At 66.5% G+C, this 57,671-nt stretch carries 39 protein-coding genes and 1 pseudogene (1 of these 40 running past the window's edge); 22 read left to right on the top strand and 18 right to left on the bottom strand.

The window, feature by feature from the left end:
• Positions 1 to 718: prepilin peptidase (locus HY699_16575; protein MBI4517420.1), on the bottom strand; the 718-nt coding region annotated here is incomplete at its 3' end.
• Between the two features lie 203 nt (positions 719 to 921).
• On the opposite strand from HY699_16575, the gene HY699_16580 reads away from it, so the two are divergent.
• On the top strand, positions 922 to 2,154 hold the full coding sequence (locus HY699_16580; GenBank protein MBI4517421.1) for a glycosyltransferase: 1,233 nt from the start codon (positions 922 to 924) through the stop codon (positions 2,152 to 2,154).
• Between the two features lie 68 nt (positions 2,155 to 2,222).
• Here HY699_16580 and HY699_16585 read toward each other — a convergent pair whose 3' ends face one another.
• On the bottom strand, positions 2,223 to 3,404 hold the full coding sequence (locus tag HY699_16585) for a glycosyltransferase family 4 protein (protein ID MBI4517422.1): 1,182 nt from the start codon (positions 3,402 to 3,404) through the stop codon (positions 2,223 to 2,225).
• Between the two features lie 10 nt (positions 3,405 to 3,414).
• Positions 3,415 to 4,632, bottom strand: coding sequence for a glycosyltransferase family 2 protein (locus HY699_16590; GenBank protein MBI4517423.1), 1,218 nt, complete (start codon positions 4,630 to 4,632; stop codon positions 3,415 to 3,417).
• Between the two features lie 100 nt (positions 4,633 to 4,732).
• Here HY699_16590 and HY699_16595 point away from each other — a divergent pair, with 100 nt between their 5' ends.
• Genes HY699_16595 through HY699_16615 form a run of 5 tightly spaced genes read left to right on the top strand, consistent with a single transcriptional unit; the run spans position 4,733 to position 10,540 of the window.
• Entirely contained in the window at positions 4,733 to 5,896 is a 1,164-nt protein-coding gene (locus tag HY699_16595; protein MBI4517424.1) for a glycosyltransferase family 4 protein, read from the top strand.
• 15 nt (positions 5,897 to 5,911) lie between these two features.
• The gene (locus HY699_16600; GenBank protein ID MBI4517425.1) at positions 5,912 to 7,303 is read left to right on the top strand and encodes an MBOAT family protein; all 1,392 of its coding nucleotides are present in this window, start codon (positions 5,912 to 5,914) and stop codon (positions 7,301 to 7,303) included.
• A gap of 11 nt (positions 7,304 to 7,314) precedes the next feature.
• Positions 7,315 to 8,484, top strand: coding sequence for a hypothetical protein (locus HY699_16605; GenBank protein ID MBI4517426.1), 1,170 nt, complete (start codon positions 7,315 to 7,317; stop codon positions 8,482 to 8,484).
• A complete protein-coding gene (locus HY699_16610; GenBank protein ID MBI4517427.1) occupies positions 8,481 to 9,968 on the top strand; it encodes a hypothetical protein in 1,488 nt (495 codons plus the stop codon). Before HY699_16605 ends, HY699_16610 begins: the two co-directional genes overlap by 4 nt.
• A complete protein-coding gene (locus HY699_16615) occupies positions 9,968 to 10,540 on the top strand; it encodes a phosphatase PAP2 family protein (GenBank protein MBI4517428.1) in 573 nt (190 codons plus the stop codon). The genes HY699_16610 and HY699_16615 overlap by 1 nt, the downstream gene beginning before the upstream one ends.
• Positions 10,541 to 10,620: 80 nt before the next feature.
• Here HY699_16615 and HY699_16620 read toward each other — a convergent pair whose 3' ends face one another.
• Positions 10,621 to 12,069, bottom strand: a complete 1,449-nt coding sequence (locus HY699_16620) for an NAD-dependent succinate-semialdehyde dehydrogenase (GenBank protein MBI4517429.1) — start codon at positions 12,067 to 12,069, stop codon at positions 10,621 to 10,623.
• Between the two features lie 401 nt (positions 12,070 to 12,470).
• On the opposite strand from HY699_16620, the gene HY699_16625 reads away from it, so the two are divergent.
• Positions 12,471 to 16,454 (top strand): DUF3883 domain-containing protein, encoded by a 3,984-nt coding sequence (locus HY699_16625; protein MBI4517430.1) that lies wholly within the window; start codon positions 12,471 to 12,473, stop codon positions 16,452 to 16,454.
• 152 nt (positions 16,455 to 16,606) lie between these two features.
• On the opposite strand, the gene HY699_16630 is transcribed toward HY699_16625, so the two are convergent.
• The gene (locus HY699_16630; protein ID MBI4517431.1) at positions 16,607 to 17,704 is read right to left on the bottom strand and encodes a hypothetical protein; all 1,098 of its coding nucleotides are present in this window, start codon (positions 17,702 to 17,704) and stop codon (positions 16,607 to 16,609) included.
• Positions 17,705 to 17,770: 66 nt separating this feature from the next.
• Here HY699_16630 and HY699_16635 point away from each other — a divergent pair.
• The 5 genes and pseudogenes from HY699_16635 to HY699_16655 all read left to right on the top strand — a co-directional run bounded on the left by HY699_16635 (position 17,771) and on the right by HY699_16655 (position 25,476).
• Positions 17,771 to 18,403 (top strand): annotated as a pseudogene (locus tag HY699_16635) (DUF1156 domain-containing protein).
• A 46-nt stretch (positions 18,404 to 18,449) separates the two neighbouring features.
• Positions 18,450 to 18,803, top strand: a complete 354-nt coding sequence (locus HY699_16640) for a four helix bundle protein (protein ID MBI4517432.1) — start codon at positions 18,450 to 18,452, stop codon at positions 18,801 to 18,803.
• A gap of 2,472 nt (positions 18,804 to 21,275) precedes the next feature.
• Positions 21,276 to 21,593 carry a nucleotidyltransferase domain-containing protein gene (locus tag HY699_16645; protein ID MBI4517433.1) on the top strand — a complete coding sequence of 106 codons (318 nt, stop codon included), beginning with the start codon at positions 21,276 to 21,278 and terminating at the stop codon, positions 21,591 to 21,593.
• Positions 21,580 to 22,008 (top strand): HEPN domain-containing protein, encoded by a 429-nt coding sequence (locus tag HY699_16650; protein MBI4517434.1) that lies wholly within the window; start codon positions 21,580 to 21,582, stop codon positions 22,006 to 22,008. The genes HY699_16645 and HY699_16650 overlap by 14 nt, the downstream gene beginning before the upstream one ends.
• A 3-nt stretch (positions 22,009 to 22,011) precedes the next feature.
• Positions 22,012 to 25,476 (top strand): ATP-binding protein, encoded by a 3,465-nt coding sequence (locus HY699_16655; protein MBI4517435.1) that lies wholly within the window; start codon positions 22,012 to 22,014, stop codon positions 25,474 to 25,476.
• Positions 25,477 to 26,213: 737 nt separating this feature from the next.
• Here the strand turns inward: HY699_16655 and HY699_16660 are convergent.
• From HY699_16660 to HY699_16685, 6 genes are all read right to left on the bottom strand, one after another.
• Positions 26,214 to 26,675: an RES family NAD+ phosphorylase gene (locus tag HY699_16660; GenBank protein MBI4517436.1), complete on the bottom strand. Its 462-nt coding sequence runs from the start codon at positions 26,673 to 26,675 to the stop codon at positions 26,214 to 26,216.
• Complete coding sequence (locus HY699_16665; GenBank protein ID MBI4517437.1) at positions 26,675 to 27,112, bottom strand: DUF2384 domain-containing protein; 438 nt, start codon at positions 27,110 to 27,112, stop codon at positions 26,675 to 26,677. Before HY699_16665 ends, HY699_16660 begins: the two co-directional genes overlap by 1 nt.
• A gap of 515 nt (positions 27,113 to 27,627) precedes the next feature.
• A complete protein-coding gene (locus tag HY699_16670) occupies positions 27,628 to 27,870 on the bottom strand; it encodes a nucleotidyltransferase domain-containing protein (protein ID MBI4517438.1) in 243 nt (80 codons plus the stop codon).
• Between the two features lie 64 nt (positions 27,871 to 27,934).
• Positions 27,935 to 29,836 (bottom strand): thiamine pyrophosphate-binding protein, encoded by a 1,902-nt coding sequence (locus HY699_16675; protein MBI4517439.1) that lies wholly within the window; start codon positions 29,834 to 29,836, stop codon positions 27,935 to 27,937.
• A 22-nt stretch (positions 29,837 to 29,858) separates the two neighbouring features.
• Positions 29,859 to 30,728 carry a branched-chain-amino-acid transaminase gene (ilvE, locus tag HY699_16680; protein MBI4517440.1) on the bottom strand — a complete coding sequence of 290 codons (870 nt, stop codon included), beginning with the start codon at positions 30,726 to 30,728 and terminating at the stop codon, positions 29,859 to 29,861.
• Between the two features lie 130 nt (positions 30,729 to 30,858).
• A complete protein-coding gene (locus HY699_16685; GenBank protein MBI4517441.1) occupies positions 30,859 to 31,686 on the bottom strand; it encodes a thioesterase family protein in 828 nt (275 codons plus the stop codon).
• Positions 31,687 to 31,937: 251 nt separating this feature from the next.
• Between HY699_16685 and HY699_16690 the strand changes: the two genes are divergently transcribed.
• From HY699_16690 to thiE, 3 genes are read left to right on the top strand one after another with little or no spacing between them, the layout of a single operon-like run.
• Complete coding sequence (locus HY699_16690) at positions 31,938 to 33,002, top strand: PAS domain-containing protein (GenBank protein ID MBI4517442.1); 1,065 nt, start codon at positions 31,938 to 31,940, stop codon at positions 33,000 to 33,002.
• A gap of 4 nt (positions 33,003 to 33,006) precedes the next feature.
• Complete coding sequence (locus HY699_16695; GenBank protein MBI4517443.1) at positions 33,007 to 34,461, top strand: sigma-54-dependent Fis family transcriptional regulator; 1,455 nt, start codon at positions 33,007 to 33,009, stop codon at positions 34,459 to 34,461.
• 52 nt (positions 34,462 to 34,513) lie between these two features.
• Positions 34,514 to 35,173, top strand: coding sequence for a thiamine phosphate synthase (gene thiE, locus HY699_16700; protein ID MBI4517444.1), 660 nt, complete (start codon positions 34,514 to 34,516; stop codon positions 35,171 to 35,173).
• Positions 35,174 to 35,189: 16 nt separating this feature from the next.
• On the opposite strand, the gene HY699_16705 is transcribed toward thiE, so the two are convergent.
• Positions 35,190 to 35,579, bottom strand: a complete 390-nt coding sequence (locus HY699_16705) for a hypothetical protein (protein MBI4517445.1) — start codon at positions 35,577 to 35,579, stop codon at positions 35,190 to 35,192.
• Complete coding sequence (gene dnaB / locus HY699_16710; GenBank protein MBI4517446.1) at positions 35,579 to 36,952, bottom strand: replicative DNA helicase; 1,374 nt, start codon at positions 36,950 to 36,952, stop codon at positions 35,579 to 35,581. Before dnaB ends, HY699_16705 begins: the two co-directional genes overlap by 1 nt.
• A 145-nt stretch (positions 36,953 to 37,097) precedes the next feature.
• Here dnaB and metG point away from each other — a divergent pair, with 145 nt between their 5' ends.
• Entirely contained in the window at positions 37,098 to 37,421 is a 324-nt protein-coding gene (metG, locus tag HY699_16715) for a methionine--tRNA ligase subunit beta (protein ID MBI4517447.1), read from the top strand.
• Between the two features lie 11 nt (positions 37,422 to 37,432).
• On the opposite strand, the gene HY699_16720 is transcribed toward metG, so the two are convergent.
• The 3 genes from HY699_16720 to HY699_16730 form a co-directional block, all read right to left on the bottom strand.
• Positions 37,433 to 41,722: a S8 family serine peptidase gene (locus tag HY699_16720; GenBank protein ID MBI4517448.1), complete on the bottom strand. Its 4,290-nt coding sequence runs from the start codon at positions 41,720 to 41,722 to the stop codon at positions 37,433 to 37,435.
• Between the two features lie 126 nt (positions 41,723 to 41,848).
• Entirely contained in the window at positions 41,849 to 42,358 is a 510-nt protein-coding gene (locus HY699_16725) for a nuclear transport factor 2 family protein (GenBank protein MBI4517449.1), read from the bottom strand.
• 17 nt (positions 42,359 to 42,375) lie between these two features.
• Positions 42,376 to 43,605 carry an acyl-CoA/acyl-ACP dehydrogenase gene (locus tag HY699_16730; protein MBI4517450.1) on the bottom strand — a complete coding sequence of 410 codons (1,230 nt, stop codon included), beginning with the start codon at positions 43,603 to 43,605 and terminating at the stop codon, positions 42,376 to 42,378.
• 226 nt (positions 43,606 to 43,831) lie between these two features.
• Between HY699_16730 and HY699_16735 the strand changes: the two genes are divergently transcribed.
• The 5 genes from HY699_16735 (at position 43,832) to HY699_16755 (ending at position 51,070) form a co-directional block, all read left to right on the top strand.
• On the top strand, positions 43,832 to 44,491 hold the full coding sequence (locus tag HY699_16735; GenBank protein MBI4517451.1) for an ABC transporter ATP-binding protein: 660 nt from the start codon (positions 43,832 to 43,834) through the stop codon (positions 44,489 to 44,491).
• Between the two features lie 43 nt (positions 44,492 to 44,534).
• Positions 44,535 to 46,898: an FtsX-like permease family protein gene (locus tag HY699_16740; protein ID MBI4517452.1), complete on the top strand. Its 2,364-nt coding sequence runs from the start codon at positions 44,535 to 44,537 to the stop codon at positions 46,896 to 46,898.
• A 49-nt stretch (positions 46,899 to 46,947) separates the two neighbouring features.
• Complete coding sequence (locus tag HY699_16745; GenBank protein MBI4517453.1) at positions 46,948 to 48,177, top strand: HlyD family efflux transporter periplasmic adaptor subunit; 1,230 nt, start codon at positions 46,948 to 46,950, stop codon at positions 48,175 to 48,177.
• Between the two features lie 177 nt (positions 48,178 to 48,354).
• Positions 48,355 to 50,145 carry a 2-oxoacid:acceptor oxidoreductase subunit alpha gene (locus HY699_16750; protein MBI4517454.1) on the top strand — a complete coding sequence of 597 codons (1,791 nt, stop codon included), beginning with the start codon at positions 48,355 to 48,357 and terminating at the stop codon, positions 50,143 to 50,145.
• A gap of 34 nt (positions 50,146 to 50,179) precedes the next feature.
• Positions 50,180 to 51,070: a 2-oxoacid:ferredoxin oxidoreductase subunit beta gene (locus HY699_16755; GenBank protein ID MBI4517455.1), complete on the top strand. Its 891-nt coding sequence runs from the start codon at positions 50,180 to 50,182 to the stop codon at positions 51,068 to 51,070.
• A 17-nt stretch (positions 51,071 to 51,087) separates the two neighbouring features.
• Here HY699_16755 and HY699_16760 read toward each other — a convergent pair whose 3' ends face one another.
• Positions 51,088 to 51,693: a superoxide dismutase gene (locus tag HY699_16760; protein MBI4517456.1), complete on the bottom strand. Its 606-nt coding sequence runs from the start codon at positions 51,691 to 51,693 to the stop codon at positions 51,088 to 51,090.
• 42 nt (positions 51,694 to 51,735) lie between these two features.
• Positions 51,736 to 52,092 carry a hypothetical protein gene (locus HY699_16765; protein MBI4517457.1) on the bottom strand — a complete coding sequence of 119 codons (357 nt, stop codon included), beginning with the start codon at positions 52,090 to 52,092 and terminating at the stop codon, positions 51,736 to 51,738.
• Between the two features lie 1,188 nt (positions 52,093 to 53,280).
• Between HY699_16765 and HY699_16770 the strand changes: the two genes are divergently transcribed.
• Positions 53,281 to 57,671, top strand: partial view of a VCBS repeat-containing protein gene (locus HY699_16770; GenBank protein MBI4517458.1) — the 5' portion only. Its footprint extends 1,054 nt past the window's final position; 4,391 of the gene's 5,445 nt are visible here — the first part of the coding sequence; the start codon lies at positions 53,281 to 53,283; its stop codon lies beyond the right edge, outside the window.

Genomic DNA, 57,671 nt, shown 5'->3' on the forward strand with positions numbered 1-57,671 from the left:
AGAACATCGCGCAGACCGCGCCGGCTGCCAGGAAAGGGCCGAAAGGAATCGGCACGCGCGCATCGGCCCGGCGCAGCAGGATCAGACTCAGCCCGACCAGCGAGCCGCTGAGCGACGCCAACAGCAGGGTCACCGGGATCGCCCGCCAGCCGAGGAAGGCGCCGATCATGGCCAGCAGCTTGATGTCCCCGCCGCCCATGCCTTCGCGGCCCGTGAACCACTGGTAGCCCGCGGCCACGGCGAACAAGACACCGCCGCCAAGCACGGCGCCAATGATCGCGCTGATGAACCCCGGGGTTGACAACACCAGCGCAGCGAGGAGCCCGAGCGCTATCCCCGGCAGGCTGATCACGTCGGGAATTATCTGGTGATCGAGATCGACGAACGTCACCACGATCAACGCGGCCATGAACGTGAAGGCGGCCGCTGCTTCAATCGTTGGGCCCCGGTGCCATACCGCCGCCGCCGCGGCCACGCCCGCCAGCGCCTCGATGAAGGGATAGCGCAACGAGATCGGCGCGGCACAACTCCGGCAGCGCCCGCGCAAGACTAGATAACTCAGGATCGGGATATTGTCGTAAGGCCGGATCGGGGTTTGACAGCCGGGACAGCGCGACGCCGGCCGCACCACCGACTCACCGGCGGGGATGCGGCAGATGCACACGTTCAGAAAGCTGCCGATAACGGCCCCGAAGACGAAAGCGATGGCGAGGAGCATCAGGCCCTTTCCGCAGCCGGCCCGCTCACCGGCGCTCGGGCATCTGCTGGATGCTCGCGATCATTTCAGCCCTTCGCGGTGAGTGGTGCGGCCCTTCACGATGGCCGGTGCTAGCTCAACCGGCCGGTGCACTGCAAGCCGGGCGGGCGCCGTCGGATCAGCGGCGGCGCTGGGCGCGCGGCGGCAGTCGTAGTAGAGGGAGCATGATGACGCCGGCTCAGAGCACGCCGCCCCAGCCCGCCGCACGCGGCTTGCGCGTGTTGTTCTTCGGCACCGCCACCACCGCGGCGGGCTACCCGCGCCCGCGCGTGCTGCTGCGCGGGCTGCGCGACAACGGCGTCGAGGTAATCGAATGTCGCGCGCCGTTGTGGGCCAGCTCGGGCGAGCGCGTGCATGCCGCGCAGTCGTTGTTCTCGCTGCGCAGCTTGGCACACGTGCTACGCGCCGAAGCCAGCTTGTTGCGCCGCTTCTTCGAGGTCGGCCGCTACGATGCGGTGCTGGTCGGACCCGAGGGTTATCTCGACATCATCCTGGTACGCCTGCTCAGCCTGATGCGCCGCCGCCCGGTGGTTTTCGATCCGTTCATCTCGCTCTACGATACGATGGTCGAGGATCGCCAGCTGGTGGCACCGCGATCGTTCAAAGCCGGCGGCTTGCGCTTTCTCGATCGCCTGGCTTGCCGGCTGGCCGACGCCGTCATCCTCGACACCGAGGCGATGGTTCGCCACTACGCCGAGGACTTCCAGTTGCCACGCCACAAATTGTTCCGAGTGTTGGTGGGCGAAGAAGACGACTTGTTCTCGCCGCCGGCGGGCGAGCCGCCGCCCGAGCCGCCGGCGCCGCCGTTGCGGGTGTTGTGGTTCGGCACCCACATTCCCCTGCACGGCGTGCCGGTGATCATCGCTGCCGCCGCTGCCCTGCAACGTGATGGCGTGCAATTCACGCTGATCGGCAACGGCCAGGGGTTCCCCACCGCGGCGGCGGCGGCGGCCGGGCTGGAGAACGTCACCTTCATCCCCGGCTTTGTGCCGCCGGCGCAACTGCGCGAGCAGCTCGAGGGCTCGCACGTGGCGCTCGGGATCTTCGGTACGACGAAGAAAGCCAGCCGCGTGATTCCGTGCAAGGTGTTCGACATCCTCTCGGCGGGGCGAGCGTTGGTGACAGCGGACACCCCCGCCATTCGCGAGCTGGTCTTGCCCGATCAGCACGCCGTCTTGGTGCCTGCGGGAGATGCCGCCGCGCTGGCGCGGGCGCTGTTGGCATTGCGCGACGACCCCGCCCGGCGCACGGCGCTGGCACGAGCGGGCATCACGCTCTATCGCCAGCGGGCTACACCCAAAGTGCTGGGTGCGGAGCTGCTGCGCATTCTGCAACGCTTGATCAAAGCTCGACCGCAATCCGAGGGGGATTTTGGGACGTCCACAAATCCTCCCTGACCCGCCTTGGCCAAAGCAGGCAACCCACGCGCGAGAGCGCACTGGTATTGATCGGATGGGGTTTTAACTCATACCGGTTGTCGGCCCGCTGCTGGTGCGGTCACCTGGGCATACACCGCCTCCACCTGCGCCAGCGCTGCGTCGATGGCCAGGCGCCCGGCGTTCTGCTCGTACCACGCCCGGGTGCGCTGGCGCAGGGCCGGGCCGGCGGCGTGCACCGCGGCGATGGCCTCGGCCAGCACGCCGGGCTCGGCGCTGTCCACCACCAGGCCATTCTCGCCCGGCACAATCAGCTCGATGGCAGCATTGTCGGGTGCGCGCACCACGATCGACGGCACCCCACGCGCCGCGGCTTCAACCACCACCAGCCCGTAGCCTTCGCGTTGCGAGGGCAACAGCAGGCAGGTAGCGCGTTGCAGCGTGGTGTCGATCTCCTCCCAAGCGACGAAGCCGGGACAGCAAATGCGGTCGGCCAAGCCCAGCCTTTCAATCTCCGCCAGAACCCGCCGGTGATCCGGGCCGTCACCGAAGATCGTCGCCCGCAACTGCGGGATGCGATCTCGCGCCAGCGCAACCGCCGCCGGAATCACCCGCGCGCGCTTCTCGCGGATGTGCCGGCCGACGTACACCACCAGCGGATCGTCAACCGGCAGCCCGCCGTTAGTGGTCACCGACGGCCCGGCGTAGATGCCCGAAAGCACGACCGGTTGGCCGCGATACCCTTCCTTGAGCAGTCGCCTGGCCTGCAGCTGCGACAGCACAAACGCACGCTCTGTGAGACGAATGCACAGCTGCTGTACAACGGCGCCGATCCCGCCGCGCAGGCGGCCCAAGTATTCACGCCAGTACTGCGGGCTCCAGATCTCGATCCAATCCGTCACCACCGCCGGACCGCCCCAGGCGCAGGCCGCGCGCGCCGCCACCAGGGAGAAGTAAGGGAAGCCGCAGGTGTGGACGACGTCGTAGTCCCGCCGCCGCCGCCGCAGGTGCCAGAACACCCCCCAGCCGAAGCGCAGCGGGCTCAAGATCGCGCGCCGGCCGCCGGCAGTGTAGAGTCGGCGCCCGCCGGAGACGACCACCACCTGCGCCCCCCCTGGCCCGGCCGGCCGGTCCGCACGCCCCCACTGCCGGCGGGTGACGTAGGTCACCTCGTGGCGCGCGCTCAGGCGCTCGGCCAGGCTGGCATACCAGCGTTCCGCGCCCCCGATGGTGTACGGGTACAGGCAATCGTAAACGATGGCGATGCGCATGCGCCGGCTCTCAGGTGACGGGCGGGCGGCGCGGCACCGCCAGCATGCTGAGAAAGAAGGAGGAGAAAATCGTCTGCGCGCCGACGATCATCAACGTCGAGGCTCGTAGCGCCGGCCGCACCGCGTCGAGGCCGCCCATACCGCTAGCGAGCCAGCGCACCAGGATGGCAGCGTCGATGCTGAAGCCGAGCCCGAACAACAGGCCGCCGACCGCCAGGCCGCGTTCGAGATTGAAGTAGCGCATTAGCCAGGCCAGCGTTCGGTCGGGGGCATAGAGGCGCGCAGAGTGCGAGTAGGCTTTGGCGAAGATGCCGGTCGTCACAATTTGATAGCCCAGCACGCTCAAGAGGCTGCCCAGCACCATGTAGTGAACATCGAAATGGAGGCCGGCGAAATCCCGCGGCCCGTTGCCGAGCAAGATCAACGGCAGCAGGCCGATGACCATGCAAAGGATGCCGGGGGCCAGGAAGAGGTAGCTGGGCGAGAACAGCAGGATGAAGCGCAGATGGCGCCAGCCGTCGCGAAAGGAGCGCAAGTGCGAAGGCCGGCAGCGGCCATCGCGATGCAGCGTGATCGGAATCTCCCGAATCCTCAGCCCGGCCAGCGCCGCCTTAACCACCATCTCGGAGGCGAACTCCATACCGGTGGTCTGCAACTGCATGCGCCGGTAGGCCTGCTTGGTGAACGCGCGCATGCCGCAATGGGTATCGGACAACTCGACGCGAAACAGCCACTGCACGATGGCCGAAAACAACGGGTTGCCGAACCAGCGATGCAACACGGGCATGGCCCCCGGCTCGATCGCGCCACGCCGGCGCGAGCCCATCACCAGATCCGCTCCCGCCCGTACGGCGGCGACGAACCGTTCGAGGTCCGTCAGGTCGTAGGAATCGTCGGCATCGGCCATGATGATGACCGGCGCCCGCGCCGCCGCAATTCCGCACATCAACGCGCTGCCGTAACCGCGGCTAGGTTCACGCACAACCCGCGCACCGCTGGTGGCGGCGGCCGCCGCCGAGCCGTCGGTGGAGCCGTTGTCGACCACGATCACCTCGGCGCGAAGGCCAAGGCGTTGTAGCGTCTGGCTGGCCTTGTGTACGCACGCACCCACCGTGCTCGCCTCGTTCAAACACGGCAACACCACCGACACCTCGAGCCCGTCGCCTGCCAGCTCGCCAGCGGCAACTGCGCTCTCGGCTACTGCAAGGTTCGCATCCGCCTCCGACATCAGTCTCGCGCATTTAGCGCATGTCGTGCCCGGCAGGAAAGGGCCGAGGCGCGCCCCGCTTGTCGGCCGCCCGCTGTTGGTGATAGCGCTCCGCTCGCCTATGCGTTGCCCGAATCGGCCGCTACGAATCGGCATCGTTACCGACGGGCTGGAGGAGCGTGTCACGGCCGGCGCCGTGCACATCGCCAACGGCGGCGTGGGCGTGTACATCTACAACCTGGTCAAGGAACTGCGGGCGATCGACCAAGCCACCGAGTACGTGCTGATCCGCCACGGCACCGGTCGCCTCGACATCTATGACCGTGGCCGCCAATGCGCAGTACCGGTGCGCTCGACGCTGGCGGCGAAGGTGTTGCGCGCACTCGAGTATGCGTATCGCCGCCTGGCCGACGAGTTACAGCTGGACCTGCTGCACTTCCCCAATCAGTTCGGCGGCACCTTCCTGCCCCGGCGCATCAAGCGGGTGGTCACGCTGCACGACCTCACGCCGTTGCTGCTGCCGCACTGCCACCCTTGGGAGCGAAGAATGGCGTACCGGCTGTTCATGCGCCGCGCCCTGCGCCGCGCCGACCATGTGCTGGTCGACTCCGCCAGCACCGGCGCTGACCTCATGCGCCTCGGCATCGTCGCCGCAAGCAACATCACCACGGTTCCGCTCGGCGTGGCGGAGCACTTCCGGTTCGCAACCCCGAGCGCGGATCTCAGGCAGCGCTACGATCTGCCCGACCGATTCATATTGAGCGTCGGGGTGTTGGAGCCGCGCAAGAATCACGCGTTGCTGTTCGAGGCCCTGCGCCGCCTGCACGCGGCGGGCGAGCAGACCGGGCTGGTGTTGGTAGGGCGCGACGGCTGGCGCTGGCAAGACCCGCTGGCTAACCCGGCGGTGGCGCCGTTACGTCCGTGGGTGCGGATCTTCCGCGACGTGCCCGACACCGATTTGGTCGAGTTCTACCGCCACGCCGAGGTCTTCGCCTTCCCATCGCTCTACGAGGGGTTTGGCCTGCCGGTGGTTGAGGCCATGGCCTGCGGCACGCCGGTGGTGGCGGCACGGGCGGCATCGCTGCCGGAGGTCGTTGGCGAGGCCGGGCTGCTCGCCGCTCCGACCGATGCCGGCGAGCTAGCGGCACGGCTGCTGGAGGTCCTGCGCAATCGCACCGTCCGCGAGCGCTTGGTGGCCGCCGGCCGGCAGCGGGCGCAGCAGCTGTCGTGGCGGCGCACTGCCGAACACACACGCGCGATCTACGAGCAGGTCTGCCGCACCTAGCCCGCGGGATGCCGCATGCTGTTCAACTCGCAGGCGTTTGTCTGGGCGTTCTTGCCGGTGGTGCTGCTCGGCTACGGGCTGGCCGTTCGCCGCGGCCGAGCCGTCGCGATCACTTGGCTGACGGCAACCTCGCTGTTCTTTTACGGCTGGTGGAATTGGCGCTACGTCTTCTTGCTATTGGGCTCGCTCGCCTTCAACTACGTTTGGGGGCTGCTGCTGCGCCGGCACGCTAACCGGGCGCTTTTGACCTGCGGCATCGCGCTCAACCTGACGGTGCTGGGCTACTTCAAGTACGCCAACTTCCTGGTTGACACGGCCAACATCGTGGCCGGAGCAAGTTGGCGGATCGAGCCGGTGGCATTGCCGCTGGCGGTGTCATTCTTCACCTTCGAGCAGATCACTTATCTCGTCGATGCCTACCGCGGCGCCCCGTACGGGCAGAACTTCCTCAGCTACTGCCTATTCACCACCTTCTTCCCGCGGCTGATCGCGGGCCCGATCGTGCGCCCGGCGGAAATCCTGCCGCAGCTCAACCGAGTAAGCACCTTCGTCCTAACCCCGGCCAACGTCGCCACCGGCCTGTTCGTATTCGCCATCGGCCTGTTTAAGAAGGTGATCCTGGCCGATACGCTCGCCCCGTGGGCGGCGCCGGTGTTCGACCGGGCACCGGCGGTGTTTTTCGCCGACGCCTGGGGTGCGACGCTGGCGTTCGCGCTGCAACTCTACTTCGATTTTTCGGGCTACTCGGACATGGCGATCGGGTTGGCGCAGTTGTTCAACATTCGGCTCCCGGAGAACTTCTCCTCGCCCTACCAAGCGCGCAGCATGATCGACTTCTGGCGGCGCTGGCACATTACGCTCTCGAGCTTCTTGCGCGACTACCTTTACATTCCCCTCGGCGGCAGCCGCCGTGGGGAGGTGCGGCATTACCTGAATCTCCTCATCACCATGCTGCTGGGCGGCTTGTGGCACGGGGCGAGCTGGAAGTTCGTTCTCTGGGGCGGACTGCTCGGTCTTTGTCTGGCGATCAACCACCTCTGGCGCCGGAGCCGGATCGAGCTGCCAACTGCCTTGAGTTGGGCGCTCACCTTCGCGGCCATACTGGTGGCGTGGGTGATCTTCCGCGCCCCATCGCTGGCGCGGGCGCAGCTTGTGCTGCTCGCGATGGTGGGCGTGAGCGATGCCAGCCTCGAGCTCACACCACGTTTCTTCGATGCCGACGAATGGCAGTGGCTGCTGGCCGGTTTGGCGCTGGTGCTGTGGTCTCCCAACCGCCGCGCGGTGCAAGCTATGATCGAACGGCAGTGGCGCAGTGATCACGTCTACGCCGCCGCTTTCGCAGTCATGGCGGGTTTGTGCTTGCTGCGCTTGGGTGACCCGTCCCCCTTCCTGTACTTCCAGTTTTGAAGGCGTTGCCCATGGCCGCCGATCGCCGCCTTCGTCTGATGTTTTGCTACCTCGCAGGTTTTGCCCTGGCGGTGGCGGCCGTCAATCGGCTGGCCAATCCGTTCGGGGCATGGAACAGATTGCTGGAAACGGCGGTGAGCAGCCGCGACGGGTATAACCGCCTGGCGGTCCCGTACCGGGTGCGCGTCGAGCAACCGGCAACGGTGCTGGTGGGCAGCTCGCGCGTGGTCTACGGCATGCCGGCCGGCGACGGCGTTCGCGACGAGGATTTCCTCAACGCCGGTTTGCTCGGGGCCTCGCTCGAAGAACTCACCACCATCGTCGAGCTGGCAACGGCAAACCCACGGCTGCGGCGGCTGGTGTGGGTGATTGAGTTCTACGCCTTCAGCGAGCAGTTCGCCGGCTTCCGCGATCAGCAGACGCGGGCGCGGCTCGCCGGGGAGTGGCCGCGCTTGGTCACCGAGACCTTGTTCAGTCTGGACGCTCTCGATGCCAGCCGCCGGGAACTGCTGAAGGCGTCCAATCCGTTCGGCGGCGGGCGCGCCCGCGCGCTGCCGTTACCGTGGCCGGAGGCGGAGATCGCGGCGGCGGCGGACCATCCCGACATCAGCAGGTTGGCCGATAAGAGCCCAGGGCGAATCCGTTACGAGCTGGAGAACTGGGTGGACATCTACCGCCGCTACCGCGCGGCACCACGGCACCTGGAGCTGTTTCGCGCCGCGGTGGGGCGGCTACGCGCTCGCGGCCTCGACTTGGTGCTGCTGGTGCCGCCGCTGAGCGAGTACGAGTTGGAAACGATCCGCCAGAGCGGCCAATGGCCGACCTTCCTCGCTTGGAAGCGCGACCTGGCGGCGGTGACACCTTACACGGACTTCTCCGGTTACACCGAGCTGGCGCGTGCGGACAGGTACTTCATCGACGTCTGCCACTTCGTTCCCGCCCTCGGACACGCGCTCTTACGTTACGCCCTGGGCGGCCCCGACAACTGCCGCAGCTGTGGCGAGGTGGCGCGCTTGCTTGCGGCCACGGCTGCGCCGGTAGATGAGGCGGCGATCGAGTCGCACCTGTCGCACCAGGACAGTGACCGTATCGCTCAAACAGTGATGGAGAGCCGGTTTGCGCGACTCGTCAGTGAGATCGCGGGCCGCAGCTCGACGACGGTGGCGATGGAGAGGCCGTGACTCACGCCGTGCTTTCCGCCCGTTTGGCGGCGCTCGAACTCGCACTCGAACGTTGGTGCGAGCACCCGCGCCGGTTGCTAGCCCTCTTGGCGGCACTATTGCTGGCGCAAGTCGGCCCGTGGTGGTACGCCAGCCCGGACTCGCTCACCTACCTGTCGGTGGCGCGCAGCCTCGCCGGCGGGCATGGGTTGCTGCGACTGGGCAGCGAGCAGCTGGGCTACCCGCCCGGCTATCCGCTCCTGGCAAGCCCCGCTTTCTTGATTTCGGGCCGGCCGTTTCTGCGGCTCTCGCTCTTGCAGTGGGCTTTGGCCGTGGGGCTGCTGCTGGGCGTGTATCGCTGGCTGCGTGCCAGGCATTGCACTGCGGCGCTCTTGCTGACCGGGACGGTGATGGTCAATGCCGCGCTCTGGCTCCACTACCGCCGTCCGCTCAGCGAGCTGGCGTTCATGGCCGTGATGGTATGGGCCGCCAACGCGTGGGACATGGCGTTGGCGGTGCCGGCGCCGCGCCGGGCGGTGGGCTGGACCGTGCTGGGGAGCGTGTTGTCGGTTCTGCTGTGTCTGATACGCGAGGTTGGCGGGGTGCTGGTTACCGGCTTCGCGCTCGCTACGCTTGTGGCGGCCCGGCGGCGCCGCTTCAGTCGCACGTTCGCGTTCGCCATGATCGGGATAGCCGCGTTACCGGCGGCGGTGACGGTGGTCGGCTTCGCCCATTACGACGTGCGCGCCGCCGCCCGTTCGGCCGATCAGCGCGGCACCCATCTGGACGGCTTCATCAACGCCTCGCCGCTGTTTGCCGGCACCGCGTCACCGCTAGTGCCGTTGAGCGAAATGGTGCGCGTGCGCGTCAGCGAGGTTGGCCGCCTCCTCGTGCCCGGCATGCTGAAGTCGTATGGGCCACCGGGGCGCTGGCTCGATGTCAACATGTTGGTCTACCTTCCGCTCTGCGCCCTGGTACTGGCGGGATGGTGGCAGCTGGTTCGCCAAGGCCCTGATGTGCTGGCGCTGACGCTCCCGTTCTACTTGGCCATCTACCTGGTGTGGCCGTTCGACGGGGGCCTGCGCTATCTCCTACCGCTGCTGCCCGTCTTGCTGTTATGCGGCTGGCTGCCGCTGGGACCGCGGCTGCGGCGGCCCCGCTGTGCGCTGGCGGCGTTCCTGGTTGCTCATCTGGGCGTGGCCCTGGGCTATTGGTTGGCGGATGATCTGCCGCGCATCCGCCAATGTCATGCCCAATGGGATGTGGCCGAGCGCTTGGCCGCGCAGGTGCCCGCGCGTAGCGCCGGCCTCGCCGACGGGGTACCGGAATGCATTCGACTGCTGCTGGCCTACAGCGTTGATCGGTCGGTACTGGAGATGCCGGCCGCCGGCCTGGCGCAGACGAACGAGCCCTGGATCGTCGCCCCGGCCGGCGCCCCGTCGCCGGCCGGCTTTGCCGCGTCGGCAGTAACCCACCCATACCAGATCTTCGTGCGAGTGGACTGATGACGGAAGGCGGCTGGCTGGCGACGCTTGCATCCTATGACACCGCGCTGCTGCTAATCATCGGCGCGCAGCTGCGCACGAAACTCCTCGATGCGCTGATGCTGTATGTAACCGAGCCGCAGAATTTCTATCTTCCCATCGCGGCAATCGCTGCCTACCGGATGACATTGGGAGGCGGCGGTACCCGGTGGCGACACCGCTGGCTACTGGCCGGCGGTGCGTTGCTGTTGCTCGGGGTGGTGGACGGCAGCGCCACTATGGTGAAGAACCTGGTGCAGCGAGCGCGTCCGTGCCACGTGCTGGTGGGCGTTGAGCTGATCGGCTCGTGTTCCGATTCGTTTTCGTTTCCGTCGAATCATGCGGCCAACGTCTTCGCCCTAGCCGCGGCGGTGGCGGCCTATGACCCTCGCTTCGGCTGGCTGTGGTTCGCGCCGGCAGCCTTGGTGGCGTACTCGCGGGTCTACCTCGGGGTGCACTACCCGTCCGACGTCTTGTGCGGCGCTCTGGCCGGGTTGGCAGTGGGCCGCGCCGCGGGCTTGTTGGCCGCCGCCCCGGCGCGCGCGCCGGATTAGGGAAGAGCGGCGCCCACCGGTTTGAAAAGAGCGCTCTCCTAGTTCAGCCGGCCCTGGTCTCCCCGGCTGTGCCAGCCTACTCACAGCCGGATGTTGACGTACTTGGTGGCGGTGTACGACTCGATGCCCTCGCTGCCGCCTTCGCGGCCGAAGCCGGACTGTTTCACCCCGCCGAACGGGATCTCCGCTGCCGCGATGACGAGGTTGTTCACGCCGACCATGCCGACTTCCAATCCTTCCGAGGCCAGGAACGCGGTGCGCGTGTCGCGCGTGAAGACGTAGCCGGCAAGCCCGTACGGCGATGCGTTCGCTTGCGCGAGCGCATCGGGGAGATCGGCGAACGTGGCGATCGGCGCGATCGGGCCGAAGGGCTCCTCGGTCATCACCCGCATGGTGGCATCGACGCCGGTGAGCACCGCCGGCTCGAAAAAGAATCCGCGCGTGAACTCTGGCGGCCGCCGCCCGCCGCAGCGTAACACGGCGCCGCGAGCGAGTGCGTCCGCGATCAGCCCCTCGGCCGCCTCCAGCCGCCGCCGGTTGGCGAGCGGGCCGATGTCGGTGCGCGGGTCGCGTCCGTCGCCCAAGCGGAGCGCCTGCGTCACCTCGACGAAGCGTTCGGTAAACCGCGCGGCGACCGATTCGTGCACGTAGAACCGGCTGGCGGCGATGCAGACCTGCCCGTTGTTGCGGAACTTGCCGCGGGCCGCGGTTTCGGCGGCCTGCTCGATGTCGGCATCGGCAAACACCAACACCGGTGCGTGTCCGCCCAACTCCATCGAGACGGCTTTGATGCCCTCAGCACACAGACGCAAGATCTCGCGCCCGACCGGCACCGAGCCGGTGAGACTCACCTTGCGAATGACGCTGGAGCCAATCAGGTGCCGGCTGATGAATGCCGGGTTGCCGGTGACGACGTTGACCGTGCCCGGCGGAATACCGGCGTCATGGCAGGCCTGGGCGAGACAGAATGCCGTGCGCGGGGCTTCTTCGGCGGGCTTGACGACGATCGCGCAGCCGGCCGCCAACGCCGGCGCGATCTTGCGCGCCGGCAGCAGCGCCGGAAAATTCCACGGGCTGAACGCGGCCACCGGCCCAATCGACTGGCGCAATACGAGCAAACGCTGCTCGCGCGAATGACCGTCGATCACTCGGCCGTAAATGCGCCGCGCCTCGTCGGCGTACCAATCGAACTGATCGGCCGCCGCCAGCACCTCGCCCTTCGCCTCCGCCAACGGCTTGCCCTGCTCTTCGGTGAGCACCGCCGCGATGGCCGCGGCGCGCTCACGGATCAGCTGCGCGACGCGGCGCAGAGCCGCGCTGCGTGTCCACGCATCAACCTCGCGCCACGATCGCCAGGCACGATCCGCCGCTGCCAGCGCCCGGTCCAAGTCCGCCGCCGTTGCCACCGGCACCGAGTCGGCAACTTCCTCGGTGGCGGGGTTGATGATGTTCATGCGCGCGCCGTCGGACGCAGCGGTCCAGTCGCCATCGATGAACATTGAGGATGGAGGAAAAGGATCGGAGGTCATCATTCAACCTTTGGTTTCCAAGCTGCGTCTTGCCGGGGGCCTGTGCAATACTCGTAGCATCTTCGCGATCCAATCGAGTTGGGGCAAGAGGTTATCTGCGACATCCCGTTCCAGGTCGCGAAGTGAGGCAAAATATTCGATGAGACCGTATATTTAACTCGTGTGGACCGCCACACGCGTCGCAGTCCGTTCGCCATGCTTCCAGCCGAGTGGCAGCCGTGAGCAACGCGCCGCCCCGGGGTATGCAGGCGTCCACCGTCCTCGTCTTCGGTCCGCGGGGACGCGCGTCGATCTCGTCGGCGCCCTTTTCCCGAAACATCGTGCGTGCGCCCGAATGCTGGAAGCCATTTCCTCTGCGTGCCATAGTGCCGACGATTCGGGAGCTGCGTGTTCCCAACGATATGACTCGCCTCGAAGACCTCCAGCCGAACGCCGCCGTGCGAGGCATCCTCCCGGATGCCCTGGTCACGGTCGTGAGCGTGCAGTGGTTCGGCTCGGAGGCCCTTGAGCTGACCTACAAGACGCCCGCCGGCAAGGTCGCCAACGAACTGGTCTACCGCCACGACGAGCCGCGCCTTGAAGTCGTCGAGCAGGGCCGGCCCTGGAGCTTCGACGGCGACGGCGCGCGCTTCCGGCTCGTCTCTGAAGCGCACCGCATCCGGCTCGCGCATCTCTTCGACCCGGTGCTTGCGGTGCACACCTCCGTGGTCGAGCCGCTGCCGCACCAGATCACGGCTGTCTACGACGCCATGCTGCCGCGCCAGCCGCTGCGTTTCCTGCTCGCCGACGATCCCGGTGCCGGCAAGACGATCATGGCGGGGCTCCTGATGAAGGAACTGATCGCCCGCGGCGATCTGCAGCGCTGCCTCGTCGTTTGCCCCGGCAGCCTGGCCGAGCAGTGGCAGGATGAACTCTATCGCCGGTTTCATCTGCCGTTCGAGATCCTCACCAACGACAAGCTCGAAGCCGCACGCACCGGCAACTGGTTCCTGGAAACTAACCTCGTCATCGCGCGCCTCGACAAGCTTTCCCGCAACGAGGACGTGCAGCTGAAACTCGCGGCACCGGACTGCGGCTGGGATCTGATCGTCTGCGACGAGGCGCACAAAATGTCGGCCACCTTCTTCGGTGGCGAGATCAAGTACACCAAGCGCTACAAGCTGGGGCAGCTCCTCTCAACGCTGACACGCCACTTTCTCCTGATGACGGCCACGCCGCACAACGGCAAGGAAGAGGACTTTCAACTGTTTATGGCGTTGCTGGACGGCGACCGCTTCGAGGGCCGTTTCCGCGACGGCGTTCACGCCGCCGACGTCTCGGACCTCATGCGCCGTATGGTCAAGGAAGGCCTTCTCAAGTTCGACGCCACGCCGCTCTTTCCCGAGCGCATCGCATATACCGTTGCTTACAAGCTCTCCGACCGCGAAGCGCAGCTCTACAAAGAAGTCACCGATTACGTGCGCGAGGAGTTCAACCGCGCCGAGGCGCTGCAGAACGACAAGCGCGCCGGTACCGTCGGCTTTGCGCTGACCATCCTCCAGCGACGGCTCGCCTCTTCACCAGAGGCGATCTACCAGTCGCTGCGTCGGCGCCGCGAGCGCCTTGAGAGCCGGCTTCGCGAGCTGGAACTGCTCCACCGCGGAGGCGAGGTCGCACCGGTGATCGCCGCGAGCGTGCCGACCCTCGACGCCGAGGATGTCGAGGACCTCGAAGACGCGCCCGACAACGAGGTCGAGGCCGCCGAAGAGGAGATCCTCGATCAGGCCACGGCGGCGCGTACAATCACCGAGCTGAAGGGCGAGATCGACACGCTCAAGCGGTTGGAGTCCCTCGCACTGACCGTGCGCCGTAGTGGCGAAGACAAGAAATGGCGCGAGCTTGCCAACCTTCTTGGTGAAATCTTTACCCCGGCGGCCCTTGCCGACCGCGTGGGAGAGGGAGATTCCCCTCCGTATGGTTCGGGACCGATTCCGCGGCCCGTGCCGTCGCCGCGTCAGAAGCTGGTTCTCTTCACCGAGCACCGTGACACTCTGAACTACCTGGAGCAGCGCATCACCACGCTTCTCGGCCGCAAGGAAGCCGTCGTCATCATCCATGGTGGCATGGGCCGCGAGGAACGCATGAACGCTCAGGAGTCGTTCAAACACGACCCGGAAGTGCAGGTGCTCCTGGCGACGGACGCGGCGGGTGAAGGCATCAACCTGCAGCGCGCGCACCTGATGGTGAACTACGATCTGCCGTGGAACCCGAACCGCATCGAGCAGCGTTTTGGACGTATTCATCGAATCGGGCAAACTGAAGTGTGTCATCTTTGGAACCTCGTGGCTGAAGACACCCGCGAAGGCGAGGTCTACCGCACCCTGCTGGAGAAGCTCGAACAGGCCCGGACCGCTCTCGGCGGCCAGGTGTTCGACGTCCTCGGCAAGCTCCAGTTTGACGGCCGGCCGCTGCGTGACCTCCTGATCGAGGCGATCCGCTACGGTGAACGGCCGGAAGTACGTGCCCGGCTCACGCAGGTTGTGGCCCATGCCTTCGACAAGAGCCAGCTCCAGGACCTGCTCGAAGAGCGCGCCCTTGCCCACGATGCCATGGACGCGAGCCGCGTCTATCGCATCCGTGAGGAAATGGAACGGGCCGAAGCGCGACGGCTCCAGCCGCATTACATCGAGTCCTTCTTCCTGGAAGCATTCCAGCGGCTGGGCGGCACGACCAAGCAACGCGAGCCCCGCCGCTACGAGGTCACCCATGTGCCCGCACCGGTGCGCAACCGCGACCGCCTGATCGGCATCGGCGAGCCCGTGCTGCCGCGCTACGAGCGCATTGCCTTCGAGAAGTCGCTCGTCGCACCGCAGGGCCAGGCGCTCGCCGCGTTCGTGTGTCCAGGTCACCCGTTGCTCGACGCCACCATCGACCTCACGCTAGAGCGCGACCGCGACCTGCTGCGGCGGGGCGCGGTACTGGTGGACGAGCGCGACGCCGGCACGGAGCCACGCGTGCTCTTCTACCTGGAACACGGCATTCAGGACGCGAGCCTCACCCGCTCGGGCGAGCGGCGCATCGTTTCCAAGCGCATGCTCTACGTGGAAGCGAGGAGAGAGAAACGAGAAGTGAGAAACGAGGGAGGGTGCGATGCACTACCGGGAGCTGACGGTTTGGCGAAAGGCCATGGAGGCGGCTCGGGAAGTCTATCGGCTCGCGCCGAGGTTGCCCAGGGAAGAGACGTACGGGATGCGTTCACAGATCACCCGCGCGGTGGTTTCGGTGCCGGCGAACATTGCGGAGGGATGGACCAGGGAGTCGGTGCGGGAAAAGGCGCAGTTTTTCGCGATCGCCCAGGGCTCACTGGCGGAGACCGAGACCCTCCTGACTCTTTGCGAGGATCTGGACTGGTTCCCGCGGAAGGAGACCGAGGACCTTCGCGGATTGCTGGACGAGACGAGTCGTATGCTAACCACGATGCGCCGGAAGGCCCGGCAGCCGTAGCTCCTCACTTCTCACTTCTATTTTCTCACTTCTCGTACGCGCCGTATCTCGACTACCGGCCGCTCACGGCCGACGAGCCCGGCGTGGAGGCACTCCTTGATCGTCCCGAGTGCGCGTGGATCAGCCGCGAGCTGGAGCAGAAAGCGCAGGGCCACGCCGTCGCACATGTCGTGCCGGAACATTTGGCGGAGGTCCGCTCGCGCAAGCTGGACCTCATCGCCAAGACTGAAGCCGCGGTGAAGGACCGGCTTACCAAGGAGATCAGCTACTGGGATCATCGTGCAGAGCAGCTCAAGCTGCAGGAGCAAGCGGGCAAGCCCAACGCTCGGCTCAATTCAGGCGAGGCACGAAAGCGCGCGGACGCGCTGCAGGCACGCCTCCAAAAGCGAATGGAGGAGCTGAAGCTGGAGCAGCAGATTTCACCTCTGCCGCCCGTCATCCTCGGCGGCCTGTTGGTGGTACCGGCAGGCCTGATCGCCAAGATGACTGGGCGACCGGCACCGACCCTCGCGGCGGCGCCTGACACGCAGGCCTCTGCGGCGCGCGCCCGTGCGATCGTCATGGAGATCGAGCGCCGCCTGGGGTTTGAACCAACCGACCGCGAGATGGAAAAGCTTGGCTACGACATCGAAAGCCGCATCCCCGGCACCGGCCGCTTGCGTTTCATCGAGGTGAAGGGCCGCGTCACCGGCGCCGACACAATCACCGTGACGAAGAACGAGATCCTCTATTCCCTGAACAAACCCGAGGACTTCATCCTAGCGATCGTCGAGTTCCTGGACGGCGAAGAGCACCGCGTTCATTACGTGCGCCGGCCATTCCATCGCGAACCCGACTTCGGCGTCACGAGCGTGAACTACGACTTCGGAGAGCTCTTGGCGCGCGCCGGGGTACCGGCGTGACCAATCTGATTGAAATGGAGAATTACGAGATCTACGCGGTCGAGACCATCTGCCCCCCGTCCGACACGCCGAAAGGCCTTGGGCGGGGTTCTCTTTTCGGGGAATCCCAGCCGCTCGACGCCGTCGCAAAATCGCGGTTTGCAAAAGGAAGTCTACTCAAGTTTTCGATCGTCGACGGTGGCGCGCTCCCCGAGAAACTCTCGCCAACGGCGCTGGCTCTCTCCGTCCGGCCCAAGATGCACGTGAACGTCAACGTCCCCCCGCTCCAGGCGGAAGCGGAGCCCGTTCAAGAGCACTCTTGGACCGATGTCACTTGCCGGCAGACTGTAGCCCCAGACCTCGACCATGGACGCATTCGAGAGTGCCGTCGTTGCCCGGTGCCAAACTTCTTGCATCGCACTCCCGCGAATGCGCTTCAGAAAGGTGGGATGCTCCAAGGCGTAGTCGCGCGGTGGCCCAACCCTTGGCGCCAATGGGTCGATGAGCGGCAAGCGGTTGCCGTTCCACCAAAAATCAAAGTGATTGAGGTAGTAGCGGTGGTCGAAAATGATGTTCCCATCGCTCGCACATTGCCAACCAAACGAACCGTGCAACTTCAGCACGGTGATCGGAGATGCCATCGGCAGGCCGGAGGGAAGCTCGCTCGGTTCATCGATGGGCGACCGCATGAGCAAGACCTTCTCAAACCCGTAGCCGTTGAACGGCGACCACATCTCCTGCTCTGCCAGGGTGCGCTCGACGGTCGTATCCCAGTTGAAGGTAATGACGACGTCCCCGGGCTGAAGCGATACAAGCAAGCCTCGCAGGTAGTCGCGATGGGGCCGATGCGTGCTGTCGTCGTAGTGTCGGAATCCAAAGTATGAATACAGGCAAGCCAGCAACCTGGCCCATGCAACAACTCCGCGATGAAGCTCGTCGCGCTCGGGCAATTGATAGTAACTGTCATCCACCGGCAGCTCAGGCGCCGCCCGCCAAGCGGCGAGCCTCCTGCTCATCTCCGCATCGTCATGCGCAGCCAACGTGTGCTCATAGAGATCCAGCAGGGAGAGAGTCACTTCTGGATTGGGACAAGCCAGGACCAATCGCAGGTGCCCTGAAGCGGACTCCCGATACTCAACCCAATCCGACCACTGTTTCTTGTCCATCACGTGGGAACCAGACATTTCAACATCGATCGCGGGCATCAGCTCTGAGGCAAGAGGATACCCAGCGGCCTTTGACGCTCCAGCTCCCAGGATGAGTACCCCCATGTTGTTCCTACGTCGGCCGGTCGGTTTGCTTATCGCGAGTAAAGGATAGCATCACTCAGGTCCAAGATGCCTGCCGTCACGAGAAAAAAGCTCATCGAAGTTGCGTTGCCCCTCGATGCCATCAACAAGGCGTCGGCGCGGGAGAAGTCGATTCGCCACGGGCACCCGAGCACACTCCACCTGTGGTGGGCGCGGCGGCCGTTGGCGGCGGCGCGGGCGGTGCTCTTTGCGCAGATGGTGGATGATCCGTCGGCGCATCCGGATCTGTTTCCGACTGAGAAGGCGCAGGAGAAGGAGCGCCAGCGACTCTTTCGGATCATCGAAGATCTCGTGCTGTGGGAGAACACTACCAACGAGAGGGTCCTTCAGCAGGCGCGTGACGAGATCTGGCAGAGCTGGCGACGTGCATGCAAGGATAGAAGTGAGGAAAGAGAAGTGAGAAACGAGAAAGGCGCTCCACCCTCACTTCTCACTCCTCACTCCTCTTTTCTCTCTTCTCCTCCCGATCCGCTGTTCAATCCCGAGAAGCTGCCCGCCTTCCACGACCCCTTCGCCGGAGGCGGGGCGCTTCCGCTCGAAGCGCAGCGCCTCGGCCTGGAGGCCTACGCCAGCGACCTCAATCCGGTGGCCGTGCTGATTAACAAGGCGATGATTGAAATCCCGCCGAAGTTCGCGGGGCGACCGCCAGTCAACCCGCAGGCGAGGAGTGAGTGGAGAGAAGTGAGGAGTGAGTCGGGAGGTGGTCATGCACTACCGGGAAACAATCGTGTGGCAGAAGGCGATGGAATCGGCGCGGGAGGTCTATCGACTGGTGCCCAAGCTGCCCAAGGAGGAAACGTACGGGATGCGGTCTCAGATCACTCGGGCGATCGTCTCGATTCCGGCGAATATCGCCGAGGGATGGACCCGGGAATCGATCCGGGAGAAAGCCCAGTTCCTGGCGATAGCCCAAGGTTCATTGGCGGAAGCCGAGACCCTGCTCACGCTCTGCGAGCAGATCGGCTGGTTTCCGGCCCTGGAAACCCAAACGCTGCGTCAGCTTCTGGACGAAGTGAGTCGAATGTTGACGACGCTGCGGCGCAAGTTCAGGACTGCGTGACACTCACTCCTCACTCCTCTTCACTCTTTCCTCGTACCTGGCGCGGCGCGCAGGGGCTGGCCGAGGATGTGCGCTACTACGGCCAGTGGATGCGCGACGAGGCGGAGAAACGTATCGGCCACCTCTACCCGAAGATCGAGGTCACGGCGGAGATGGCGAAGGAGCGGCCGGATCTGAAGAACTATGCAGGCCAGAAGCTCACCGTGATCGCCTGGCTCTGGGCGCGCACGGTGAAGAGCCCGAACCCGGCCTTCGCGCAGGTAGACGTGCCGCTCGCCTCCACCTTCACGCTCTCCACAATGACGGGGAAGGAGTCCTACGTCGAGCCGGTGGTCGAGGGCAGCGGCTACCGCTTCACGGTGAAGGTGGGCAAGCCGAAAGACGCCGAGAGTGCGAAGAACGGCACCAAGCTGTCGCGCGGGGCGAACTTCAAGTGCCTGATGTCGGGGACGCCAATTGAAGGCGACTACATAAAGGCAGAAGGTAACGCCGGGCGTATCGGCGCCCGGATGATGGCGATCGTCGCCGAGGGCGTGCGTACGCGCGTGTACCTGTCACCGACTGCGGAAATGGAGGCTGTGGCGTATCAGGCGAACCCCGACTGGAGGCCGGCAGGTGACGTGCCCTCTCGGCTAACTGGCGGTACCTGCCACGGCTACGGTCTCACGGAATGGAGCGACCTTTTCACTCCGCGCCAGCTCGTGACCCTTACCACGTTCTCCGATCTCGTGAAGGAAGCACGCGACCGAGTGAAGTGCGACGCCCTCGGGGCTGGCCTGCTCGACGACGGCTTTGCCCTCGACGGCGGTGGTACCGGAGCGCAGGCCTACGCTGAAGCGGTGGGTGTATACCTTGGCCTGGCAATGAGCCGTTTCGCGGACAGGACAAACTCGTTGTGTACTTGGGATAGCGGACCAATCGGCACGAAGACATCGACAGGTGGGTCAGCCAGGACAGCCTCTGTCACCAATCTCTTCAAGCGGCATGCAATTCCGATGGCATGGGACTTCGCCGAGGCAAACCCGTTCAGCGAGTCGGGCGGGAGCTACGTGAGCGCTATGGATTGGATTGTTCCGGCCGTCGCCAATCTCACTGGCCGTATCCACGGCACTGCGCAGTCCGCAGATGCGTCAAAGCAGACGCTCTCTGCTGGTAAGGTTGTTTCCACAGACCCTCCCTATTACGACAACGTCGGCTACGCTGATTTGTCGGACTTCTTCTACGTGTGGCTGCGCCGCTCCTTCAGGTCCTTCTTCCCCGACCTTTTCGCGACTCTCGCCGTGCCCAAGACCGAGGAGCTCGTCGCCAGCCCTTACCGCCACGGTAGTAGGGAGAAGGCCGAGAAGTTCTTCCTCGACGGGATGACACAGGCGATGAATCGCGTCGCCGAGTTCGCGCACCCGGCGTTTCCGGTCACCATCTACTACGCCTTCAAGCAATCGGAGAAAGAGAGTGATGCAGGTACCTCCAGCACCGGCTGGGAGTCATTCCTCGAAGCGGTGATACGTGCCGGGTTCGCCGTCAGCGGTACCTGGCCGATGCGGACTGAGCTCGTTGCCGCCTTGAAGAGGAATGTTAGCGCTCTCGCATCCAGCATCGTCATCGTCTGCCGGCAGCGAGCGGCCGATGCGATCACCACGACACGCCGCGAGTTCGTCGCCGCACTCAAGGCCGAGCTGCCCGTGGCGCTCACCCACTTGCAGCGCGGCAACATCGCCCCGGTGGACCTGGCGCAGGCGGCCATCGGCCCGGGCATGGCGGTCTACACCCGCTACGCCAAAGTGCTCGACGCCGAGGGCAAGCCGCTCTCGGTGCGCGAGGCGCTGGCGCTCATCAACCAGACCCTCGACGAGGCGCTCGCCGAGCAGGAGGGCGACTTCGACGCCGACAGCCGCTGGGCGCTGGCGTGGTTCGAACAATCAGGCTTCGCCGAAGGCGACTACGGCGTTGCCGAAACACTCTCGAAGGCCAAGAACACGAGCGTCGGCGGCTTGGTCGAGGCGGGGATCGTTGCTTCGAAGGCCGGCAAGGTCCGCTTGCTTCGTCCCGACGAGCTGCCCGCAAACTGGGACCCGGCGGAGAAGAAGCGAGAAGAGAGAAGTGAGAAGCGAGAAGATCGGGATCTCACTCCTCACTCCTCTCGCCTCACTCCTGCCTGGTCCGTCGTCCACCACCTGATCCGAACGCTCGAAGCGGGTGGCGAAGCCGCGGCCGGCGCGCTCGTCGCCCGGCTCGGCAGCAAGGCCGAGATCGCCCGCGAGCTGGCCTACCGGCTCTACACGCTATGCGAGCGCAAGAAGCGCGCTGCCGAAGCGCTGGCGTACAACGGGCTGGTGCAGAGCTGGCCGGAAATCATGCGTCTCGCGCGCGAAGGCACTACGCCGCGGCCCGAGCAATCGAGCTTGTTTGAGTCGTAGGGGACGGAGATGGATACTGGGAACGCCCGTAGGCCCTGGGCAGAGAGGTGACTTGATGACGACAGAAGCGGCGATTCAGACGATGGTGGACCGGATCGTGCAGCGCTTCCACCCGGTGAGGGTCGTCCTCTTTGGTTCGCACGCGCGAGGGACGGCCACCGCCGAGAGTGATGTCGATCTCCTGGTCGTGCTCCCCCAAATTGCGGACAAGCGCCGTACGACCGTCGACATCCGGCGCGCTTTAGGCGACCTGCCTGTCAGCAAGGACATCGTGGTCACCACGCCCGATGAGATCGCGCGTCGCGGCGACCTGATTGGAAGCGTTCTGCGGCCGGCGCTGCGCGAGGGGAAAGTCGTTTATGAGCAGCACTGAACTGCTCGCGGAGCTGCGCCGCTGGTTACGCTTCGCCCGGGAAGATCTCGACGGCGCCGAAACGCTGCTGGCCGATGAAGGGTTTGTGCCACGCCACGTGTGCTGGCTTGCGCAGCAGGCGGCAGAGAAGGCGATCAAAGGCGCGCTCTCATCTCAGGAGATCCCATTCCCATTTCGGCACGATCTGGATGCGCTGCGCAATCTCTTGCCCGACGGCTGGGAGGTGAAGCGCCAACACCCGGACCTTGCGGAGCTGACGGAGTGGGCCGTTGAGGCGCGGTATCCGGGCGACTGGCCGGATGCGACGGTTGAAGATGCACGCCGCGCGGCCGTGCAGGCGCGCGCCGTATACGAATGCGTAATCGCGGACCTGCTACGGCACGGCATTTCGGCTGAGGACACGCGGGGTTCTTGAGCGATGGCCATCACCAACCACGATCGGGTCGGTAAGGCGTTGGACCTGCTGAATGCGGGACTCCGACCCTTTGCTGAGCGGGAAATGCACGCAGTACACGGGGAGCAGTGGGTAGACGCTGCACGGTCTGCAATCCGTGAGGATCGGGGATCGCCGAAACTCAAAGGTGACGGCTTCAACTGGGACACGCAGGCACTTCTCACTCTGGTCTGGGAACAGTGGAACGGCGTATTCTCCAAGACGTTAGGACGCGCGGAGCGCACCCTGGTCAGCGAGCTGCGCGACATCCGCAACAAGTGGGCGCATCAAGAAGCCTTCAGCACCGACGACGCCTACCGCGCACTCGACTCGGCTGGTCGCCTGCTGACGGCCGTCTCGGCGCCGCAGTCCGATGAAATCGAGAAGATGAAGATGGAGCTGCTGCGCCTGCGGTTCGACGAACAGGTGCGCGGCGAGAAGCGGAAGTGCGCCGGCACCGCGATCGAGAGCGCCGCGGCAGGCAACCTGAAGCCGTGGCGCGAGGTGGTGACGCCGCACAAAGACGTTGCCAGCGGTCGCTACCAGCAGGCGGAATTCGCCGCGGACCTCTGGCAGGTGCATCTCGGCGAAGGAACCGACGAGTACAAGAATCCGGTCGAGTTCTTCCGCCGCACCTATCTCACCGAGAGCCTGAAGCGGCTGCTCGTGGGCGCGGTGCAGCGCCTGGCGGGCGCCGGTGGCGATCCCGTCGTCCAGCTTCAAACTAATTTCGGCGGCGGCAAGACGCACTCGATGCTGGCGCTCTATCACCTGTTCTCCGGCATCACGCCGAACGAGCTGTCCGGCATCGACGCTGTGATGAAGGAGGCGTCGGAGAGAAGTGAGCGCAGAGAAGTGAGAAACGAGAGGTCGGACTCCCATCTCACTTCTCACTCCTCTTTCCTCTTTCCTCGCACTGTCCGCCGCGTCGTGCTGGTCGGCAACAAGATTTCGCCCGGCAACCCCGTCACCAAGCCCGATGGCACCGTAGTGCGCACCCTGTGGGGTGAACTGGCCTGGCAGCTCGGCGGCAAGAAGGCTTTCAAGCGCGTCCAGGCCGACGACGAGAAGGCAACCAGTCCCGGCGACGTGCTGCGCGAGCTGTTCAAGGAGTACGGCCCGTGCCTGGTACTCATCGACGAATGGGTCGCCTACGCCCGCCAGCTCCACGACCAGAGCGACCTGCCGGCCGGCGGCTTCGAGACGCAGTTCAGCTTCGCCCAGGTGCTGACCGAGTCGGCGAAGCTGGCAAAGAACTGCCTGCTCGTGATCAGTCTTCCTGCTTCGGACGTCGGAGAGAAGCGAGAAAAGAGAAGTGAGGAAAGAGAAGGCTCTCACTTCTCACTCCTCTCTCCTCACTCCTACGTGGATGACGTGGAAGTCGGCGGCCAGCGGGGGCGCGAGGCTCTCGACCGGCTGCGCAACGTCGTGGGGCGCGTGGAATCCTCTTGGCGGCCGGCGAGCGCCGAGGAAGGCTTCGAGATCGTACGCCGGCGGCTGTTCGAACCCCTCGCCGATCAGACACAGTTCAAGGACCGCGACATCGTGGCGCGGGCCTTCGCGGATCTCTACCGGACCCAGCACCAGGAGTTTCCGCCCGAGTGCCGCGACGCTGATTATGAAAAGCGCCTCAAGGCGGCTTACCCGATCCACCCGGAAATCTTCGACCGGCTCTACAGCGACTGGTCCACCCTTGTGAAGTTTCAGCGCACGCGCGGCGTGCTGCGCCTGATGGCCGCAGTGATCCACAGCCTGTGGGAGAAGGGCGATCGCAACCCGCTCATCCTGCCGGCGAATATCTCGATCGACGATCCGCGGGTGCAGTTCGAGCTAACCCGTTACCTCTCGGACAACTGGGTCCCGGTGATTGAAAAAGACGTGGACGGCCCAAGCTCCCTGCCGCTGCGGCTCGACGGCGAGGTGCCGAATCTCGGCAAGTTCGCCGCCTGCCGGCGCGTGGCGCGCACCATCTACCTTGGCTCCGCCCCCACAGCCACCGCCGCCCACCGGGGACTCGAGGACCGTCGCGTGAAGCTCGGCTGTGTGATGCCGGGAGAATCGCCCGCCGTCTTCGGGGACGCGCTCCGGCGTCTCGCCGGCGCCGCCACATACCTCTACCAGGACGGCCCGCGCTACTGGTACTCCACGCAGCCCACGGTCACCAAGCTTGCGGAAGACCGCGCCGAGCAGCTCAAACGCGATCCCGACAAGGTAGTAGCCGAGCTGGATCAGCGCCTGCGCCTCGATCTGCGCAAGACCGGCGACTTCAGCCGCATCCATCCCATGCCGCAGTCCGGGCAGGACGTGCCCGACGACATGGACGCGCGGCTGGTCGTGCTGGGCGTCGACCACGCTTACAACAAGGAACCGGGCAACGCGGCCGAGGTCGCGGCGAAGGCCATCTTCGAGTCCCGCGGCAACTCGCCGCGGCTGTTCCGCAATACGCTCGTCTTCCTCGCCGTCGACCAGACCCGCCTTCAGGATCTCGACGAGGCCGTGCGCCGGTATCTCGCGTGGGACTCCATTCTCGCCGAACAAGAGAAGCTCGACCTCTCGCCGCATCAGGTGAAGCAAGCCGAGACCCAGAAGACATCTGCGGACGGTGCCGTGACCGCACGGCTGCCGGAGGCCTACCAGTGGCTCCTGGTGCCGGTACAGGGCTCGCCCCAGGCAGCCGTGGAGTGGCAGTCCTTCCGCCTCTCCGGCCAGGATGCCCTCGCGCTCCGCGCGAGCAAGAAGCTCCGCACCGACGAGCTGCTCGTGACATCGCTCGCCGGCACGCGCCTGCGGATGGAGCTGGACCGCGTGCCGCTGTGGCGCGGCGACCACGTCGCCATCAAACAGCTGGTCGAAGACTTCGCCCGCTACCTCTACCTGCCGCGCACCAAGGACCCGGCAGTGCTGGTGGAAGCAATCCGCGACGGCCTCGGCCTACTGACGTGGTCGCAAGATTCCTTCGCGTACGCCAACAGCTTCGATGAGACCGCCGGCCGCTACCGCGGGCTGCGCTGCGGCCAGCAAGTCCCGATCACCGAAAGCGACGCCGGCCTGCTCGTGCGGCCCGAGATCGCTCGGCAACAGCAGCAAGCGGAAGCCCAGCAGACAACCGGCACCACCGCCGCCGCAGGCGGAGATGCCGGAACGACAGCCACAGGAGGCGCAGGCGGTGAAGCGACGTCCGGCGAAGCCGGTACGGGCTCGAATCAAACCGCAGCGCCAAAGCGCTTTCACGGCACTGTCTCCCTCGACCCAACCCGCGTCGGCCGGGACGCCAGCCGCATCGCCGACGAGGTCGTCGCCCACCTTGCTGGTCTCATCGGCGCGACCGTGAGAGTAACCCTCGAAATCGAAGCTGAAATTCCAGCTGGTGCGCCTGAGAATGTGGTGCGGACTGTGACCGAAAACAGTCGGACGCTCAAGTTTACGAGCCAGGGGTTTGAGAAGGAGTAAGTGCGCCAGACCACACCATGAGCTACACCCAACACCGCACGAAGCTGGGCCTCAACATTGCGCGGATTGAAGTCCCTAACGGCACCATCCGGGCTGGCGTCTTCAAGTACGACCCCAAGACAGGCCACGATGATCTTGCCAAGCTCCGAGACACACACCGTGGGACTCATGCCGTGGCGCGCCGGCGTGATCAGATTGTCTGCCTGCCACGCACCCGGAACCCCCCAACGTGGGGGATGCCCAAGGCCTCGACTTACGTGGCAACCTCAGTCTCGTTGGAGCTCTGTTCCGTGAAACACTGATCGATCACTCTTGTGCCCTACCCCGAGTCGCTCTGGATCAACCGAGACAGCACCAGTGCGGGACTGAACGGCTGCATCAGCCAGGCGGAAGCCGTGCGCCGCTGTGCGTTCGGGCACACGTGGAGGAGGGTTGTTGCGCGCGCAGACCTTCATAGCGCCGCCGCGCAGTTAGCCAGGTTGCCTGCTGGTCCGGACCTGATCGTCCGCAAGTGCGCGCGGCGGCGAAGTCCGGAGAAGGATCATGAGGCGGCTCACTTGAGTTGCGGGCGGCACCGCGCGCTGCGCGTGAGAGAACATCAACAAGGGTGACAAAGCTCACAGCGTGCGAGGCGGGTCGTTGGCCTCAGGCCGATAGAGACGGTGGAATCAGGATGCACGTCTCCCCGGGGTGGCGGTGTCGCGCAAACGACCGCTTCGATGCCGCCCGTCAGCGGGTCAGCCTACCAGGCGCGGGTCGAGGAGAAACGGTATCGACCGCCCAATTCTCAGGCGGCCGAAGGCGGGGTGGGCGGGATTGAGCAAGTAGTTCAATTCCTCCGGCACGATGGCACTCGGCACCGCCAGCGCCAGGGCGCGGCCGGACGCGAGCCACGCGTCGCCGATCTGCTGCGTCGCCAGCAGGCCGCGCACCGTGCGCCAATGCCGCGGCAACTGAGCGCTCGCCAGATTATCGACGAGCTTGGAATCGACATCGAACGTGAACGCGACAAGACGCGGGAGTGGCCGGCCGACATCGAGATGCACAAGCACCTCGAGCACGGCGAGCGACTTGGTGGCGCTGGCATACACGGCGCGCCGGCCGGGCGAGTTCCAGCGCCCGCCGAAGCGCTGCGCCGCTTTGCCGTCGAACGCCGTGGCCGCGTGCGTGCGCTTCACGACGCGCCATAGCTGCGGCATCAGGTGTACACGCCGTGCTCCAGGCGGCCGATGAGATTCTCCACCTCGCGGGCCCCCGCTTCCGTCTCGGCGCGGTCCAGCGGAGTCTCGCCGTCGAGGGCGCGGGCGGGCTTGCGCAGCCAAGCGCGTGCGGCCTCCTCGTCGCCGTCGTGCAGCTCGGTGGCAAGACGGAACAGCCGCGCGAAGCGGAGCAGCCGGTCACTGTGGCCCGCGTCGAGACGCTGGCCGCTTTGCCGGCGGCGGGAGAGTGTCGCGATCGAGATGCCGATCCGGCCGGCAAGGTTCTCCACCGTGAGGCCAAGCAGCTCCCGCAGCACATCCAGCTCCGCCACAGGCAGGCCCGATTTGACCCGTGCCGCCGCCTCCCCGGCGCCCAGCGGCCGGCCCTTCGCGTGCGCCTTCACGAGCATCCTGGTGCGGGCGGCAGTGGCTTTCATGTGAGCACTATGGACCTTTCATCTGCAAGGAGCAAGACCGCCCGCCGCGCACGCCGAGCGTCCATGCCCCCGATGATCTGCGCCAGTGCACCGGAGATCAAGCTGAGCCCCAGGAACTCAGAGCTTGCGAGGGTTGGCAGCCCGTTGAAAAAGCTCGGCGCCGTACATCGAGGGAGATGTCCCTCTGCCGCAGCCCCCGCGGGCGAGAGCGAGGGTGAGGGTTCCAGCAGCGGGCCGGAGGCCCGCTCGGCCTTGCACCGCAAGGCCGTCGGAGGAGTTGATCCCCTCACCTCAATCCTCTCCCCGCGGGTGGTGCGGGGAGAGGAGGGTTGCGTCGGATCAGACCGCCCTGTTTTTCAACGGGCTGTTAGATTAGGTCACCCTTCGAAAGTCAGGTTCGGAAAGCAGTAATGATCTGATATGGCTGAAGAACGCCGGCTTCGAGGCGGAAGTCGTGCGCCGACCGTTGACGCCAGACCGCCGGAGACGGTGGAATCAGAATGTGGGCGGACGGCTCAGTTTCGGTAGACGCAGATGGCGGTGGCGAGAATGTGCTCGCGGGCGTAACGGTTGGGTGATTGCTCCAAGGACCGGCGGAAGACGAAGTCCACCGGCACCCCCACAAGCTCTTCTACCTCACCTGCCATTTCGAGCAGCTCGGTAGTGGAAACCGGCACCGACTCGTCGAGCGTTACCAGCAGGTCCACATCACTATCGGACGAAGCTCGGCCGCGCGCGACTGAGCCGAAAACCTCCAGGCGGGACGATAGCTCTTGAACTCCGTCGCCTCAGTCTCCAGTCTCCAGCCTCCAGCCTCGTTCTTCACAATCCAATCTCATGCCGTAGCGCTTGCGTGGCCTGCACCCAGTTGCCGACGTTCCAGCGGCCGTGCGCACCGAGGCCGCCGAGCGGATCGGGGCCGTAGTACACCGGTACGTGGATCAGCGAGAGGCCGTCGTGCGCCCGCGCTTGATCAAGCGCCGCGACCAGCGCTTGCGGGGATCGGCCGCCGTCGAAGGCGGCGACGCCACGGATCGCGCGAGCCCAGGCGAGATAGTCGACGGCGACCGCGTCACTGGTCGCATGCGAGGCGCCGTACTGCGCCTCTTGCAGCCCGGAGATGGCGCCCATCCGGCGATTGTCGAGCAGCAGGATGCAGCCGCGCGCGCCGTGCGTCACGCCGTCGATGAGGATCTGCGGGTTCATCGTGAACGATCCGTCGCCACTGATGGCAAGGCCGTAGAACGGTCGCGCCGCCAGCGCAGTGGCGAGCAATGCGGAGACGCCAAAGCCCATGTAGCTGGCGCCGGTTTCCGTGAAGGTACGGCCGAGCCGATCGTCCTCGACGATCTGAAAGCCGTTGGCTTGCACGTCGCCGGCGTCGAAGAACGTGACCACGTTGTGGGCGCGCGCCCAGTCGGTGGCGGCTTTGATGGCGGCCGGCTGCGTCAGCACGGCTCGCTTCCACACCTCGTCGAACAGGCACGGGGTCTGGTAGCGCTCGGCCTTGAACGCCTCCCAGCGCCGGCGCTGCCGGCTGCACGCGACCAGCCACTCGGACTCGCCGGCGCTGCCAGCCGGGGCCAAGCGCCGCAGCTCTTCGAGCAGCCGGCGCAGTGTGGGCGCCGCATCGCCGATAAGCGCGATCGTCTTGCCGTAATGCATCGCGGCCGCGACATCGGTGTTGACGTTGATGACCCGCTGCACTCGTGGATAACCGGTGCGAGAGCAGTCGGACTGACAGACGAAGCGCGTGCCGACGGCTACCAGCAGATCGGCTTCCGCCATCGCGAAGTTGCCGCTAATCGAGCCTTTGGAGCCGCCCACCGTCATGTTGCGCGGGTGGTGATACGGGATCACGCCGGAGACCAGCGGGCTGGTCACCGCCACACCGTCAACGAGTTCGAGCAGTTCGAGCAACTCGGCGCCGGCAGAGCGCGCGCCACTGCCGACCTTGACGACGACGCGCGTGGCCGCGCGGAGGGCCGCCGCCGCTTGGGCGTAGGCGCCGCCGTCGGCCGCGGCGCCGAGACGCGGCGGCGCGCCGGCCGGTAGCTCGTCGAGATTGAACGCGCCGAGCACGCTCGGCTGCGTGTTGAGCGGCAGCAAGAGATAGAACGGCCCGGCGCGATGCGGGTGATCGACCGCGTTCAAGCCGCGGCGCAGCGCGGTGCCGACGGCCTCGGGCGTGTGCAAGCAGTACGCCTCGCCCATGGTCGCGCACACTCGCAAGTAAAGCTGCTGCTCGGGCTTGGGGATCTGCTGCATGTTGGGGCCTTCGTCCTGCGTCGTCTCGTCGCCGTAGAGGTGCCAGACACCGATGCCGTCGCTGGCGGCGGCGAGCGCGCCCGCCATCGCCTGCAGCGCCCCCGGCCCGATCGAGGTCATCACCGCGGCCTTTTCGCCGGTCACCCAGCGCAACGCCGTAGCTGCGTGCGCCGCCGCCGTTTCGTGGCGCACGCCGCAGGTGCGCACCAGTCCGGCCTGCTCGTAGAGGCGCAGCACCTCGCCGATCTCCGTCGAACCGTGGCCGAGCACGCACAGAAAAGTCCGCACGCCTTGGCGTAGCAAGCCCAGCACGATCGCCTCGGCCAGGGTGGTATCGATCCGCTGCGAAATGACGCCGGCTGCCAGCGCCGCCTCGAGGCCGCCGGCCGCCGCGATCGCCGCGGCGCGCGCGGCGCGCTGGCGGGCGATGGAATTGGGATCGCTCTCGACGTTCATGGCTGCCGGGTCGAATTGCCTCTCACCAGACGGGATCGCCCTCGTGACGCACGAGGGCGTGGAACGCCTCGGTCAAGCGGCGCGTGATCGGGCCGGGCTTGCCGTCGGCGATGGGCCGGCCATCCACCGCGGCCACCGGCATCAGCTCGGCGCCGGTGCCGGTGAGGAAACATTCGTCGGCGGTGTAGAGGTCGTAGCGCGTCAGCCGCGCCTCGGCGGCGGCCAGGCCGGCTTCGACGGCCAGCTCCAGGATCGCACCGCGCGTGATGCCTTCGAGGGCGCCGTCTTGCGGTGAGGGTGTCAGCAGCCGGCCGCCGCGGATCACGAACAGGTTGTCCGCGGTGCATTCGGCGACGAAGCCGGCGCTGTTGAGTAGGATCGCCTCGTGGGCGCCGGCCCGCTGCGCGTCGATCTTGGCGAGCACGTTCTTCAGGTAGTTGAGCGACTTCACCCGCGGGTCGAAGGCCTCGTGCGATACCTGACGCGTCGCCGACGTGATCACTTGCACGCCGCCGGCGTACAGCTCGCGCGGGTAGACCTTGATGTCGGTGACGATGATGATCACCGTCGGTTTGGCGCAGGTACGCGGATCGATACCGAGATCGCCGGCGCCGCGCGTGACGACCAGCCGGATGTAGCCGTCTTCCTGGCGATTGCGGGCGACGGCCTGGCGCACCAGCGCGTGCATCTGCTCCTGCGGCAGAGCGATGTCCAACGCCAGCGCCCGGGCGGAAGCGTAGAGCCGCTCGAGGTGGGCCTCGAGCCGGAAGATGCGGCGATTATACACCCGGATGCCTTCGAAGATGCCGTCGCCATAGAGCAGCCCGTGATCAAAGACCGAGACCTTGGCGGTCTCGCGAGAATGCCATTCGCCGTCGATGTAGATCTGCATATCGCGCCTCGGGCCCTAAAGTCGCTCTTGCGCACGCCCACGTCAAGCACCGATCGGCGCACGCTGCATCTGCTCGTAGAAGAACGCAGTCGGGAGCCGGGAGATAGTTTGCACGCGGGTCACTCCGCGGTCAGCTTGCGGGCCGGGGGCGGCAGAGCAATTGACCGCCGCCCGAGGCCAGCAGCTGGCCGTCGGCGGACCAGACCGACGATTGCCCTCCAATCAGTCCGTGAGCCGCAACCGGCGCGGCGGCATCGCACAGCAGCCATTCGCAGGCGGCAGCGGCGCGGTGAAATTGCACGGCGACGTCGAGATTCGGGGCGACGTACGGCAGTACGCCGGCGTACGCCCGACAGGTCGCCGGCCACAACATGGTGTCGATCAGCACCAGCGCGCGGGCGGCGTCAACGAAAGGATCGTCGAAGACGGCGCGCGGCCGAAAGCGGTACCACTCGCGCCACACCGGTGGGCCGGGCGCGCGCTGGTTCCAATGCACCCAGTCGATCGGGCGAGCCTCGAGATTCTGCCAGAACGGGTACGAGGCTTTGCGGTCCTCCGGCGAAAGCAAGTCCTCGACGGCCTTGAGTTCGCTCGGGGGAGGGACCGGCGGCATCTGCGCCGTATCATGCTCGAGTCCGGCCACATCGCCGACGACCCAGACCACGGCCTCCAGGATCGGGCGCGCTTGCTGTGTCATCGACACGCGCAGCGAGGCCGCGCGCTTGCTGGCGCGTAACGTGGTCACATGCAGCTCCACCTCGTCGAACTCCGCCACACTCAGATAGTGACATGCAAAGCTCGCGGGCCGGCGCAGTCCGGTCGAGGCTCCTGCGGCCCGCAGCGCAATCGCCGCAAGGTAGCCGCCATTCGGTCCCCAGATCTCCCAGTCGCGCGCGAGGCTTGCCCGGTAATGCCCATCGCGTCCGTCGATCGCCGTATCTGCCGCTAGGTCGCCCATGGGGGTATTGCTGCACGACTGGACCGGCAGGCGCAAGCCGGGCGATCAGACGTCTGTGGACTCGGTACCGTCCGCAGGCATTCAGCCTTGCCCGTAGAGCAGCCCACGACGGCCGCACCCGACGAACCTTGTCATCCAATCACGTTCAGCTAACATGCACGCCAACGTCGATGGCTCTCGCTCCACGCAGACGGGCTGGCGTGCCCGCTTCCCTTGCCGCAACAGCGGCAGCGCCGCCGTGGGAGGCGGTATTGAACTGTCTCGCCGATGCGGTGGTGCTGATCGATACCGGCGGTCAACTCACGCTCGTCAATCCGGCGGCAGAACAGCTCCTCGGCCGTGCCCAGGCGCAGTTGCTGGGCCGCCCGTGCGCTGAGGTCTTTCGCCCGACTCCGGCAGTGGCGCAGATGGTGGAGCGGACGCTGGCCAGTGGGCAGACCCAAGCGCGCAGCGAAGACCTGCGCCCCGAGCGTGCTCGCAACGTACCCGTACGCCTGCACACCTCGGCCATTTGGGACGAGCATCACGGCCGCATCCGCGGCGTGGTGTTGACTATCCACGACCTCAGCTACCAGCGCACGCTGGAGGAAGACGCCAGGCGCCGCGAGCACGTGGCCCAGCTAAGCACGCTGGTGGCGGGGGTGGCGCACGAGGTGAAGAACCCGCTCGGCGGCATCAAGGGTGCCGCGCAGTTGCTCGCCCAGCGCCTCGGCGATCGCCCGGATTTGCGCGAGTACACCGCGGTGATCGAACGCGAGACTAACCGGCTCAGCCAAATGGTGGACGAGTTGCTGCTGCTCGGCGCCCCGCGTCCCTCCGAGCTGGCGCCGCTCAACATCCACAAAGTGATTCAAGAAGTCCTGGCGCTGCTGCAGCCCGAGCTGGCGGCCGGCGGCATCAACCGGCGCGAGGAGTTCGATCCCAGCTTGCCCGCGGCCCGCGGCGACGCGGCGCAGCTGACGCAGGTATTGCTCAACCTGATGAAGAACGCGATCGAGGCCATGCGCGGCGCGCCCGCCGGCGCCGGCCACTGCCTCACGGTCGTCACCCGCATGGAAACCGACTTCCACTTGATGCGCGATCAAGACGGCAGCGGGCAGTTGCTGCGCATCGAGATCGGCGACAGCGGCCCGGGCCTGACGGCGGCGGCGCGCGCGCGCCTATTCGAGCCGTTCTACAGCACCAAACCGCGCGGCACCGGTCTCGGCCTGGCGATCTGCCAGCGACTGATGGCCGCCCAGGGCGGCTCGCTCCGCGTCGACAACGCTGCCCGCGGCGGCGCCGTGGCCACGCTCAATCTGCCGCTGGCGCGCTGAGGCGATGGACACCCCCGCCACCATTTTGATTGCCGACGACGAGGAGTCGATCCGCTGGGTGTTGCACGAGGCGCTGGCGGCCGATGGCCACCGCGTGATCACCGCCGGTGACGGCGAGGCGGCGCTGGCGCAGCTCAACAGCGGCACCATCGACCTGGCGCTGGTCGACATCAAGATGCCCGACCTCGACGGTCTGGAGTTGCTCAGCCGCGCGCGCGCCGCCGGCACCAGCGCCCCGATCATCATCATGACCGCCCAGAACACCATGGCCCACGCCATCGAGGCGATGAAGCGGGGGGCTTACGACTACGTCACCAAGCCCTTCGAGCTCGACGAGGTGCGCGCCCTGACCCAGCGCGCGCTGGAAATGCGGCGGTTGAGCAGCGAACTCAACCGGCTCGGCCGTGAGATGCGGCGGCGTTTCGAGCTGGGCGTCGAGATCATCGGCAAGACGCCGGTGATGCTGGAAATCTACAAGACCATCGGCCGGGTGGCACCCACCGATGCCACGGTCCTGATTCACGGCGAGAGCGGCACCGGCAAGGAGCTGATCGCCAAGGCGATCCATTACCACTCGCCGCGCTGGAGCGGGACCTTCATGGCCTTGAACTGTTCGGCGATTCCGCGCGAGCTGCTGGAAAGCGAACTCTTCGGCCACGAACGCGGCGCCTTCACCGGCGCCCACGAACAGCGGCCCGGCAAGTTCGAGATCGCCGCCGGCGGCACGCTGTTCCTCGATGAAGTCGGCGACATGCCGCTCGAGCTGCAGGTCAAGCTCCTGCGCGTGCTGCAGGAAAAGGAACTCACGCGCGTCGGCGGCCGCGAGCTGATCAAGACCGATTGCCGGATCATCGCCGCCACCAACCAGGATCTCGAGCGGGCGATCCAGCAGGGACGGTTTCGCGAGGATCTATACTTCCGCCTCAAGGTGGTTCCCATCGCCGTGCCGCCGCTGCGCGAGCGCCGCCCGGACATCCCCGAGCTGATTGCGTTCTTCCTCGAGAAGGTCAATCGCGAGCTCGGTACCAACATCACCGGGGTGTCGCCGGAGGCGCGGGCGATCCTGGTGCGACATCATTGGCCGGGCAACGTGCGCGAGCTGGAGAACACCCTGGTGCGCGCGGCCGTGCTGGCGCCGGGCCCGACGCTGATGCCGCGTGATCTGGCGCTGGCCGCCGGCACCGACCCGGCGCCAGCCTACGACAGCTTGTCGCTGGAAGAAGTTGTCCGGCACAAGCTGGCGGAGTACTTCCATCAAACCCGCGGGGTCGAGCTGACCGATCTGCACGCGCTGATCATGGGGCGCATCGAGCGCCCGTTGATTGAGTTGGTGCTCGAACGCGCCCGCGGCAATCAATTGAAAGCGGCGGCCATGCTCGGCATCAACCGCAACACCTTACGCAAGAAGCTCACCGACCTGAAGATCGAGGTCAAGAAGACCGGCCCGGCCGAGCCCTGAGGGGCCGCTGCCCGCCCGCAGGCCGCCGGCGCCACAGTCTGCCAAATCTGCCATGACCCGCACGCCGCGCGCCTGCTGCCTGCCGTCGCAGCTCTACCCGATCATCGACACGCTCGGTGATCCCGAGCGCTCGCCGGTGGCGCTGGCCGAGGCCATGCTGGCGGCGGGTGTGCGTTTGCTCCAGCTGCGCGTCAAGGACCAGCCCACCTGGCGCTTTGTCGAGCTCGCACGGGCGGTGCAAGCACGCGCGGCCGCCGGCGGGGCCACGCTCATCATCAATGACCGGGCCGACATCGCGCTCTTGGCCGGTGCCGGCGGTGTGCACCTCGGGCAAGAGGACTTGCCGCCGGCCCAGGCGCGACGGCTGCTCGGGCCGGCGGCCATCATCGGAGTCTCGACCCACAATCTGGCGCAAGCCCAAGCCGCGGCCGCCGAGGGCGTTGCCGATTATCTCGGTTTCGGGCCGATCTACGCCACGACCAGCAAGAGCCGACCGGACCCGGTACAGGGGCTGGCCGGGCTGCGCCAAGTGCGCGCTGGCGTTGCGCTGCCGATCGTGGCCATTGGCGGCATCACGCGCGCCACCATGGCGGAGGTGCTGGCCGCCGGTGCCGACGCGGTGGCGGTGATCGGCGACATCGTTCGCGCCCCTGATGTGCGGGCGCGGGTAGAGGAATTCCTGGCGCAGCTGGCGGCTAGCCGAGGCGCCTGAGCCCCGCGCGCCGGCTTCAGATGCTCGGCGCGGCCTTCTTCGGCGTCTGCTTGGGCGCTGCCTTGGGGGCGTCTTTGGGTTGCTCGCGGGCACCCGGCACGGGCTCGGCCCCGGTCAATTGCTTGATACAGCAGCGCACGAACTCGGCCTTGTCGGCCGGCTTCATGTCCGGCGCCAGGGCTTGGCAATTGCTCTGGGCGACGTTGGCGGAAGGCTTGTGCTTATAACCCAGCTTGGCCGCCATCGACTCGGCCAAGGAACAGGCGCTGTTGTGGGTGAGGGGTGGGCTCAGCTCGGCGCGCTTGGGCGGCTCTTTCGGCAGCTCCGGCGCGTGCGGCGGATCGGCCGCCAGGGCCGGCATGGCGGCAAGCAATCCGATCACCAGGCCGCTACAAAATCGCATCATTACAGCTCCTCCGCGTCGGTGCCGAAGCTGACATCATCCTCGGCACGGTTCTCAAATCGGGTGTACTCGGACATGAAAGTCAGCGGCGCCGTCCCGATCGGGCCGTTGCGTTGCTTGGCGATGATGACCTCCGCGGCGCGATCCTCGGCGTTCTTGTCGTAAACGATCGGGCGATAGAGGAACGCAATCACGTCAGCGTCCTGCTCGATCGCGCCCGATTCGCGCAGATCGGCCATCACCGGCCGTTTGTCGCCGCGCTGCTCGACCTGGCGGTTGAGCTGCGACAACGCCACCACCGGCACGTTGATCTCTTTGGCCAGGCCTTTGAGCGAGCGCGAGATGCTGGAGATTTCCTGCTCGCGGCTGTCGCCCGAGCCATGGCCGCGCATCAGCTGGAGGTAGTCCACCACCACCAAGCCGAGTTTGGAATCGCGATCGCGTTTGAGGCGGCGGGCCTTGGCCCGCAGCTCCAAGACGCTGAGCGCCGGCGTGTCGTCGATGTAAATCGGCGCATCGGCCAGCCGGCTGGCGGCCAATGCCAGCCGCGGAAAATCGCGCTCGGCGGCAAAGCCGGCGCGCACCTTGGACTGATCGACGCGGGCCTCCGAGCAGAGCAAACGCAGCACCAGTTGCTCCTTCGACATCTCCAGCGAGAAGACGGCGACGCCGGTGTTGGCGTTCATCGCCGCATAGGCAGCGACGTTCAAGGCAAAGGCGGTCTTTCCCATGCTCGGGCGGCCGGCGACGATGACCAGGTCGGCCGGCTGCAAGCCCGCGGTCATCTTGTCGAGATCATGGAAGCCCGTGGGCACACCGGTGACCAGCTCCTTGCGCTCGTAGAGCTGTTCGATGGCGCGCATCGAGTCGACCATGATGTCGCGGATGCGGAAGAACGTCGGGCGCACCTTGCGCTCGGAGATCTCGAAGATCTTGTGCTCGGCCTCGTCGAGGAACTGCTCGACGTCGGCCTGCGACTCGTAGCCGCGGGTGGCGATGTCGGTGGCGGTCTGAATCAGACTGCGCAGGATCGCCTTCTCTTTCACCAAGCGTGCGTAATACGCGATGTTGGCCGCGGTCGGGATCTTGTCCGCCAGCTCGGACAGGTAAGCGGCGCCGCCGACCTCGGGCAGCTGGTTGCGCGCCTTGAGCACGTCGGTGAGGGTGATCAGGTCGATCGGTTCGCTGCGCTCGCTCAGTTCGAGCACGGCGCGCATGATCTTGCGGTGGCTTTCGCGATAAAAATCCTCCGGCCGCAGCAACTCCAACGCCCGGTCCAACGCGGTATTGTCGAGCAGGATGCCGCCGATCACGGCCTCTTCGGCCTCGAGGTTTTGGGGCGGCAACTTGCGCAGGTTGTCTTCCAGCACAGCCATCGCGGGGCGAGACAGTACTTGAAACCGCCGCGCTGTTCCAGTCGCCTGGGGTGGGTGGCGCAACTGGGGTGGGTGGTGGGTGGCCCATACCGGCCGTTAATCCGGCGCATTGACTCCGCGCGGCGGCCCGCGTACTGAACGCCGCATGATCTCCATCGACGACTTCGCCAAGCTCGACCTGCGGGTGGCCACCATCGTCAGCGCCGAGCCGCATCCGCAGGCCGACCGCTTGCTGGTGCTGCAGATCGACCTCGGCGGCGAGAGCCGCCAACTGGTAGCGGGTATTCGCGCGCACTACGCCCCCGAGGAACTAATCGGGAAACAGATCGTGATGATCGCAAACTTAGAGCCCGCCACGCTGCGCGGCCTGCGCAGCGAGGGCATGTTGCTGGCCGCCTCGGACGCCGAAGGGCGCTTGGCGGTAGTGGCTCCGCAACGCCCCGTGGCGGCAGGCTCGCGGGTGAAATAGCGCGCCGCCGGCTACGGCACCAGATCGTTGCGGTCGATCACGTCGATCACCAGCTTAGTAGTATCGTTGCTGCCGTCGCTGTCGCCGCCGGCAGCAGTGGCGGAGATCAGGGCAGTACAGCGCGCCGGCGCGGCGCTGCTGGTGCTGGTGAAGTTCGCGGCGTTGATGGTTACCGGCAGCGGGCCGCCTTTACTGAGACCGCTCTTGATAGTGGCAGAGTTCTCGGCCGCGGGCGTGAGAGGGTTGAAATCGAGCACACCGATGGTGCCGGGCGGACAGTCGCCGTCGCTGGCGCTCACCGTGATCAGCTCGTCGAGGCTGCCGCTGGCGTCGGCGTTGGCCGCCGTGATCCGCGGCTTGCGTACGACCGCGGTCTGACCCTGGGCTACACTCACGAATAGCGGCATGGCCGCCCGCACCAGCGCCTCATGAACCATGGGCTGCTGCGGGTCATTGCCGTCGATGACGCTCAGCTCGAGCCCGGCGCTGTTGTTCTTCGGCGTCGCGTCGGTGCCGGCCGGCAGCGTGCCGACGTTGAACAGCAGGGTACAACGGTGCACTGCCTTCTTGTTGATGCTGTCGAAGCCGGCACTGGTAATGCTGAGGGGTACCGTGGCAGTCTTGCTGCTGCCGGCGTTGACGCTCACGCTCGGACCGCTGCCGCCGAAATCGGGGCTGGCGATAATCGTGCCCGCAGGGCAATCGTTGTCGGCAGCGTTGAGCACCAGTGTTTGCAGCGTCGAGCTGGCGTTACGCACGGTTACCCGCGCGGTTCTGCTAACCGCCGCCGCGCCACTCGTCAGAGTGATATTGAGCGGTCGCAGCGCCAGCACCACCGTGTCGAGCAGCGGCGGACCGCAGGAGCTCGCCGCGGTCAGGTCGCTCTCGATGAAATCCCCCGGCGTGCCGCGGCCGCGGGACAATCCCGCCAGCCCGTCGCGGGCAGCGAGCGCGACATAGGTGATCCGAATCTTGCCGTTGAAGAACATCTCGATCTGGATACTGTTGGTCGACGCGGCGTTGTATTCGTGGATGCTTTGAAACGTCACCGCCACCCGGTCGCTCAGCTGTTTCCACGACACCGTGCCGCCCGCGTTCGGGTTGAGGTCGTCGAAGAGGGCGGCGATCCGGGGGCGACTGAAATGAGCCGCCAGCGACTCGGCATAGGCGGCGTCACCAGAGTCGAAGGTGATGTAACCGTTGCTACCGACGTAAAAGGTGTCGTAGTTGGCGCCGTAGAGCGAGACCTGGGCGCCGCCCGTCAAGCTGACCGCGGCGTAGTCGTCGTCACCGAGCACCAGCGTGGTGCCGCCGGTCGGGCTGGTCGGAAAACTGGTCGCGGTGGTGGCGCAGGCGGAGTAGAAATCCGGCGAGCCGTCGGGAGTGAATGTCAGCTTGTGGCGGAGGAGATCGTTGTCGCTGGCGAACAGCTCAGTGAAGGGGTCGGTCACGGCGGTGGTGGTCAAGCTGTAGCAGCTGCCGCCGTTGTCGTCGGTGGCGACATTGCCGGCCTCGTCGGTGGCCTCGACGGCGAAGAAGTACTGCGTCTGTGGCGTCAAGCCGCTGAGCGTCACCGCGTGTGCGGTGCCGTTGGCGGAAGCGCTTTGGCTTTGGGTCAAGCTCCCGCAGCTGGTGCCGTAGCGAACCAAGGCGGTGGTGCTTTCGTCGGTGCTGAAGGTAATCGTGGCATCGGTGCTCAAGATCGTGTTGGCGCTGACCGCCGAGACCAGCGCCGGCAGGCAATCTATCGCCGCGCCGGCTTGCACTATCGCCGGGTTGCCGCTGCCGTCGTCGGCATCGTTGTAAGTGGCGGCGATACTGTCGCCGTTGGCGACCTGCAGGGTTCCGTCACCGGGGCTGCCGGGCGCGGCGGCGATCGGCAGCGAGCCCACAAAAGCACCCGAACTCGGCGCCGTCTCGTTCAGACTGGCGGTCTCGGCGTCGCCGCCGCTGGCCGTGACCGGCACGGTCAACGCGCCCGTGCCGGCGAGGTCACCATCCGTGATGCGGATACTGGCGGTGTCGGTACAGCCGTAACGCTCGCGCTCGAACACCACCGAGCTGTTCGAGGCGACGAAATTGTAGGCCACCAAGGCGAAGTCCTGATCGGTAAGATCGGCGTTGCCGGGCACGCCATCGCCGGCGATGGTTGCCGCTTGCACGGTAACCGTCATCGGGCCCGTGGTGCCGGCCGGTAAGAAGACGCTCTCGCTGTTGTTGCGCGCGTCGGCGCTGCCACCGGGCTGAGAGACCCCGAGCAGGAAGTTGTTGCCCAAGTAGGTGCTGCCGAGCACATCGACGCTGAGATTGAGGTCGTTGACGTAAGCGGCGCCGATAGTGGCGCCGGGAGCGTCCGTCCACACCAGCGTTACCCGCACCGGTAGCGCCGGATTGTCCACGTGGCCGCTGAAGGTCAGACTCTGGCCGGCGTTGCCGAGCGCGATCTCCTGGTCATAGAGCAAGCGGGGTGCGGCGGTGTCGAACCCTGTGCCCATGTTGGCCAAGCCGAAGCCTTGATTCTTGCCGGGAAGGTTTTCGTTGGCGCCCGTGCCGGTCAGGTGGCGGCCGCTGTGAAGGACGAACGCCTTCTCCAGCGCCGGGCTGGGGTCGCCCAGCCCGTAGGTGCGCGCCAAGAACTCGCGCACCAGGGAGACGTAGCCGGCGATGGCCGGGGTCGAATGACTGGTGCCGGACGACCAGGTGTAGGCCGAACCTGCCGGAAACAAAGCATCGCTACCAGGGGCGGCAAAATTGTTGCCCGCGGCGCCGCAGACGCCCGAGCCGTTGAACGTGGGCTGCGCGGCCGCGCCCTGGATGAAAGTGCCGGGGGCCACGATCTCGGGCTTGGTACGGCCGTCGGCACACGGGCCGCGCGAAGAGAACGAGGCCAGGTCGCGTGCGTCGTTGCCCTGAGCGGTGGTAAACCCGCAGCCATCGCCGGCTGCACTGTCCGGGTTGGAAGTCTCGCTGGCGCCCACGGTGAGCACGTTCTTCGCCGTGCCCGGCGACCCGACCGTGCCGTCGGACGGCCCGGCGTTGCCGGCGGCAAACACGAACAGCAGCTCCTGATTACCGGCAACGGCATCCTGGGCGTCGCGGGTCAGAGCGTCGTACTCCTGGGCGAAAGCATCGTAGGCCCCGAGCACGTCGGCCCCCCAAGAGTTGGCGCTGACGCGGGCGCCGCGGTTGAAGTAGTCGCCGACCATGGCGGCATTACCGAACCCGTTGTCGAAGCTCGGCGCGAAGATCCGCACGTTGGCCAACCGCCCGAACGGCGATATGCCTACGCCGTAATTGAAGCCGAAAGCATCCTCGACCGCCGCGCCAGTGCCGGCGTTGTAGCCGCCGACGATGGAGGCGTTGATATTGCCGTGCCCATCCGGGCCCACCGCCGATGACGCCGACGACCCGGGCGGCAATACCGCGAAGGCGAGCCGGCTGGGATTGGCGCTGCTGTTTAGTTCATAAAACTCGCTGTTGGCCGGCGTGCCGGTGCCATTGTCAACGCCATCGTCCACCACCGCTACGATCGGATAGTCGGCCGCGGTGGTCGAAAAGCCGAGCCCGCTCAGCCAGGCCAGATAACCCGGACCGGTAGGGTGCTGCAGCGCCGTGTCGAGATTGCCGGCCAAGATCTGCCCCTGGCGTTCGCAGAAGAGCTTCGGCTCGACGAACGGCTCAACGTTGATGACCGAGGGCACTTGGGCAATGGCCTCGAGCCGGCGGCCGCTCACCTGCAAGCGCACGTTGGTATAACGCCCGCGCAGCACCCGCCGGGGAGCCGCCACCACCTTATCCGCCAAGGCCTCGACCGCGGCCAAGTCCTGAGCTGCCGTCTCCGCGCCGGCGTACAGTTGTACCGTTACTGCTACCACATCATCCGACCCGAGGTGGTGATCGAGCGCCGGGGCGATGGCGTCGTTGGGCCGGTAGTTGCCGAAGTATGACAGCGACGAGGGCGCGCGGGCGGCGCGCTGGCGCACGGTCTCCAGCGGTTTTCCCGCCTCGGTCCATACCAGGTAAGCATTCTGCGGCACGTACTGGACCACTTGCGCGCCGGCGGCCGTGAGTGCGGTCAGGTCGGCATCGGTCGGCGGCGCCCCGAATTGCACCAGCTGTAACCGCCGCGGCGCCGAGGGCGCCGGCATGATCCCCGGGGCGCGCGCGCTACGCACCTCTATTGGGCCACGCCGCAGCGCGATGGGGTGCGCGCCAGTACCGGCGGCTGGGCGCACGGCGCCGCCGAGTATCAGCGCGGTCACGGTCGCACCGGCCAACTTACGCCACCCCCTTCGACTCATGCGTGGCCCCCCTACTGCAATCCGTTGCCGGCGCTTACCTGCTAACACTCTTGTGACTCTAGCTGTCGTGCCTAACAGCTATCACGGCTGGTGGCGTCTGCACAGCGCTTCTTTTGGGGCGCAGGCTCACTGGCCGGTGAGGGCGCGCAGGAGCGGGCGTCGCACCCAACCCTCGGCCAAAGGGGCCATGTGGAAGATGATCGCAGTGCGCTCGGCGCAGCGCCAGGCGCCGTCCACCCGCCGATAGCGATCGAGGTAGCGGCCCGCACCAACGACCGCGTCGCCGGTCGCCGGGTGCTTTGCGGTCAGCTCGAAGTAGCACTCCCCGCTCGCGACCTCGCCGTCGATCGTCAGACGCTGGTTGTGTACGGTGTGACACATGTCGTCGAGCAACGAGGCCACCACCTGGGTGTAGAAGACGCGGATTTCCGCGCCGCCATTCGAGATCAACGGCGCGATGGCGCCCTTGGCATCGCGGAAGTCACAGCGCGCGTCCGCGGTGAACCACCGCTCCACCAGCTCGTCGAAGCGCCGGTCGTCGACCAGGAAGCAGTAGGTCGCTTGCAGCTCGCGCAGCTGCTCGCGATCATCGAGCTGTTGGAGCCGTTGCCGGCAGCGGTTGAGCGCGTCGTCCATGCTGGCTTCCTTTCCCGCTACAACAGCGAGGCCGCGACCTGCGCCAACAGGTTGTTTTCCCCGTCGGCGATGGTCAGCGCCGTAGCGTCACGCAGGAACATCTCGGCGGGGTACTCCTTGGTCATGCCGTTGCCGCCGAGAAGCTGGACGGCAAGCGTGGCCACTTCGAGTGCGGCCTGGGTGCAGAACACCTTCGAGCCGATGGAATAGTCCAGCCGTGCGGGTTGGCCACTGCTGATGGCGGTGACGGCGCTGACGTAGGCGTCGCGCGAGAGCGAGCGCGCCGCCTGCACCAGCGAGAACATGCGGAACAAGCGCGCGCGCACTGCTTGGTGCTCGAAGATCGGCCGGCCACCTTGTATCCGTTCCTTGGTGTAGACCAGCGCGCACTCGTAGGCCGCGCGCGCCAGGCCCGTGGCCACGCAGCCGACGCCGGCGTTGAATCCGGCCAAGTGGTTGTGCATGTAGCGCGCGTAGGTGTCCGGCTGCACCACCATCCAGGGCCGCGGAATCCGCACGTCTTCGAAGAACAGCTCCCCTTGCGGCAACGTGCGTGCACCGTGCTTGTCGAGGGGGCGGCCGCGCGAGACCCCCGGCAGGTTGAGCGGGAGCAGGCATACGCCGCTCTGCTCCAGCCCGCCGTTGGGGTCGAGCTGCACATTGAGCATCGCATGCGTCGCCAGCGGCGCGTTCGACACCCACGCCGACTTCTGTCCGTTGAGGATCCAGTGATCACCCTCGGCGCGGGCCTGTAGCTGAGCCCGCGCCTTGAACTGCATCTCCGGGCGCATGTTGCACAGCCAGTCCGAGCCATGATCCGGCTCGGTGATGGCCCAGCAGCCGCGAATCGAGCCGTCGGTGCAGGCATAGAACGGCAGGGAGAACTCGCGGATCGCCTCGTTGTTGCCGCTCAGCAGCGCGACGTCGGCATGGGTGGCGGCTAGGAAGATGACTGCGGCCAGGCCGAGATTGCCCCAGGCCAGCGCTTCGTAGACGAGGTAGCTGGTTTCCGCCGATACGCCCAGGCCACCAACCACGGCCGGCGCCCGCAAGCGGGTGTAGCCGAGCGCGGCCGCCTGGCGCAGCACGCCGTAGAGCGCCGAGCCCGGCGCGACCACTTCATCCGGCGGCAGCCGATCGAGGGCAATGCCGGTTGGCCGCAACACCTCTTGCGCAAAAGCCTGCGCGGCGTCGCGCAGCTCGCGCTGCTCTGCGGTTATCGACGGGTCGTAGTCACAATAGTCCATACCGCCTCCGCGGGGCGTGCCCAGCACTCGCCCCGGTTGCGGTTGATACTACGGCAGAGCCGACCGCATCAATCCGCATCAATCAGGAAGGGTGGCCGCGCCACGGTGTGCGCTCTGGCAACTTCGGCTATAGTGCCGGGCCGTGACCGAGCCGCCCGCGCCTGCGACGTTGCCGCCTGCCGCCGAGGTTGTTTTCTGCGCCCGCGGGCTGAGCAAGATCTACCACATGGGGGAAGTGGCGGTGCACGCGCTCCGCGCCGTGGATCTCGATCTCTACCGCGGCGAGTTTGTCGTGCTGCTGGGGCCGTCCGGCAGCGGCAAGTCGACGTTGCTCAACATCCTCGGCGGGCTGGACGTGCCCACCAGCGGCACGGTGTACTTCCTCGATCATGATCTTACCGTTGAGGACGATCGCGAGCTGACCCGTTTTCGCCGCGAGCACGTCGGTTTCGTCTTCCAGTTCTACAATCTCATCCCCAGCCTCACCGCGCGGGAAAACGTCGCCCTGGTCACCGAGATTGCCGAGTCGCCGATGGACCCCGACGACGCGCTGCGGCTGGTCGGGCTGGGTGACCGGCTCGATCACTTCCCGGCCCAGCTCTCCGGCGGCGAGCAGCAGCGGGTGGCGATCGCGCGGGCTATTGCCAAGCGGCCGGCGGTGCTGTTGTGCGACGAGCCCACCGGTGCGCTCGACTTTGAGACCGGCAAGCTGGTGCTCGAAGCGCTGGCGCACGTCAACCGCGAGCTGCATACGACCACGGCGGTGATCACGCACAACGCCGCGATTGCGGGGATGGCCGACCGCGTGATTCGCTTGCGCAGTGGTCAGATCACCGAGGTTCACGCCAACCCCGTTCGTCTGACGCCGGGTGAGTTGCAATGGTGAGGCGCAGCCGGCGAGCACGCGGTGCGCGGCGGCCAGGGCGGCCATGAGCGCGCTCGATCGCAAGCTGCTGCGTGATCTGCGGCACCTGCGTGGCCAGCTCATCGCCATCGCCGTGGTGGTGATGTGCGGCGTCGCCACGGTGGTCACCACGCGTACCGCCTACGACTCGCTGCTGAGCTCGCGCGCGATCTATTACGCCCAGTACCGCTTCGCCGACATCTTCGCGCACCTCAAGCGCGCCCCGGAGGCGCTGGCGGCCACGCTCGCCACCATCCCCGGGGTCGCCGCGGTGCAAACCCGCATCGTCTTCGAGGTCACCCTCGACGTGCCCGGTCTCGACGAGCCCGCAACCGGCCGGCTGGTGTCGATCCCCGCACGCCAGACGGCGGTTCTCAACGACCTCTACCTCCGCCGCGGGCGCTACCTCGAAGCCGGGCGGCGCAACGAGGTGCTGGTCAGCGAGGCCTTCGCCCAGGCCAACCACCTGCAGGTCGGCGACGCCCTCGGGGCCGTGCTCAACGGTCACTGGCAAGCGCTGCGCATCGCTGGCGTGGTGCTGTCGCCCGAGTACGTCTACGAGATTCGCGGCAGCGACGTGTTCCCCGACAACCGGCACTTCGGCGTGTTGTGGATGAGTCGCGAGGCGATGGGCCCGGCGTTCAACATGGAAGGGGCCTTCAACGACCTGGCGCTGGCGCTGGCGCCCGGGGCCAGCGAGCCCGAGGTGATTGCTCAGCTCGATCGGCGACTCGAGCGCTACGGCGGGCTCGGCGCCTTTGGCCGTAGCGAGCAGATCTCCGCGCGTTTCCTCGCCGACGAGATCGCGCAGAACCGCGTCAGTGGCACCGTGTTGCCGGCGATCTTTCTCGGCGTCGCCGCCTTCCTGCTCAACATCGTGCTTTCGCGCCTGGTGAGCACGCAGCGCGATCAGATCGCGGTGCTAAAGGCGTTCGGTTACTCCAACCGCGCCATCGGCGGCCACTACCTCAAGTTCGCCTTCATCGCGGTGCTGCCCGGCGCCGTTGCCGGCACGGCTTTGGGTTTATGGCTGGGCTCGCTGATCAACCGGATGTACGTGCAGTTCTATCGCTTCCCGGTGTTTCGCTATGAAGTCGGGCCGGAAGTGGTGGCGCTGGCGGTCGGTGTCAGCGCGCTGGCTGCGCTGCTTGGGGCCTTGGCGGCGGTGCGCCGCGCCGTCGCGCTGCCGCCGGCCGAGGCCATGCGGCCGGAGCCGCCCGCTGGTTTTGGACGCGGCCTGCTGGAGCGAGCCGGCGTGTGGCGGTGGCTTTCCGTCCCGTGGCGGGTAATCGCCCGCAACCTGACACGGCGGCCAAGCCGCGCCTTGTTGTCGATCTTGGGCATGTCATTGGCGGTGGCCATCCTGGTCGTCGGCCGCTACTTCGTTGATGCCGTACACCTGCTTGCGGAGGTGCAATTCGGCATGGTGCAACGCGAAGACGTGGCCATCACTTTTCACGAGCCGCGGCCGGCGCGCGCGCGCCACGAAGTCGCCCGCTTGCCCGGGGTGCTGCGCTCGGAGAGCTTTCGGGTTGTGCCGGCGCGACTGCGGTTCGAGCACCGCTCACGGCGGGTGGCGCTCACCGGGCTGGAGCCCGGCGGCACGCTGCACCAGCTGGTGGATCAGCAGTTCCACGTCTTCGCGCTGCCGCCCGCCGGGGTGGTTCTCACCAGCAAGCTGGCCGACATCCTGGGCGTGCGGCGCGGGGAGGTGCTCACGGTCGATGTGCTCGAAGGCGAACGGCCGCGGCGCACGCTCGCCGTGGCGGGCTTGGTCGATGAACTCATCGGCCTGGCTGCCTACATGGACCGCCACAGCTTGAGCCGGCTGTTGGGCGAGGGCGAGTCGCTCTCCGGCGCTCTGCTGGCGGTCGACCCACCGGCCGCCTCGCAGCTCTACGCCGACTTGAAGCAGTTACCGGCGGTGGCCGCCGTCACCATTCGCGCCGTGGCCTTGGCCAGCTTCGAGGAGACGCTGGCGAAGAGCTTGGGGGTCTTCAACACCGTGGTGGTGGTGTTCGCGTGTGCGATTGCCGTCGCCATGGTGTACAACGCCGCCCGGATCGCGTTGTCCGAGCGTGGGCGCGAGCTGGCGAGCTTGCGGGTGCTCGGCTTTACGCGTGCTGAGGTGGCAATCATGCTGTTGGGGGAGCAGGCGATACTGACGCTGGTGGCGATGCCGTTAGGCTCTGTGCTGGGGTATGCGGCCTGTGCGCTGATCTCGCGGGCGTACCAGTGGGAGCTGTTTCGCCTGCCGCTGGTGCTGCAACCGCGCGTTTACGCCTTTGCCTATGGCGTCGTCGGTGTGGCGGCGCTGTTGTCGGCACTGGTAGTACGCCGGCGGCTGAATCACCTCGATCTGGTCGAAGTGTTGAAGACCCGGGAGTGAAGATGCACGAAGGCGGCGCAAGCAGGCCAAGTAGGCAAGGTCACCGGCCATGACCCGCTCGCGGCGTGGGCTAGTAATGGCGGCAGGCGCGGTGCTTGCGCTCGCGCTGGTGGTGGTGCTGGTGCGCCCGGCGCCGGTGGGCGTGGAGGTGGCGCGGGCGCGGCGCGGGCCGTTGCGGGTGACCGTCGACGAGGAGGGCAAGACGCGGGTGCGCGATCGCTTCGTGTTGACAGCGCCGGTGGCCGGCCGCGTCGAGCGCATCAGCCTGCGTCAGGGCGATACGGTCGAACTCGGAGCCCTGGCCGCACGCATACATCCGGCCCCGCTCGATCCCCGCACCCGTGCCGAGGCCACGGCGCGGCTGGAGGCCGCCGAGGCGGAAGAGCGCGCCGCCGGCGCCCGCGTCGAGCAGGCGCATGCAGCGCTAGCACAAGCCCGGCGCGCCGGCCGCCGTGCCCACCAGCTGGCGCAGGCGGGAACGCTTTCGGCCGCCGAGCGTGAAGTGGCCGAGCTGGCGGAGACGACGCAGACCAAGGAACTTGCGGCGGCGACCTTCGCGGCGCGGGCGGCGGCGCACAATGTGCAAGCGGCAAGCGCTGCGCTGCTGACCGCGGGTGGAGAGACCGCCGCGCTCGTCCCGTGCGGCGATAGCAGCGCTCCTTGCCTCGAGTTGCGCTCGCCGATTGGCGGCCGGGTTCTGCGCCTCCCCGAGCAGAGCGAGCGCGTGGTGGCAGCGGGGACGCCACTACTCGAGCTGGGTGATCCCGGCGCGCTCGAGATCGTCGTTGACCTGCTGTCGGAGGACGCGGTCAAAGTGCGGCCCGGTGCGCCGGTGCTGATCGACGACTGGGGCGGCGAAGGCACGCTGCACGCGCGGGTGCGGCTGATCGAGCCATCGGGCTTCACCAAGCTCTCCGCCCTCGGCGTCGAGGAACAGCGCGTCAACTTGATCGCCGATTTCATCGACCCGCCGGCGGCGCTCGGCGACGGCTACCGCGTCGAGGCGCGCATTGCCGTCTGGGAAGCCGAGGCGGTGCTGCAAATCCCGGCCACGGCGCTGTTTCGGCGCGCCGGGGTGTGGAACGTCTTCCTCCTGGAAGGCGGCAAGGCCCGCCGCACACCCGTCGAGCTCGGCCACCGCGGCACGCTCACCGTCGAGGTGCTGAACGGTCTGGCGGACGGCGCCACGCTGATTCTGCACCCCAATGACCAGATCGCTGACGGCGTGCGGGTCAAGCCGCTGGCGCGCTGGGAGCCGGAAGCGGCGCAAGCGGATTGACCACGCCCCGTCCGGCTTTGTTAAGCTGCGCTTGATTAACAAATTAGAAATACGACACACCAAGCAGCTGCGCTTGCTGCAAAGCAGGTGAAATATCTGCATCAGAAGCAATGTTGTTGCTATAGAGTCGTGTAGCTGGTAGGAATCGCGCATGAGCTGTGCTGGCTCGGTGCGATCATGAGCAACGATCTGATTATCGGCATGGCCGGCTCCGGTGGCGACGGCGTGGTTTCCGCCGGTGAGTCGCTGATCACCGCCGCTGCGCTCGAAGGCTACCACGCGATCATGACCAAGAGCTTCGGCTCGCAGATTCGCGGCGGCGAGTCTTCTTGCCGGCTGCGGATCTCGAAGCGCGAGATCTTCAACCCCGGCGGCACGCTCGACGTGGCGGTTGCGCTCAATTGGGAGGATTTCCTCAAGTTCGGAGCCGAGCTGCCGGTCGGCGGCCACACCGTGGTGATCTACGACAGCGAAACGGGAATCGCGCCCGACGAGATCCCGCTCACCGGCTTGAAACCGGCTGAGACGCTGGCGGTGCCGATCAATGACATCGCCAAGCGAACCGCCGGCACCGACAAGGCCAAGAACACCGTCGTACTCGGCCTGCTGGCCGGCTGGTTCGGGTTAGCGCGCGCCGGCATCGTGGCCGGCATGCGCAAGAAGTTCGGCAAGAAGAGCCCCGAGGTGCTCGCCGGCAACGAGCGCGCGTTTGCCGCCGGGATCGCTTACGCCGAGGCCCATCCGCTCGGCAACGGCTGGGTGATGCCGCCGCCGGAGAAGCATAACGGCACGCCGCTGCTGGTCGACGGCAACGAGATGTGTGCGGCCGCGGCCATTGTTGCCGGCTGCGAGTTTTTCGCCGGCTATCCCATCACGCCGTCGACCGAGATCATGCAGTTCTTCAGCCGCGAGATCTGGAAGTACGGCGGCACCGTGCTGCAAGCCGAGGATGAGATCGCGGGCATCGGCGCGGTGGTCGGCGCCTCGTTCGCCGGCAAGAAGGCGATGACCGCGACCTCGGGACCGGGTATGTCGCTCAAGACCGAAATGCTCGGCCTGGCCACCATCGCCGAGCTGCCGCTGGTATGCGTCAACGTTCAGCGCGGCGGCCCGTCGACCGGCATCCCGACCAAGAGCGAACAAGCCGATCTCTTTCAGGCCATCTTCTCCGCCCACGGCGACGCCGCCCGGCCGGTGTTGGCGCCGGTGAACGTCGAAGACACGTTTCGCGTTACGATCGAAGCCTTCAACATCGCCGAGCACTACCAGACGCCGGTGATCATTCTCTCCGACCAGGAAATCGCCCAGCGCAAAGAGACGGTCACGCCGATCGATACCAAAGCTATTTCGTTGGTGAACCGCCGCCGGCCGACGCCGACGGAACTCGAAGACTACGTCCGCTTCCGCCTGACCGAGTCCGGCATCAGCCCCATCAGTCGTCCCGGCATGCCCGGCGGCAACTACCTGGCCTCGGGCATCGAGCACAACGAGAGCGGTGCGCCGACCGCCAGCGGCGAGGTGCACGCGCGCATGAATGAGAAGCGCCTGCGCAAGCTGCACCCGCTCAAGGAACGGCGCGACCTGTTCATCTTGACGGGCGACCTCGAGGCGCCGCTGGGGCTGGTGAGCTGGGGCAGCGTGGCCGGTGTGGCGATGGAAGCGCTGCAGCTGGCGCAGGCCGAGGGCTTGCGGGTGAAGCTGCTGGTGCCCAAGTTGCTCTACCCGATTGCGGAGGAGATCTACCAGGATTTCTTCGCCTCGGTGCAAGCCGGACTGATCATCGAGCAGTCCCATTTGGGGCAGCTGCACCGGGTCATTCGCATGTTCCTCGACGTGCCCGCGGGGATGAAATCACTGGCGCGCAGCGGCTCCAACCCGATCGTGCCGCTCGAAGTGGTCGAGCAACTGCGCCTCCTCACGCTCGATCTGCAACGCCGGCGCGTGCCGCCGCTGCAACCCCACGAATGACGGCCGCTGCCGGCGAACAGAAAGGTTGCCAGCCATGAACGTCGCTGCCACGCGTGCGCCCGAGCCGTTGACGACAAAAGACTACCAGAGCGACCTCAAGCCCATCTGGTGTCCGGGCTGCGGCGATTTCGGTGTCGCCAGCGCCATCTATCGCGCGCTGGCGGCGATCGGCCGCCAGCCGCACGAGATCGCCTTCGTCTCGGGCATCGGCTGCTCCAGCCGCATTCCCGGCTACACCACCGCCTACGGGTTCAACAGCGTACACGGGCGGGCTCTGCCGATCGCGCAGGGCATCAAGCTGGCCAACCCCGAGCTCACGGTGCTGGTTGCCGGCGGTGACGGCGACGGCTTTTCCATCGGCGGCGGGCACGTTCCGCACGCGATCCGGCGCAACGTCGACCTCACCTACGTCGTCATGGACAACCAGATCTACGGCCTCACCAAGGGCCAGCTCTCGCCGACGTCGCCACGGGGCCGCAAGACCGTCACCTCGACTTACGGCAGCCTCGAAGAGCCGGTCAATCCCCTGCTCTACGTGCTCAGCTACGGCGCCGGATTCGTCGCGCAAGGAACGCCGGCGGACATGGGCGGCTTGGCGGCGATGATCGAGGCGGGCATCCGCTTCCGCGGCTTTGCCTTCATCAACGTGGCCTCGCCCTGTATCACTTACGGTGAGCCGGAGGTTCAGCTGAAGGCGCACAAAGCTCGCATGAAGAGCCTGGCGTCAACCGGTCATGACCCGACCGACCGCTTGCGCGCCATGGCCCTGGCCCAGGAATACGGCAGCCAGCTCTACACCGGTGTGTTCTACCGCACCCCCACGCCGAGCCCGACCTACGACGACCTAGTGCGCGAGCGACAGCAGCAGTGCCGCTCGGCGGCGCCGCCGAAAGAGAGAATCCTGGAGCTGTTTGCCCCCGAGTGAACGGCAGCGCGATCGGCCTAGCCGCGGCTGGCCGCGGCGAAGCGCTCTTCGACGACGCGCCAATTCACGTTGCTCAAGAACGCCTTGATGTAGGTGCCGCGCCCGCCGGCGCCGTAGTCCACCATGTAAGCGTGCTCCCACACATCGAGCACGAGAATCGGCACGAAGCCGGCGACGTTGCCTTCCTCGTGCAACTGCACGAAGTGGTTGTTGAGCGCGCCGGTGGCCGGATCGAGGTAGACAATGGCCCAACCGATCGAGCGGCTCAGGCCGGTGTTGGCGAAGTCTTCGCTGAAGGCCTCGAAGCTGCCGAACTGCTGCGCCAGCGCCGCGCGCAGCGGGCTGCTCTCGGCCGGCGCGGCCACCCCTGCTTGTAGATTCCCGAAATAGTATTCGTGCAGGACCATGCCGTTGTACTCGAAGCCGAAGCGCCGGCGGCGGTCGGCGTAAGCGGCACTGCCGCCTTTGCCCTGCTGGCGCAAGGCTTCCAGCTCAGCGCGCAGCGCGTTGGTGTTGGTGACGTAACCTTCATACAGCTTCCAGTGCTGCGCGATTTGCTCTGCGGAGATGCCGGTCAGCCCGGCCGGCTTGAGTGCGGTTTTCGCCTCGTAGGTTAACGCCATCGCAATGCCTCCTCTGATCACTGTCGATTGAGGGGGCGAACGTTAACATTGATCGGGCGGCGGCTCCAGCACCCCGCTCGGCAGCCACAGGCGGGCGTTTCCCCCCGTGCTCAAAGACTCTCTCAGCCCTTCGACGACGTCTTCCCACTCCGTCGTCAGGAAGTGCAGGCTGGACTTCTGCCCATCGACCTTTCCGGCCGATTCCTTCAGTAGCGGGCGAACCACGTCGCGTGACGCGACCTCCGGCCAGCCGATGTTCAGTTCGTAGAGACGGCGGGCGACGGCGTTTAACGCGTGCACCTCAAGGCGCTCGCCGATACGGGGCTCGTTGCCGAGCAGCCGCCGCAGCTTCGTCCTGAGCGCGTTCGCGAGGGTATCGGAGAAGGTGGTGAGCAGCACACGCGCGTCGGGGTTGTGCGCGCAAGAAAGACGGCGCGATGCGGCGACAATCGTCTTTCCGTACCTACCGACCCGGATACCCGCGCGGGACCGCTGTAATCCCGCTCGACCGACTCGCGCTGCGCGGGATGTCGGTGACTGTGCGGGCTTATTCAAGTAAGCCGCCGCGTCATCAACAGACTGTCGACGTATTCGGCTGCACGGAATTTGTCATCCTGGTTGCTACGGGGGAAGCATGGGTGGTTGTAGTGCAGTCTCAGCTTGGGGTAACACAAACAGTGGCCGGCGAGTCTTGGGCTGTTTCGCCAACTCTACCTTCTGCATATGAGGGACAACTCCAGTCCTGGAGGGGCACGCGCCGTCGTGCCCTGGGTGGGGGGCGTCTCTGCAAGCGGGCGCCCGGGCTTGCGGTTGAGCGCGACCACCGGGCGCGCTCTGGGGTGAGGAGTAGTCGTGGCATTTGTCATATTTCGGCCGGGATTGCGCCGGGGATTTGGGCTGACAGGAACCTGCTACCGCGCGGTAGCACTGTGCTTCCGGCCGGTAGCACCTTGTGAATCTCGTGATTCTCGGGGGCTTACGTTGTTCGTCCAGCCGGGGGTGCTACCGGGCGTTGGCACCCTGGCGTTGTCAGCGTACAGAAAGCTCTGCCTGCCGACTCTGTCGAGCGTGGCACATGACTTGCCTTAGGCCTCTCTAGACATGCTGGCGTTGGGGAGAATGAATTACGGGAAGCAACCATTGACCGGTTTTACATTCCCGGTTTTCCGTTTGCGGTTGGCCGTTCTCCCTCTGCTGTAAAGGTCCGAAGGTCTGGATCAGGGAGGGGACTCTGATGTCTGGTGCAGCAGGAAGTGGAAGGGTTGGCAAGGCTTGTTTCGCTGTCGCGCTGGTGATGGCGGCGGCTGTGCCTTTAGTCTGGGCACAGGATGTTGGCGTTGACTCGGAGGGGGCACGGCTTGCGCGTGGGCTGCCGCCGCCTGGGCGGCTGTCGCATGTCGAGGCTGAACGCGGTGTCGGCCAACGCTTGCAGGCTATGGCGCAGCGTCAGGATGGACTGCGCAGGGTGCGCCGCCTGCGACCGCGGCGTGACTACCGCTTACCCGAGCCGCCGGCCGGGGCGGCCGTGCCGGCACGCCCGGATGCGCCCGATGGTGAGCTGACTTCGCAGCGCCGTGAGGTGCTGCCATGATCGGCCGCGACAGACAGACAGGGGCCGGCCCAAACGCGCGCAGCGTTGGCGCGGGCTTGATTGCGCTGTGCCTAGTTTTGTTGTGGGGCGCGCCCGTCTTTGCCCAGACACCGCACGGTGACGGCTCGCAGACGGGTGACGGGTCGAATGCGTTTACCGGTTTGGCTCAGGCACCGGAGGCTAACCTCTTCGTGGGCGCGGCTACTACCTCAATCGCGATCGAGGTGAGCCCGGGCCGTAAGAACCTCACGCCGCGTTTGGCGCTGGCGTATAGCAGCAGCAATGGGCCGAGCCCCTACGGCTACGGCTGGGACCTGCCGCTCGGCCGCATTCAACGCAGCACTAAGCACGGCGTGCTGTCGTGCACGGACGACAGTTACCGTAACGACTTCGTGCTGGCGCTGCCGGGCACCAGCGTGGAGTGCACACTGGCGGGCGCTACTTGCGTGCCGCGCATCGAGGAGTCCTTCTTGCGCATCGAGTACGACGCCGCCACCACCAGCTGGACCGTGCGGGATAAGTCCGGCCTGCGCTACACCTTCGGCGACACCGCCGCTACGCGCCTGGGCAGCTCGCTGACTTCGTTGTTCAGCCCGGGCGCGCCCTGCAGCTACATCCATGCCTGGGCGTTGACGCGCATCCAGGACACCAACGGTAACACCGTCGACTTCAGCTACATCAACACCGACGGCATGCTCTACCCCGACCGCATACTTTACGGCGCCAACCCGGCCGCGGGCATGCCCGCGCACCCGTTTGAAGTCAACTTCGTCTGGTCGGATGAAGACAACTTCGGCCGGCCGCTGGAGGATCAGCTGCTCAACGGCATGGGCGGCTTTGCCGCGCGCCTGACCAAGATCCTCTCGCGCATCGAGATGCGCTACCCCGCCGGCGGCCGGCGCGTGCGCTGGTACTCGTTGCAGTACTATGGCTCGCAGCTGGGCGCCTCGGACCCGCTCGGGCGGCAGTCGTTCTTGCGCGCGGTGACGCTCTACGACGACTACGACCAGACGCTGGCGCGCTTCGACGGCCTGCCGGCAGCCAGCGTGTTTCAGTACCACCACAGCGATGCCGCCAGCGGTCGCGCCGGCTTTGCCGCCACCGCCCAGAGCGCCACCCGGCCGGCACTGAATCAATCGCCCGAGACGTTGCGCTGGACCGATGCCGACTCGGGTGATACCTGGCGCGATGTTTTCGACATCAACGGCGACGGCTTTGCCGACCTGATCGACACCATGGCGCTGCACCAGCGCAACTGCAGCGTCGCTGTGCCCGACTACTGGGATGTCTACCTCGGCTCGCCCGGCGGCTTCAGTACCACGCCGATTGCGTGGTGGGTGCCTGCGCGCACGACTATGTGCGACATCGGCACGACCGGTGATATACAGACCTACACCACCACCGTGGATCTGACCGGCGACGGCCTGCCCGACTTCGTCGATGCCCGGGGCCTGCCATGGGTGGTCTACAAAGGCACGGCGCACTCGCCGTACTCGCCCACCAACGGGTGGGGCTTCGAGGCCGGCGTGAGCTGGTCGGCGCCCCGCATCTACACGCGCGAAACCATGCTCGGTGCCGCCCTCAACGGCTGGGACGGCAGCGCCAACCGCCAAGACTTGCTCGATATGAACGGCGACGGGCTGCCGGACTTGGTGCGCACGGCCGCCCCTGCCAACGACTTCACCTGGAAGGTCTGGTTCAACCGTGGCTGCACCGCCACCGGCTGCGGCTTCGGCCCTGAGGAGCTCATCGCCGGCAGTAGTAATGCCATCAGCTTCCAGACCGACGGCAGCAACATGGTGCTCGGCACCTTCGACATCAACGGCGATGGCTTGCCCGACACCGTCTACAGCCAGCGTACCCCCGGCGGCGGCTTTGCCGGCTACTGGGAGGTGTGGCTCAACCGCGGCCACGCCATCGATCAGTACGCCCAGTGGTCACTACCGGTGGCGGCCAGCTACATCCGCCACCGCAACAACAACGAGCCGCAGGACTACATCGGCGACTTCTTCGACCTCAACGGCGACGGCCTGCCCGATGTCATCGACTCCTCGAACTGGAGCCCGACCAACGGCAAGTGGCAGGTCTACCTCAACCGCGGCAACGGCTTCGCGCCGCAACCGCTCGACTGGAACGCCCCGGCGGAGCTGCTTCGCGACCGCAGCGAAGGCGGCGGCCGCACCTACCAGGACACCTTCGATGTCGATGGCGACGGCTTGGCGGACTACCTCGATTATCGCTCTGCCCCGTACCTGATCTATCACGCCGCCGACGGCGCCTGGCTGGCCAGCGGCAGCACCGTGGTCGCGAACGAGGACGGCGCCAAGCCCGATCTGCTCGAACGCATGGAGAACGGCCTCGACGCCGCCACCCTTTTGCAGTACCGCCCCTCGACCGCGTGGGATAACACCGGGGGTGACTTCATCACCGACCTGCCCTTCGCGCTGTGGACGCTGACCGGCATCGAGCGCCAAGACGGCATGTGCGATGCCCAGGGCGCCTGCACCGGCCCGGCCGGCAGCAGCCACAGCCTGGTGACCACGATTAGCTATCAGGACGGAAAGTTCGACACCGTCGAGCGCAGCTTTCGCGGCTTTGGCTTGGTGTGGAGTGAGGACGCTGATGACAGCGTCGCGCCGCGGCGCGGGGTGGCGACCTACTTCCATCAAAGCGCCGCGCTTGCCGGGCGCGTGCAGGAAAGCTGGACCTTTGATGCCGCCAACGGCGGCAGCCCGTGGACCACACCGCTGGCGCGGAGCGAGAACACCTGGGAGTGCGCCGATCCGATCACCGGCAGCGTCATTGGCTGCCCGGCCGAACCGGCGGGTGACGTCTGGGTGCGGCTGAGCCTTATCCGGCGCCAGGAGTTCTCCAACTACTCGATTGGGAGCGCGCGCACCTCGACCACGCAGAACCACAGCTGGCATCAGTGTAACGGCAAGCACTACGGCAACGTCGCCCATAGTTCGAGCGGCGGCACCGGCACCGAGCTGCGGGCTCACACCCACACCGACTACGCCTGCCTCGACACCGCCAGCGCCTACATCGCCGACAAGCCGCTGCGGGTGTGGGTGAACGCCAGCGACGACAGCACCGCGCTCGAAGAGAAGTGGTTCGTCTACGACGGCGGCGCGCTCGTCAAGGGCAACGTCACCAGTGTCTTCTCGTGGCTCGATCGCACCAGTGATCCCAGCCTGCCTGCCGGCAGCACCTGTCCGCAAGCGCCCCACGGCGGCAGCGGCGGCTGTGCCTCGGTGCAGTCGGCTTACGACGCCTTCGGCAACCTCACCACGGTGACCGACGCGCTCGGGCGCAGCACCACCACCGTCTACGACAGCGCCACGCGCAGCTATCCCTACCGCGTGATTCAGCCGACGGTGGACAAGCCCGCGCCCGAGCCGGATGTCACCTTCGAAGCCGCCATGCAGTACGATCCCGGGTGCGGCAAGCTGCTTTCACAGACGGTAAGCTACCCCTCGGGGCAGGACCCCGCGCTACAACCCAAGACGCGGCGCAGCTACGACAGCTTCTGCCGCCTCGAAGCTACCTATCCCGTCGATGAAGCCACCACCGGCTCAGCGCAGGAGTTCACCTACTACCTCGGAAACCTGCAAACCCCGTCGGCTACGGTGGTGGCCAGCCGCGAGCCCAATAACAGCTCCGGTTACCTCTACCGCAGCACCGTCAGTGACGCGCTGGGGCGGCCCTTGCAGCAAAAGCACGAGGCCGTCATCGAGGGCGGCAGCCTGGCCACGGTAGCCACCACCACCACCTACGGCGAGCGCGGCGCGGTGGCGGCGAGCTTTGCCCCGTTCACGCCGGGTGGGCTGCTCTACCAGTACACCAGCGTGCCGCCAGGCACGGGCGAGACCGGCCATGTCAGCGACGCGCTCGGGCGCGTTACCCAGACCACCAACCCCGACGGCTCGGTGCGTGTCGCCGAGTACAACGTGGCCTGGCAGATTACCACCAAAGACGAGTGCTACCAGGCCGGCTCCTGCGCCGGCGCCAAAGTGGTGGAGAAGCGCGACGCCTTCGGCCACGTCATCGAGAAGCAGCTCTACGCGCGCGCCGGCGGGCAGGACACGCTCAGCACGCGCACGCAGTACGGCTACGACGAGTTGGGCCGGCTGCGCACCACCATGCAGGGTGATGCCGCCTGCTGGAACAGCGCCTCCACCATCGTGCTCGACTACGACGCCTTTGGCCGCAAGCTGTCGCTGGACGACCCCGACTCCGGCTACTGGCGCTACGGTTACAATCTCGCCGGCAACCTGATCTACCAGGATGATCCGAAGAGCGGCCAGCACGTGCAGTTCTGCTACGATGCGATTAACCGCATCACCGCCAAGCACATCTTCGACAACAGCAGCGTGGATGACTACGT

The organism is Deltaproteobacteria bacterium (assembly GCA_016210005.1).
Lineage (GTDB): Bacteria > Desulfobacterota > Binatia > HRBIN30 > JACQVA1 > JACQVA1.

Excerpts from the sequence above, each read along its gene's own strand:
- HY699_16650 (MBI4517434.1), top strand. The coding sequence starts at position 21,580 with ATGAGCAGCACTGAACTGCTCGCGGAGCTGCGCCGCTGGTTACGCTTC.
- HY699_16580 (MBI4517421.1), top strand. The coding sequence starts at position 922 with ATGATGACGCCGGCTCAGAGCACGCCGCCCCAGCCCGCCGCACGCGGC.
- dnaB (MBI4517446.1), bottom strand. The coding sequence starts at position 36,952 with ATGGCTGTGCTGGAAGACAACCTGCGCAAGTTGCCGCCCCAAAACCTC.
- HY699_16655 (MBI4517435.1), top strand. The coding sequence starts at position 22,012 with ATGGCCATCACCAACCACGATCGGGTCGGTAAGGCGTTGGACCTGCTG.
- HY699_16620 (MBI4517429.1), bottom strand. The coding sequence starts at position 12,069 with ATGACCTCCGATCCTTTTCCTCCATCCTCAATGTTCATCGATGGCGAC.
- HY699_16665 (MBI4517437.1), bottom strand. The coding sequence starts at position 27,112 with ATGAAAGCCACTGCCGCCCGCACCAGGATGCTCGTGAAGGCGCACGCG.
- HY699_16640 (MBI4517432.1), top strand. The coding sequence starts at position 18,450 with ATGCACTACCGGGAAACAATCGTGTGGCAGAAGGCGATGGAATCGGCG.
- HY699_16605 (MBI4517426.1), top strand. The coding sequence starts at position 7,315 with ATGGCCGCCGATCGCCGCCTTCGTCTGATGTTTTGCTACCTCGCAGGT.
- HY699_16705 (MBI4517445.1), bottom strand. The coding sequence starts at position 35,579 with ATGATGCGATTTTGTAGCGGCCTGGTGATCGGATTGCTTGCCGCCATG.
- HY699_16720 (MBI4517448.1), bottom strand. The coding sequence starts at position 41,722 with ATGAGTCGAAGGGGGTGGCGTAAGTTGGCCGGTGCGACCGTGACCGCG.
- HY699_16740 (MBI4517452.1), top strand. The coding sequence starts at position 44,535 with ATGAGCGCGCTCGATCGCAAGCTGCTGCGTGATCTGCGGCACCTGCGT.
- HY699_16755 (MBI4517455.1), top strand. The coding sequence starts at position 50,180 with ATGAACGTCGCTGCCACGCGTGCGCCCGAGCCGTTGACGACAAAAGAC.
- HY699_16675 (MBI4517439.1), bottom strand. The coding sequence starts at position 29,836 with ATGAACGTCGAGAGCGATCCCAATTCCATCGCCCGCCAGCGCGCCGCG.
- HY699_16760 (MBI4517456.1), bottom strand. The coding sequence starts at position 51,693 with ATGGCGTTAACCTACGAGGCGAAAACCGCACTCAAGCCGGCCGGGCTG.
- HY699_16735 (MBI4517451.1), top strand. The coding sequence starts at position 43,832 with ATGGGGGAAGTGGCGGTGCACGCGCTCCGCGCCGTGGATCTCGATCTC.
- HY699_16750 (MBI4517454.1), top strand. The coding sequence starts at position 48,355 with ATGAGCAACGATCTGATTATCGGCATGGCCGGCTCCGGTGGCGACGGC.
- HY699_16590 (MBI4517423.1), bottom strand. The coding sequence starts at position 4,632 with ATGTCGGAGGCGGATGCGAACCTTGCAGTAGCCGAGAGCGCAGTTGCC.
- HY699_16695 (MBI4517443.1), top strand. The coding sequence starts at position 33,007 with ATGGACACCCCCGCCACCATTTTGATTGCCGACGACGAGGAGTCGATC.
- HY699_16685 (MBI4517441.1), bottom strand. The coding sequence starts at position 31,686 with ATGGGCGACCTAGCGGCAGATACGGCGATCGACGGACGCGATGGGCAT.
- ilvE (MBI4517440.1), bottom strand. The coding sequence starts at position 30,728 with ATGCAGATCTACATCGACGGCGAATGGCATTCTCGCGAGACCGCCAAG.
- thiE (MBI4517444.1), top strand. The coding sequence starts at position 34,514 with ATGACCCGCACGCCGCGCGCCTGCTGCCTGCCGTCGCAGCTCTACCCG.
- HY699_16745 (MBI4517453.1), top strand. The coding sequence starts at position 46,948 with ATGACCCGCTCGCGGCGTGGGCTAGTAATGGCGGCAGGCGCGGTGCTT.
- HY699_16725 (MBI4517449.1), bottom strand. The coding sequence starts at position 42,358 with ATGGACGACGCGCTCAACCGCTGCCGGCAACGGCTCCAACAGCTCGAT.
- HY699_16615 (MBI4517428.1), top strand. The coding sequence starts at position 9,968 with ATGACGGAAGGCGGCTGGCTGGCGACGCTTGCATCCTATGACACCGCG.
- HY699_16630 (MBI4517431.1), bottom strand. The coding sequence starts at position 17,704 with ATGGGGGTACTCATCCTGGGAGCTGGAGCGTCAAAGGCCGCTGGGTAT.
- HY699_16585 (MBI4517422.1), bottom strand. The coding sequence starts at position 3,404 with ATGCGCATCGCCATCGTTTACGATTGCCTGTACCCGTACACCATCGGG.
- HY699_16600 (MBI4517425.1), top strand. The coding sequence starts at position 5,912 with ATGCTGTTCAACTCGCAGGCGTTTGTCTGGGCGTTCTTGCCGGTGGTG.
- metG (MBI4517447.1), top strand. The coding sequence starts at position 37,098 with ATGATCTCCATCGACGACTTCGCCAAGCTCGACCTGCGGGTGGCCACC.
- HY699_16595 (MBI4517424.1), top strand. The coding sequence starts at position 4,733 with ATGCGTTGCCCGAATCGGCCGCTACGAATCGGCATCGTTACCGACGGG.
- HY699_16660 (MBI4517436.1), bottom strand. The coding sequence starts at position 26,675 with ATGCCGCAGCTATGGCGCGTCGTGAAGCGCACGCACGCGGCCACGGCG.
- HY699_16730 (MBI4517450.1), bottom strand. The coding sequence starts at position 43,605 with ATGGACTATTGTGACTACGACCCGTCGATAACCGCAGAGCAGCGCGAG.
- HY699_16625 (MBI4517430.1), top strand. The coding sequence starts at position 12,471 with ATGACTCGCCTCGAAGACCTCCAGCCGAACGCCGCCGTGCGAGGCATC.
- HY699_16645 (MBI4517433.1), top strand. The coding sequence starts at position 21,276 with ATGACGACAGAAGCGGCGATTCAGACGATGGTGGACCGGATCGTGCAG.